This is a genomic window from Schumannella luteola, assembly GCF_013408685.1.
GTDB classification, from domain to species: Bacteria; Actinomycetota; Actinomycetes; order Actinomycetales; family Microbacteriaceae; genus Schumannella; species Schumannella luteola.
Genome location: NZ_JACBZY010000001.1, coordinates 398,560 through 453,706, shown reverse-complemented (window position 1 = coordinate 453,706; position 55,147 = coordinate 398,560). Strand labels below are relative to the sequence as shown.

55 protein-coding genes, 2 tRNA genes and 1 pseudogene (2 of these 58 running past the window's edge) are annotated in these 55,147 nt (G+C 71.6%); 38 read left to right on the top strand and 20 right to left on the bottom strand.

Annotated features, from left to right (window positions below):
* Positions 1–515, top strand: the 3' portion of a protein-coding gene (locus BJ979_RS02120) for a hypothetical protein (RefSeq protein WP_179564731.1). It extends 406 nt beyond the left edge of the window; the window shows 515 of its 921 coding nt (coding positions 407–921); its start codon lies beyond the left edge, outside the window; the stop codon is at positions 513–515.
* Positions 516–560: 45 nt separating this feature from the next.
* Here BJ979_RS02120 and BJ979_RS02115 read toward each other — a convergent pair whose 3' ends face one another.
* Positions 561–1,235, bottom strand: coding sequence for a GNAT family N-acetyltransferase (locus BJ979_RS02115; protein WP_179564729.1), 675 nt, complete (start codon positions 1,233–1,235; stop codon positions 561–563).
* Between the two features lie 65 nt (positions 1,236–1,300).
* On the bottom strand, positions 1,301–2,941 hold the full coding sequence (gene pgm, locus BJ979_RS02110) for a phosphoglucomutase (alpha-D-glucose-1,6-bisphosphate-dependent) (protein ID WP_179564727.1): 1,641 nt from the start codon (positions 2,939–2,941) through the stop codon (positions 1,301–1,303).
* 301 nt (positions 2,942–3,242) lie between these two features.
* Between pgm and BJ979_RS17295 the strand changes: the two genes are divergently transcribed.
* From BJ979_RS17295 to BJ979_RS02090, 4 genes are read left to right on the top strand one after another with little or no spacing between them, the layout of a single operon-like run.
* On the top strand, positions 3,243–3,872 hold the full coding sequence (locus BJ979_RS17295) for a DUF2510 domain-containing protein (protein WP_218853414.1): 630 nt from the start codon (positions 3,243–3,245) through the stop codon (positions 3,870–3,872).
* A gap of 60 nt (positions 3,873–3,932) precedes the next feature.
* Positions 3,933–4,949, top strand: coding sequence for a prephenate dehydratase (pheA, locus tag BJ979_RS02100; protein ID WP_179564725.1), 1,017 nt, complete (start codon positions 3,933–3,935; stop codon positions 4,947–4,949).
* Positions 4,950–4,953: 4 nt separating this feature from the next.
* Positions 4,954–5,889, top strand: a complete 936-nt coding sequence (locus tag BJ979_RS02095) for a hypothetical protein (protein WP_179564723.1) — start codon at positions 4,954–4,956, stop codon at positions 5,887–5,889.
* Positions 5,889–6,218 carry a hypothetical protein gene (locus tag BJ979_RS02090; protein WP_179564721.1) on the top strand — a complete coding sequence of 110 codons (330 nt, stop codon included), beginning with the start codon at positions 5,889–5,891 and terminating at the stop codon, positions 6,216–6,218. Before BJ979_RS02095 ends, BJ979_RS02090 begins: the two co-directional genes overlap by 1 nt.
* Here BJ979_RS02090 and BJ979_RS02085 read toward each other — a convergent pair.
* Positions 6,215–7,243, bottom strand: a complete 1,029-nt coding sequence (locus tag BJ979_RS02085; protein WP_179564719.1) for a diacylglycerol/lipid kinase family protein — start codon at positions 7,241–7,243, stop codon at positions 6,215–6,217. The two genes, BJ979_RS02090 and BJ979_RS02085, sit on opposite strands and share 4 nt — an antisense overlap.
* Before the next feature lie 84 nt (positions 7,244–7,327).
* Here BJ979_RS02085 and serS point away from each other — a divergent pair, with 84 nt between their 5' ends.
* Both serS and BJ979_RS02075 read left to right on the top strand, forming a co-directional pair.
* A complete protein-coding gene (serS, locus tag BJ979_RS02080; protein ID WP_179564717.1) occupies positions 7,328–8,593 on the top strand; it encodes a serine--tRNA ligase in 1,266 nt (421 codons plus the stop codon).
* A complete protein-coding gene (locus BJ979_RS02075) occupies positions 8,590–9,486 on the top strand; it encodes an HAD family hydrolase (RefSeq protein WP_179564715.1) in 897 nt (298 codons plus the stop codon). The genes serS and BJ979_RS02075 overlap by 4 nt, the downstream gene beginning before the upstream one ends.
* A gap of 173 nt (positions 9,487–9,659) precedes the next feature.
* Here the strand turns inward: BJ979_RS02075 and BJ979_RS02070 are convergent, their stop codons facing one another.
* Positions 9,660–10,016, bottom strand: coding sequence for a hypothetical protein (locus BJ979_RS02070; RefSeq protein WP_179564713.1), 357 nt, complete (start codon positions 10,014–10,016; stop codon positions 9,660–9,662).
* Between the two features lie 559 nt (positions 10,017–10,575).
* On the opposite strand from BJ979_RS02070, the gene BJ979_RS02065 reads away from it, so the two are divergent.
* The 4 genes from BJ979_RS02065 to BJ979_RS02050 all read left to right on the top strand — a co-directional run bounded on the left by BJ979_RS02065 (position 10,576) and on the right by BJ979_RS02050 (position 13,646).
* A complete protein-coding gene (locus BJ979_RS02065; protein WP_179564711.1) occupies positions 10,576–11,241 on the top strand; it encodes a GntR family transcriptional regulator in 666 nt (221 codons plus the stop codon).
* A 5-nt stretch (positions 11,242–11,246) separates the two neighbouring features.
* Positions 11,247–12,587 carry an MFS transporter gene (locus BJ979_RS02060; protein WP_179569923.1) on the top strand — a complete coding sequence of 447 codons (1,341 nt, stop codon included), beginning with the start codon at positions 11,247–11,249 and terminating at the stop codon, positions 12,585–12,587.
* Positions 12,588–12,693: 106 nt separating this feature from the next.
* Positions 12,694–13,458, top strand: coding sequence for a class I SAM-dependent DNA methyltransferase (locus tag BJ979_RS02055; RefSeq protein WP_179564709.1), 765 nt, complete (start codon positions 12,694–12,696; stop codon positions 13,456–13,458).
* A 100-nt stretch (positions 13,459–13,558) separates the two neighbouring features.
* Positions 13,559–13,646 (top strand) — tRNA-Ser (locus BJ979_RS02050).
* A 79-nt stretch (positions 13,647–13,725) separates the two neighbouring features.
* Here the strand turns inward: BJ979_RS02050 and BJ979_RS02045 are convergent.
* On the bottom strand, positions 13,726–13,896 hold the full coding sequence (locus BJ979_RS02045) for a hypothetical protein (RefSeq protein WP_179564707.1): 171 nt from the start codon (positions 13,894–13,896) through the stop codon (positions 13,726–13,728).
* 64 nt (positions 13,897–13,960) lie between these two features.
* Here BJ979_RS02045 and BJ979_RS02040 point away from each other — a divergent pair, with 64 nt between their 5' ends.
* Entirely contained in the window at positions 13,961–15,310 is a 1,350-nt protein-coding gene (locus BJ979_RS02040) for an MFS transporter (protein WP_425502448.1), read from the top strand.
* Between the two features lie 47 nt (positions 15,311–15,357).
* Here the strand turns inward: BJ979_RS02040 and BJ979_RS02035 are convergent, their stop codons facing one another.
* Positions 15,358–15,993: a LysE family translocator gene (locus BJ979_RS02035; RefSeq protein WP_179564703.1), complete on the bottom strand. Its 636-nt coding sequence runs from the start codon at positions 15,991–15,993 to the stop codon at positions 15,358–15,360.
* A gap of 64 nt (positions 15,994–16,057) precedes the next feature.
* On the opposite strand from BJ979_RS02035, the gene BJ979_RS02030 reads away from it, so the two are divergent.
* Positions 16,058–16,663: a dihydrofolate reductase family protein gene (locus tag BJ979_RS02030; protein WP_179564701.1), complete on the top strand. Its 606-nt coding sequence runs from the start codon at positions 16,058–16,060 to the stop codon at positions 16,661–16,663.
* Positions 16,663–17,238 carry a putative immunity protein gene (locus BJ979_RS02025; RefSeq protein ID WP_179564699.1) on the top strand — a complete coding sequence of 192 codons (576 nt, stop codon included), beginning with the start codon at positions 16,663–16,665 and terminating at the stop codon, positions 17,236–17,238. Before BJ979_RS02030 ends, BJ979_RS02025 begins: the two co-directional genes overlap by 1 nt.
* 91 nt (positions 17,239–17,329) lie before the next feature.
* Here the strand turns inward: BJ979_RS02025 and BJ979_RS02020 are convergent, their stop codons facing one another.
* Together BJ979_RS02020 and tdh are read right to left on the bottom strand one after the other, a co-directional pair.
* Positions 17,330–18,535, bottom strand: coding sequence for a glycine C-acetyltransferase (locus BJ979_RS02020; protein ID WP_179564697.1), 1,206 nt, complete (start codon positions 18,533–18,535; stop codon positions 17,330–17,332).
* Positions 18,535–19,578: an L-threonine 3-dehydrogenase gene (gene tdh, locus BJ979_RS02015; RefSeq protein WP_179564695.1), complete on the bottom strand. Its 1,044-nt coding sequence runs from the start codon at positions 19,576–19,578 to the stop codon at positions 18,535–18,537. Before tdh ends, BJ979_RS02020 begins: the two co-directional genes overlap by 1 nt.
* 82 nt (positions 19,579–19,660) lie before the next feature.
* On the opposite strand from tdh, the gene BJ979_RS02010 reads away from it, so the two are divergent.
* From BJ979_RS02010 to BJ979_RS02000, 3 genes and pseudogenes are all read left to right on the top strand, one after another.
* Positions 19,661–20,575 carry a LysR family transcriptional regulator gene (locus BJ979_RS02010; RefSeq protein ID WP_179564693.1) on the top strand — a complete coding sequence of 305 codons (915 nt, stop codon included), beginning with the start codon at positions 19,661–19,663 and terminating at the stop codon, positions 20,573–20,575.
* Positions 20,576–20,666: 91 nt separating this feature from the next.
* Positions 20,667–21,707: an NADPH:quinone reductase gene (locus BJ979_RS02005; protein ID WP_179564691.1), complete on the top strand. Its 1,041-nt coding sequence runs from the start codon at positions 20,667–20,669 to the stop codon at positions 21,705–21,707.
* A gap of 296 nt (positions 21,708–22,003) precedes the next feature.
* Positions 22,004–23,275, top strand: a pseudogene (locus tag BJ979_RS02000) (HNH endonuclease signature motif containing protein); the annotation flags it as partial.
* A gap of 449 nt (positions 23,276–23,724) precedes the next feature.
* Here BJ979_RS02000 and BJ979_RS01995 read toward each other — a convergent pair.
* From BJ979_RS01995 to BJ979_RS01975, 5 genes are all read right to left on the bottom strand, one after another.
* A complete protein-coding gene (locus tag BJ979_RS01995; protein ID WP_179564687.1) occupies positions 23,725–24,141 on the bottom strand; it encodes a hypothetical protein in 417 nt (138 codons plus the stop codon).
* 138 nt (positions 24,142–24,279) lie between these two features.
* Positions 24,280–25,110, bottom strand: coding sequence for an ABC transporter permease (locus BJ979_RS01990; RefSeq protein WP_343046562.1), 831 nt, complete (start codon positions 25,108–25,110; stop codon positions 24,280–24,282).
* 56 nt (positions 25,111–25,166) lie between these two features.
* Positions 25,167–26,141, bottom strand: coding sequence for an ABC transporter permease (locus tag BJ979_RS01985; RefSeq protein WP_246286662.1), 975 nt, complete (start codon positions 26,139–26,141; stop codon positions 25,167–25,169).
* Positions 26,141–27,376, bottom strand: a complete 1,236-nt coding sequence (locus BJ979_RS01980; protein WP_179564683.1) for a polyamine ABC transporter substrate-binding protein — start codon at positions 27,374–27,376, stop codon at positions 26,141–26,143. The genes BJ979_RS01985 and BJ979_RS01980 overlap by 1 nt, the downstream gene beginning before the upstream one ends.
* Complete coding sequence (locus BJ979_RS01975) at positions 27,376–28,491, bottom strand: ABC transporter ATP-binding protein (RefSeq protein ID WP_343046561.1); 1,116 nt, start codon at positions 28,489–28,491, stop codon at positions 27,376–27,378. Before BJ979_RS01975 ends, BJ979_RS01980 begins: the two co-directional genes overlap by 1 nt.
* Before the next feature lie 193 nt (positions 28,492–28,684).
* Between BJ979_RS01975 and BJ979_RS01970 the strand changes: the two genes are divergently transcribed.
* A complete protein-coding gene (locus tag BJ979_RS01970) occupies positions 28,685–29,101 on the top strand; it encodes a VOC family protein (protein ID WP_179564679.1) in 417 nt (138 codons plus the stop codon).
* Positions 29,102–29,149: 48 nt separating this feature from the next.
* Here BJ979_RS01970 and BJ979_RS01965 read toward each other — a convergent pair whose 3' ends face one another.
* Both BJ979_RS01965 and BJ979_RS01960 read right to left on the bottom strand, forming a co-directional pair.
* The gene (locus BJ979_RS01965; protein ID WP_343046559.1) at positions 29,150–29,800 is read right to left on the bottom strand and encodes a TetR/AcrR family transcriptional regulator; all 651 of its coding nucleotides are present in this window, start codon (positions 29,798–29,800) and stop codon (positions 29,150–29,152) included.
* A 5-nt stretch (positions 29,801–29,805) separates the two neighbouring features.
* A complete protein-coding gene (locus BJ979_RS01960; protein WP_425502446.1) occupies positions 29,806–31,845 on the bottom strand; it encodes an MDR family MFS transporter in 2,040 nt (679 codons plus the stop codon).
* Between the two features lie 189 nt (positions 31,846–32,034).
* Between BJ979_RS01960 and BJ979_RS01955 the strand changes: the two genes are divergently transcribed.
* Positions 32,035–32,766, top strand: coding sequence for a 3-keto-5-aminohexanoate cleavage protein (locus tag BJ979_RS01955; protein ID WP_343046558.1), 732 nt, complete (start codon positions 32,035–32,037; stop codon positions 32,764–32,766).
* A gap of 67 nt (positions 32,767–32,833) precedes the next feature.
* Here BJ979_RS01955 and BJ979_RS01950 read toward each other — a convergent pair whose 3' ends face one another.
* Positions 32,834–33,301, bottom strand: a complete 468-nt coding sequence (locus BJ979_RS01950; protein ID WP_179564670.1) for a MarR family winged helix-turn-helix transcriptional regulator — start codon at positions 33,299–33,301, stop codon at positions 32,834–32,836.
* Between the two features lie 72 nt (positions 33,302–33,373).
* On the opposite strand from BJ979_RS01950, the gene BJ979_RS01945 reads away from it, so the two are divergent.
* Positions 33,374–33,742: a VOC family protein gene (locus BJ979_RS01945; RefSeq protein WP_179564668.1), complete on the top strand. Its 369-nt coding sequence runs from the start codon at positions 33,374–33,376 to the stop codon at positions 33,740–33,742.
* Here BJ979_RS01945 and BJ979_RS01940 read toward each other — a convergent pair.
* A complete protein-coding gene (locus BJ979_RS01940) occupies positions 33,720–35,057 on the bottom strand; it encodes an MFS transporter (RefSeq protein ID WP_343046557.1) in 1,338 nt (445 codons plus the stop codon). The genes BJ979_RS01945 and BJ979_RS01940 overlap by 23 nt on opposite strands.
* Positions 35,058–35,128: 71 nt before the next feature.
* Between BJ979_RS01940 and BJ979_RS01935 the strand changes: the two genes are divergently transcribed.
* The 11 genes from BJ979_RS01935 to BJ979_RS01885 all read left to right on the top strand — a co-directional run bounded on the left by BJ979_RS01935 (position 35,129) and on the right by BJ979_RS01885 (position 46,855).
* Complete coding sequence (locus BJ979_RS01935) at positions 35,129–36,031, top strand: LysR family transcriptional regulator (RefSeq protein ID WP_179564666.1); 903 nt, start codon at positions 35,129–35,131, stop codon at positions 36,029–36,031.
* A 98-nt stretch (positions 36,032–36,129) separates the two neighbouring features.
* Complete coding sequence (locus BJ979_RS01930; RefSeq protein ID WP_343046556.1) at positions 36,130–36,633, top strand: gluconokinase; 504 nt, start codon at positions 36,130–36,132, stop codon at positions 36,631–36,633.
* A gap of 148 nt (positions 36,634–36,781) precedes the next feature.
* Complete coding sequence (gene iolC, locus BJ979_RS01925; RefSeq protein ID WP_179564664.1) at positions 36,782–37,747, top strand: 5-dehydro-2-deoxygluconokinase; 966 nt, start codon at positions 36,782–36,784, stop codon at positions 37,745–37,747.
* Positions 37,744–38,631, top strand: coding sequence for a Cgl0159 family (beta/alpha)8-fold protein (locus tag BJ979_RS01920; RefSeq protein ID WP_179564662.1), 888 nt, complete (start codon positions 37,744–37,746; stop codon positions 38,629–38,631). Before iolC ends, BJ979_RS01920 begins: the two co-directional genes overlap by 4 nt.
* 42 nt (positions 38,632–38,673) lie before the next feature.
* On the top strand, positions 38,674–40,173 hold the full coding sequence (locus BJ979_RS01915) for a CoA-acylating methylmalonate-semialdehyde dehydrogenase (RefSeq protein ID WP_179564660.1): 1,500 nt from the start codon (positions 38,674–38,676) through the stop codon (positions 40,171–40,173).
* Between the two features lie 85 nt (positions 40,174–40,258).
* Positions 40,259–41,254 (top strand): 5-deoxy-glucuronate isomerase, encoded by a 996-nt coding sequence (iolB, locus tag BJ979_RS01910; RefSeq protein WP_179564658.1) that lies wholly within the window; start codon positions 40,259–40,261, stop codon positions 41,252–41,254.
* On the top strand, positions 41,254–43,200 hold the full coding sequence (gene iolD / locus BJ979_RS01905) for a 3D-(3,5/4)-trihydroxycyclohexane-1,2-dione acylhydrolase (decyclizing) (RefSeq protein WP_246286661.1): 1,947 nt from the start codon (positions 41,254–41,256) through the stop codon (positions 43,198–43,200). The genes iolB and iolD overlap by 1 nt, the downstream gene beginning before the upstream one ends.
* A 126-nt stretch (positions 43,201–43,326) precedes the next feature.
* The gene (locus BJ979_RS01900) at positions 43,327–44,238 is read left to right on the top strand and encodes a sugar phosphate isomerase/epimerase family protein (protein WP_179564656.1); all 912 of its coding nucleotides are present in this window, start codon (positions 43,327–43,329) and stop codon (positions 44,236–44,238) included.
* Positions 44,239–44,266: 28 nt separating this feature from the next.
* Positions 44,267–45,277 carry a Gfo/Idh/MocA family protein gene (locus BJ979_RS01895; RefSeq protein ID WP_179564654.1) on the top strand — a complete coding sequence of 337 codons (1,011 nt, stop codon included), beginning with the start codon at positions 44,267–44,269 and terminating at the stop codon, positions 45,275–45,277.
* Between the two features lie 31 nt (positions 45,278–45,308).
* Positions 45,309–46,190, top strand: coding sequence for a sugar phosphate isomerase/epimerase family protein (locus tag BJ979_RS01890; RefSeq protein WP_179564652.1), 882 nt, complete (start codon positions 45,309–45,311; stop codon positions 46,188–46,190).
* 62 nt (positions 46,191–46,252) lie between these two features.
* Positions 46,253–46,855 (top strand): hypothetical protein, encoded by a 603-nt coding sequence (locus BJ979_RS01885; RefSeq protein ID WP_179564650.1) that lies wholly within the window; start codon positions 46,253–46,255, stop codon positions 46,853–46,855.
* Between the two features lie 13 nt (positions 46,856–46,868).
* Here BJ979_RS01885 and BJ979_RS01880 read toward each other — a convergent pair whose 3' ends face one another.
* Positions 46,869–47,627, bottom strand: coding sequence for a GntR family transcriptional regulator (locus BJ979_RS01880; protein WP_179564648.1), 759 nt, complete (start codon positions 47,625–47,627; stop codon positions 46,869–46,871).
* Between the two features lie 169 nt (positions 47,628–47,796).
* On the opposite strand from BJ979_RS01880, the gene BJ979_RS01875 reads away from it, so the two are divergent.
* From BJ979_RS01875 to BJ979_RS01865, 3 genes are all read left to right on the top strand, one after another.
* A complete protein-coding gene (locus BJ979_RS01875) occupies positions 47,797–48,900 on the top strand; it encodes a transaldolase family protein (protein WP_179564646.1) in 1,104 nt (367 codons plus the stop codon).
* Between the two features lie 35 nt (positions 48,901–48,935).
* Positions 48,936–49,388, top strand: coding sequence for an acyl-CoA thioesterase (locus BJ979_RS01870; protein WP_179569909.1), 453 nt, complete (start codon positions 48,936–48,938; stop codon positions 49,386–49,388).
* A gap of 98 nt (positions 49,389–49,486) precedes the next feature.
* A complete protein-coding gene (locus BJ979_RS01865; RefSeq protein WP_179564644.1) occupies positions 49,487–50,509 on the top strand; it encodes a Gfo/Idh/MocA family protein in 1,023 nt (340 codons plus the stop codon).
* A 21-nt stretch (positions 50,510–50,530) separates the two neighbouring features.
* Here BJ979_RS01865 and BJ979_RS01860 read toward each other — a convergent pair whose 3' ends face one another.
* Complete coding sequence (locus BJ979_RS01860) at positions 50,531–51,658, bottom strand: DNA glycosylase AlkZ-like family protein (RefSeq protein WP_179564642.1); 1,128 nt, start codon at positions 51,656–51,658, stop codon at positions 50,531–50,533.
* Between the two features lie 189 nt (positions 51,659–51,847).
* Between BJ979_RS01860 and BJ979_RS01855 the strand changes: the two genes are divergently transcribed.
* Positions 51,848–53,140, top strand: a complete 1,293-nt coding sequence (locus BJ979_RS01855; RefSeq protein ID WP_246286660.1) for an LCP family protein — start codon at positions 51,848–51,850, stop codon at positions 53,138–53,140.
* Between the two features lie 100 nt (positions 53,141–53,240).
* Positions 53,241–53,329 (top strand) — tRNA-Ser (locus BJ979_RS01850).
* Positions 53,330–53,391: 62 nt separating this feature from the next.
* On the opposite strand, the gene BJ979_RS01845 is transcribed toward BJ979_RS01850, so the two are convergent.
* The gene (locus BJ979_RS01845; RefSeq protein WP_218853412.1) at positions 53,392–53,613 is read right to left on the bottom strand and encodes a hypothetical protein; all 222 of its coding nucleotides are present in this window, start codon (positions 53,611–53,613) and stop codon (positions 53,392–53,394) included.
* A gap of 25 nt (positions 53,614–53,638) precedes the next feature.
* Here BJ979_RS01845 and BJ979_RS01840 point away from each other — a divergent pair, with 25 nt between their 5' ends.
* Together BJ979_RS01840 and BJ979_RS01835 are read left to right on the top strand one after the other, a co-directional pair.
* The gene (locus BJ979_RS01840) at positions 53,639–54,190 is read left to right on the top strand and encodes a CGNR zinc finger domain-containing protein (RefSeq protein WP_179564640.1); all 552 of its coding nucleotides are present in this window, start codon (positions 53,639–53,641) and stop codon (positions 54,188–54,190) included.
* A gap of 187 nt (positions 54,191–54,377) precedes the next feature.
* Positions 54,378–55,147, top strand: the 5' portion of a protein-coding gene (locus BJ979_RS01835; protein WP_179564638.1) for a hypothetical protein. 478 nt of this gene lie beyond the right edge of the window; 770 of the gene's 1,248 nt are visible here — the first part of the coding sequence; its start codon is at positions 54,378–54,380; its stop codon lies off the right edge, out of view.

Genomic DNA, 55,147 nt, shown 5'->3' with positions numbered 1-55,147 from the left:
TCGAAGATCTATGTCATTCGAACTGGACCGGGTCACCGCTGCAGTTCTCGCCGGATCGGCGGCGCATCGCTGTTTCGGCGCAGGCGGGCCCCGGAGAGCAGTGCGTCGTCGTGCTCGACCTCGATACCGACGAGGTCCGGCGGTACCCGGGCGTCATGCTCGCGAGCTCTGGCGCCTGGAACCCCGACACCGGGCGCCTCCTGGTGGCCGAAGTGAGTAGCGCGGACAGTTTCGCGCTCGACCTCGTCACCGGCGAGCGGGCTCCGGTCCGCTCCCGCATCCATTACGACGGTCGCGGACATTTCCCGTCGGTGATCGGCTGGCTCACCGCGCGAACGGTCCTGTTCTATCGAGCCATTCCGAGCATCCGACGCATCAAGATCGCATCCTTCGATCTCGACACCGGAGTCGAGTCGCAGCTTCTCGAACTGCCGATGACCGCAGGGGCGATGTCACTTCTCGGGGTGTTCATGGCGCCCCGGCTGTTCCTGCAGAATCCGTCGCTGCTGGACTGAGGCAGCATGCCTCGTCACTGCCGAGTCGAGTCCCGGTCGCGGAGGTCAGATCTCGCGGGCGTTGCGCTCGAGGTCGCCGGTCGGCCAGGCGGTGAGCGGGGCGCGGATCGGGCGGATGAAGAACGGGCCGTCGAAGGTCTCGCGCCGGTTCCACAGGTCGATCGCGTGCAGGCGGTTCGGCGCGACGTGCCAGCCGACGGCCTCGTAGAACGGGATCTTGCTGTCGCCGGTGGTCAGCGTGCCGAAGTCGACGCCGAGGTCGGTGAGCACCGCATCCGTCTGGCGCATCAGCCGCCGGCCGAGGCCCGCGCCCTGACGGTCGGGGGAGACGCCGACCAGGCCGACGTCGCCGACGAGAACGGATGCGCCGCTCTCGCGGGCACGGATGAAGCGGCGCGCGATCCCGATGTGGGCGAGCAGCTCGCCGGCGGTCTCGCCCTGAGGGCCGCCGCCGTCAGGGCTGCCGCCGTCGGCGAAGCCGAGCAGCCGCAGCTCGGGTCGGGACCCGGCCCACGCCGCCTGAACCCCGCCCGGATGATTCGGGAAGACCCGCTTCAGGAACTCGTGGATGCGGTCGAGCTCGGCGTCGTCGAGCTGCGTCTCCCAGCGGATCACCCAGCGCAACGGCACGGCTACGGCGCCGGCACCACCGGCACCACCGGCACCGCCGGACCCGCCGGCGTCCGGCAGCCGCTCGTGGATCACGCCGTCGTGACTCACGAACCCGCCGTCGTCAGCAGCACCGCCAACGGCGGCACCGTCGCCAGCAGCTCCGCCGCCCGAGCTCACGCCCCGAGCGCCCGATCGACGATCGTCTTCGCCTCGGCCTGCACCTCGGCGAGGTGCTCCGGCCCGCGGAACGACTCGGCGTAGATCTTGTAGACGTCTTCGGTGCCCGAGGGGCGTGCGGCGAACCAGGCGTGCTCGGTCTGCACTTTGACGCCGCCGATCGCGGCGCCGTTGCCGGGCGCCTCCGAGAGGCGGGCGGTGATCGGGTCGCCGGCGAGGGTGTCGGCGGTGATGTCGGCGCCGCTGAGCTTGCCGAGGCGCGCCTTCTGCTCCTTGGATGCCGCGGCATCTACGCGGGCGTAGGCGGGAGCGCCGAACTGATCGGTCAGCTCGGCGTACAGCTGCGAGGGCGACTTGCCCGTGACGGCCGTGATCTCGCTGGCGAGCAGGGCGAGCAGGATGCCGTCTTTGTCGGTCGTCCAGGCCGAGCCGTCGAACTCGAGGAAGCTGGCGCCGGCGCTCTCCTCGCCGCCGAAGCCGACGCTGCCGTCGACGAGGCCGGGCACGAACCACTTGAAGCCGACCGGCACCTCCCACAGGCGGCGGCCGAGCGACGCGGCGACGCGGTCGATCATCGAGCTGGAGACGAGCGTCTTGCCGATCGCGGCATCCGCACGCCAGTCGGGACGGTGCGCGTAGAGGTACTGGATCGCGACGGCGAGGTAGTGGTTCGGGTTCATCAGGCCGGCGTCGGGGGTGACGATGCCGTGGCGATCGGCGTCGGCGTCGTTGCCGGTGAGCACGGCGTAGTCGGCGCGGTGCTGCAGCACGGATGCCATGGCCGAGGGGGATGACGGATCCATGCGGATCTTGCCGTCCCAGTCGAGCGTCATGAATCGCCAGGTCGGGTCGACGACCGGGTTGACGACGGTGAGGTCGAGGCCGTGCTTCTCGGCGATGAGCGCCCAATAGTTCACGCTCGCGCCGCCGAGCGGGTCGGCGCCGATGTGCAGACCCGAGCCCCGGATCGCGGCGACGTCGATGATGTTCGCCAGGTCGGCGACGTACTCGCCGCGGAAGTCGTAGCCGTCGACGCTGCTCGGCTCGACGCGCTTCACGTCGCGCAGGCCGTTCGCGATGTGCTCGTTGGCGCGGCCCGCGATCCAGCCGGTCGCATCCGAGTCGGCCGGTCCGCCGTGCGGCGGGTTGTACTTGAAGCCGCCGTCGCGGGGCGGGTTGTGGCTCGGGGTGATGACGATGCCGTCGGCGAGGCCCGGGGTGATGGTGGTGCCGTTCGAGCCGAGAGCCCGGTTGTATCGGATGATCGCCCGGCTCAGCGCGGGGGTCGGCACCCAGTCGTCGTTCGCGTCGGCGAGGGCGTGCACGCCGTTCGCGGCGAGCACCTCGAGCGCGGTCTTCTCGGCCGGCCGCGAGAGGCCGTGGGTGTCGCTGCCGATGAAGAGCGGACCGTCGATGCCCTGCTCGGTGCGGTAGTCGACGATCGCCTGCGTGATCGCGGCGATGTGCGTCTCGTTGAAGGCGGTGTCGAGGCTCGACCCGCGATGGCCGCTCGTGCCGAAGGCGACCTTCTGGGCCGGGTCGGCGACGTCGGGCACCCCCGTGTAGTAGGCCTCGACGAGCTCGCGCACGTCGATGAGGTCGGATTCCTGGGCGGGGGAGCCGGCGCGGTCCGTCATGGGGTCAGTCTGGCATCGCGGGCGGCAGATGTCGCGGGTGATCAGGCGGCGTAGATGCGGCGCCCGCGGAGGCGGGCCGGGGGCCGCGCGGAGTGGAGCCGGCGGTTCGGCCCGAGGTTCTGACCGGGGTTCGAGCCGGGAGTCGAGCCGACGGCCGTCCGCGGCCGGATGTACCCCGCGCGGGGGCAGAAAACCGACCGAAAGTGAGGGATTCGTCCCCCGAACGCGGACGCGCGGGCGCTCAGTGCGTCCCCTTAGCCTCGAACGCAGGAGTCCGGGGGGACTCTCGAGGGAGTCTTCGATGAGCGACGAGCGTCAGCAGGCCGGCTGGTACCCGGATCCGAGCGGAGCGCGCCAGCTGCGCTGGTGGAACGGCAAGGCCTTCACCGACCTGGTCTCGGATGCCGAAGACGAGGAGCAGAACGAGGTCGCCGACGCGCTGCTCATCCCCGCGCCGATCGAGCCGGTGATCGCCGCGTCGGTGGCCGCTGAGCCAGCCGACGTCGCGCCGGTCGCGGCTCCCGCGCCGCTCACCGCCCCCGCTCCGGCCGCCACCCCGGCTCCGGTCGCCGAGCCGGCCGCGACCTTCCGCGCGCCCGAGGTGCCGCTCGAGCCCACGCCCCTGCCGCTCGGACTCGACCTGCCCGCACCGTCGGCATCCGAGCGCTTCGGCGGCGGACTCCACGACTCGCTCGACACCGCCGCGCTCGCCGACTTCGAGGCGCAGCTCGCGGCCGACTTCTCGGCCGAGGCGCCCGTCGCGCCCGCCGAGGCGCAGGCCGCACAGATCGGCGACGCCACCGCATCCGCTCTCTCCGGCGCGAACCTCGACGACGTCTTCGACGCGAGCTTCGGCTCCGCGTCGGCCGCGGGTGCGCTGACCCTCGACGAGGAGATCGCGCAGCTGCTCGACCCCGCCCGCCGTCGCTGAGGTCACGAAGCCGCGGAGCCGCTGAGCCGCTGAGCTCCTCGCGTCGCTAGGCTTCGGGGCATGCCCGCCCAGCCCGACGCGTCTGCGATCTACAGCTACCTGGGCCCCGTCGGCACCTTCACCTGGACGGCCCTGAATCAGGCGCCCGACGCCGCAGGCCACGAGTGGCGCAGCGTCAACAACGTCGGCGAGGCGCTGGATGACGTGATCAGCGGCCGCAGCGTCGGCGCGATGATCGCGATCGAGAACAGCGTCGAGGGCGGGGTGAGCGCGACGCAGGATGCGCTGGCGTCGATCCCGGGGCTGCGCATCACCGGCGAGTACCTGGTGCGGGTCGACTTCGACCTCGTCGCCCGGCCCGGAACGGCGCTCGCCGACGTGACGACGGTCGCCGCGCATCCGGTCGCCTACGCGCAGACGCACCTGTGGCTCGACAAGACCGTTCCGACGCACGCGCACCTGCCCGCGACCTCGAACGTCGCCGCGCCCACCGCGCTGCTCGGCGACTCGCCCGCCGATGCGGCCGTCGCGCCGCACGGCATCACCCAGCACCTCGCGCTCGAGACCCTCGCCGAGCACATCGGCGACAACACGAACGCCGTGACGCGCTTCGTGATGGTCAGTCGCTCGGGCCGCATCCCCGAGCGCACCGGAGCCGACAAGACGAGCATCATCGTCGAGCTGCCGAGCGACGCCGCCGGAAGCCTGCTCGACATGCTCGAGCAGTTCGCCACCCGCGGCGTGAACATGAGCCTGCTCGAGTCGCGCCCCATCGGCGACGAGCTCGGCCGCTACCGCTTCGTCATCGACCTCGACGGTCACGTGCACGACGAGCGGGTCGCGGATGCGCTGCTCGGCCTCAAGCGCTTCAGCCCGCGCGTGACCTTCCTCGGCTCCTACCCGCGCGCCGACCGCAAGCCGGTCGTGCCCGAGAACCGCTACCGCGACGAGGTGTTCATCGAAGCGCGGGACTGGCTGCGCGGCATCCTCTCGGGCGAGCCGGACGCGGGCGACGTGGACGCGGGAGTCGCCCCGGGCCAGCACGGAGCCGCCGATCAGGGGCCTCAGGCAGGCTGACCCGATGAGCGTCGACCCCCGCTACGCCGCGCGCTTCCAGCGCGGATTCGACCCGAGCGAGCACGGGGCGGGGGATGCGGCGGGTGCGCCGAGCGCGGCGCCCGCGACGCCCGCGACGTCGGGTGCGACCCACGCCATCGGGTCGCCGCCGGCGGCCTCACCCTTCGCGCGCGGGTCGGTGACGCCCGGTGCATCGCCGCAGTCGGCCTCCCCGTTCTCGCGCGACGCCGCGACGCCGCGCGCTGCGCAGCCGTCCTCCGCCTCGCCGTTCTCGCGCGATGCGGCGGGCCCGCCGCCCGCGGCGCCGGCATCCGCTTCGCCCTACTCGCGCACCGGATCAGCGGCCGGAGGCGCCGTAGCTCCGGCTCCGGCTCCGGCCTCGTCGGAGACCGCTGCTCCGGCGGCATATCCGCCTGAGTCGTGGTCGCGCCAGGCGTCGGTCGACGACCCTCAGCCGCGTGCCGCAGCGACCTTCGACGCTGCGTCGTCGTCGTCGTCGACGACGACGACGACGTCGGCCGGCCCGCGCGCATCCCAGCCCGTGCGCCTGGGGCCGAACGGCGAGCGCCTCGCGCCGTCGGTCGCGCCGGATGACGACCCGGCCGCGCGCTACGCCGAGATCGCCGACGAGCTGACCGACGACGAGCTGCGCGAGCTCGGACTGGTGCAGCGTCGTCGCCCCAACCCCTGGATCATCCTGCTCGCCGTGGTCTCGCTCGTCGCGCTCGTCGCCGCGGTCGCGCTCTCGATGAGCACCTACGAGATGCAGGCCGACGGATACGGAACCGGGTTCGACTCCGATCGCGGTGCCGCCGACCAGGCGTGGTTCTTCTTCCTGCAGCAGGCGGGGCAGATGCTCGCCGCGCCGCTCTACTTCCTCGGCATCCTCGGCACGGTCGTCACGACCGTGCTCCTGCTGATCCTGCGGCAGCGGCGCTGATGACGACGTCACGATTCCGACAGCGCGCGGCATTCGCCGTCGGCTGGGTCGCCTTCGCCGTCACCACGGTCGCGATGCTCGGCGCGCTCTGGTTCGACTGGCAGAGCCTGTACTGGTCGGCGCAGTCGGCGGTCGACCCGAACTCCTTCGCCGACGGGATGCGCTTCTGGGCTCTCTACTCGGCGGTCAGCCCGGCGCGTCAGGCGGTCGCCGCTCTCGCGCCGATCCTGCTGGTCACGTTGCTCGCCGCGCACGCGGTGCAATGGCGCCTGTTGCGCGTGCAGCCTCCGACACGTCGGCGTGCGGCCGGCGACGAGGACGTCGGCTAGGCGCGGACCGCCGACTCCGGCTGGTCGGTGCTGAGCCGGTGCCCCGCGGGCAGCCGCACCTCGAGGGCGAGCGGATCGACCGTCGTGCGGAACGCGACCACCTCGCCGAACAGGTCGCCGTCGAGCTCGAACTCGTCGGGCTTCTCGATGCGCACCGTGAACTGCTTGCCCTTGAGGTAGCGCAGCGTGCGCACCTCCTTGGTGAGCGACATGAGCTTGCGGCCGGCCTGGCTGCGGCGCAGCACGCCGTTCTCCCACACGATCTTCGTCCAGATCTGCAGCCAGCCGAAGAAGCCCTCGGGCCGCAGTGCGACGATGTCGAAGTCGCCGTCGTCGACCGCCGCCTCGGGCAGCAGCAGGATGTTGCCGGGCAGTGAACCGCAGTTGCCGACGAGCAGGGTGTGCACGCTCATCGAGCCGGCCGGTCCGTCATCCAGCTCGTAGCGGATGCGCAGCCGGTCGCGGTCGCGCAGCGAGCGCACGATCGCATCCACGTAGGCGATCCAGCCGACCTTCTTCTTCAGCTCGGCGTTCGTGTTCACGACCATCTGCGCGTCGATGCCGATGCCGGCCATGACGAGGAAGGCGTGCTCTTCGCGCGAGCCGTCCTCGCGCTCGAGGCGTGCGACTCCGAGGTCGATCTTGCGGTCCTCCCCGGTGAACGCGGTCTCGATCGAGCCCTCGACGTGCGCCAGGTTCAGGTCGAGGTTGCGGGCGAGCAGGTTGCCGGTGCCGCTGGGCAGCAGCGCGAGAGCAGTGTCGGTGCCGCGCAGCGCTTCGGCGACCGCGCGCACGGTGCCATCGCCACCCGCGGCGATCACGACCTCGACGCCCTCGGCGACGGCCTGACGGGTCGGACCCTGACCGGGATCCTCGACGCTGGTCTCGAGCCAGAGCGTCTCGCCCCAGCCGTGCTCGGCTTCGGCGGCGGCGATCGCGGTGCGCAGGCGCTGCTCGTCCACCTTGATCGGGTTGAAGACGATGGCGGCGCGGCGGGACTTCGGGGCGTCGGAGGGGGCCGTCATGGCTCAAAAGTAGGGCACCCATGCCGCGCCGGGCATGCGCACGAGGCGGAGGCTCAGCTAAGGCGGCGTGAATAGACTGAGCGCGTGATCGATCCCCAGCTGCTGCGTGATGACCCCGAGCTGGTGAAGGAGTCGCAGCGCTCTCGCGGAGCCAGCGTCGAACTCGTCGACGAGGCCGTCGCCGCGGATGCCGCCCGTCGGGCCGCGATCACCTCCTTCGAGTCGCTGCGCGCCGAGCAGAACGCCTTCGGCAAGACCGTCGCGAAGGCCCCCAAAGACGAGAAGGTCGCGCTCGTCGCGCAGGCCCAGGAGCTGGCCGCGCAGGTCAAGGCCGCGCAGGCGCAGGTGACCGAGGCCGAGGCCGACTTCACCCGCATCGTCGGCTCGCTCGGCAACATCCCCATCGCGGGCGTTCCCGCCGGCGGCGAGGACGACTACACGGTGCTGCGCGAGGTCGGCGAGATCCCGACCTTCGACTTCCCGGTGCGCGACCACCTCGAGATCGGCGAGAAGCTCGACGCGATCGACATGGACCGCGGCGTCAAGGTGTCGGGCGCCCGCTTCTACTTCCTCAAGGGCGTCGGCGCGCGCCTCGAGTACGCACTGCTCAGCTACGGCCTGCAGACCGCGCTCGACGAGGGCTTCATCCCGATGATCCCGCCGACGCTCGTGCGGCCCGAGATCATGCAGGGCACCGGCTTCCTCGGCGCCCACGCCGACGAGATCTACCGTCTCGAGGCCGACGACCTCTACCTCACCGGCACCAGCGAGGTCGCCCTCGCCGGGTACCACAAAGACGAGATCCTCGACCTGACGAACGGGCCGCTGCGCTACGCCGGCTGGTCGACCTGCTACCGCCGTGAGGCCGGATCGCACGGCAAGGACAACCGCGGCATCATCCGCGTGCACCAGTTCCAGAAGCTGGAGATGTTCGTCTACATCAGGCCCGAGGACGCCGAGGCCGAGCACGCTCGTCTCGTCGCCGCGCAGGAGCGCATGCTGCAGTCGCTGGGGCTCAGCTACCGCGTGATCGACACCGCCGCCGGCGACCTCGGCTCGAGCGCCGCTCGCAAGTACGACGTCGAGGCGTGGGTGCCCACGCAGGACAAGTTCCGCGAGCTCACCTCCACCTCGAACTGCACGACGTTCCAGGCGCGCCGCCTCGACATCCGTCAGCGCGGCGAGGACGGCAAGACGGCGCCCGTCGCGACGCTCAACGGAACCCTCGCGACGACCCGCTGGCTCGTCGCGCTGCTCGAGACGCACCAGCGCGAAGACGGCTCGGTGTGGGTGCCCGAGCCGCTGCGGCCCTGGCTCGGCGGACTCGAGATCCTCGAGCCCGTCCGATGAGCTCGGCGGCGAGCTCGGCTGACGCCGACATCGAGCTGGATGCGGCCGGTTCGCCGGGTGCGCCGGCACCCGCTGACGGCGCGGAGCGCTGGCTCGTCGCGCTCGATGTCGACGGCACGATCCTCGGCGAAGACGGCTCGCTCGCGCCCGAGGTCGTGGCCGAGATCGCCCGCGTCGTCGCCGCCGGACACGAGGTCATGCTCGCGACCGGACGCAGCGCATCCATGACCCTGCCGATCGTCGAACGGCTCGGCATCGCGCCCGAGTTCCTGGTGTGCGCGAACGGCGCGCTCGTGCTGCGCCGTGATCCCTCCGCGCCCGTCGGCTACAGCCGCATGCACGTCGAGACCTTCGCGCCGCGTCAGGTGCTGACGACGATCGGCGACAACCTCGAGAACGCGAGCTACGCGGTCGAGGACTCCGACGGGGTGTTCCACTACACGGGCGCGTTCCCCGAGGGGGTGCTGCTGCCGTCGAGCATCGAGACGCCGTTCGAGGGGCTGCTCGACCTCGAGTCGACGCGCGTCGTCGTGCTCTCGCCGGGCCACGACACCGAGGACTTCCTGCGCGTCGTCGACAGCATGGGCCTGCACCAGGTCAGCTACAACATCGGCTGGACGGCCTGGCTCGACATCGCGCCAGAGGGCGTCAACAAGGCGACCGGGCTCGAGCACGTGATCGCGGCGACGCCGTTCCCGGTGACGACGAACCTGCTCGTCGCCGGCGACGGACGCAACGACATCGACATGCTCGAGTGGGCGGGCGCCCGCGGCGCCGTCGCGATCGCGATGGGCCAGGCGCCCGACGAGGTCAAGGACGCGGCGACCGAGATCACCTACCCGGTCGAGCAGCACGGCCTCGCGCGCGCCCTCGCGGCGCACTTCCCGGGCTGAGCTCCTCGTAGCGCGGTCTCGCGACCCGCGCATCCGACGTCGCGCTGAGCGGGCGCTCGCGGCGGCCGTGTCAGCGCGGATGCCGGGGCGGCGGCGCGAGGAGCGCTCGCGCCGCCGCGGTTCCGGGCAGCTCGTGCCCGGGGTTCGGCTGGACGGTCATGGGATGCGACCGATCAGCGGGTGTAGAGCGCGTACCGCAGGCGGTCGGCCTCAGCACGCTCGAGCTGTGACTGACGCAGCTCGATGGGGTTCGCCCGCCACGGCGTGCGGTCGCGCAGCACGAGGGGCCGACGGCTCCAGGTGATCAGCGCGAGACCGAGGCGCAGGGCGAGGCGGTCGATCAGGCCGCGATGGCGGCGCAGCTCCGGCGCGGTGAGCGTCGGGCGCTGGGCCGTGTGCTGCTCGGCCGAGACGGGCGAGGCGAGCGGTTGCGGCGGGTGGGCGGTGGTCTGAGCGGCGTGCGCCTCGGCGCTGAGCTGCTCGGTGGTGGTGTCGCGGTCGGTGGTCGACGCGGACAGGGTGGTGTGCACGAGTGTGTCCTCACAGATCGGCCCGGCGGCGTGCATCCTCGTGGGCTGCGACGGTCGTCGAGTCGGATGTCGCGGCGTGATGCCGCGGGAAGCCGCGCGTCGGCGATGGCCGAGCGGCGGCGGGGGACCGTCCACGGGCGAGCGGATGCTCGATCCCGGGTCGGGAGGCGGGGCGAGGTGCGCCGTGATCGCGAGGGTCGTCGCCGGCCGGGCGTCGCGTGGGAGTGCGGACGGACGGTCGGCGTCGATCGTCAGGATCGACGGGGCGTCGGCTTCGTGGGCATCGCCACCGCGGAGAGCGGGGCGGTCTGTGCCCCTTAGTGCTGTCCGGCGGTGAGGACGCCGACGAAGCCAGCGCGCTGTGCTGCGATTGCAGTGCGGTTCGGCATGAGAACGAACATGGCTGGCTCCTTTCGTGAGTCGGTATCGGTTGCCCACCGTAGCCAGGGTCGGGAGGCGGGCACAACCCCTGCGCGGCGCGTCGCGCGACTTCCGGTGCTGACGCCGCCTCAGTGGATGGATGCGCGCAAGCTTGCATGCAAGGCGTAGAGTCGGGCGCATGGCCGAGTCGAAGACCGCATCCCCGCCCCCGTCGGAGACGGAGGGCAGCGCCGCCGACCGCGCCTACGCCGCGACGAAAGACGCGATCATCCGCGGCGAGCTCGAGTCGGGCGCCCTGCTCAGCGAGGCCGTGATCGCCGGCGAGCTCGGCATCTCGCGCACCCCGGTGCACGAGGCGTTCCTGCGGCTCGCGGCGGAGGGGCTGCTCATCCTCGCCTCCCGTCGCGGAGCGGTCGTGCGCCCGCTGTCGCCGAGCGAGGCGGATGACGTGCTCGAGATGCGCGAGGCCATCGAGGCCAGTTGCGCGGCACGGGTGATCGCGGGCGACCGCGTCGCCGAGGTGCTGCCCGAGCTGAAGGCGCTGCTCGCCGAGCAGCAGGCGGCCGTCGATGCCGACGACCTCGACCGCTTCATCGACGCCGATGACCGCCTGCACGCCGCGGTGATCGCGGCGGCGCGCAACCCCGTCGCATCCCAGTTCGCCGGTCTGCTGCGCGATCGGCAGCATCGGATGCGCAACCTGCTGATCCGGGTGAAGTCGGGTCAGATGGCGGCGGCGCTCAAGGACCACACGAAGCTCGTACGCGCGATCGAGAAGCGCGACGCGGCCGCATACGCCGCGACGCTGCGCACGCACGTCGACCGCAACCGGGGCGTGCTGTGAGCGGGATGCTGACGCCGGTCGACGGGAACGACCTGGCGGCGGGTGAGGGCGCCGACGGCGCGTCGGGCGCAGCTCATCCCGTCCCCTCGTCCCGCCCGACCCGCCGCCCCTGGCCGCTGCTCTGGGGAGCGATGTTCGCCTGCTCGTGGGGCGGCAACCAGTTCAGCCCGCTGCTGCTGCTCTACGTGCACGAGCAGCACTTCAGCGAGGTCGCCGTGACGGTGCTGCTCGGCGTCTACGTGCTCGGGCTGATCCCGGCGCTGCTGCTGGCCGGGTCGCTGAGCGACCGGCACGGGCGGCGTCCGGTGGTGATCGTCGGCGTGATCGCGGCGCTGATCGGCAGCGGACTGCTCGCACTCGGCGGGCTCGGCTTCGGCTGGCTCATGGCCGGGCGGCTGCTCAGCGGCGTCACGGTCGGCGTGGCGATGTCGGCGGGCATCAGCTGGATGAAGGAGCTGTCGCAGGCGCCCCACGATCCGGGCGCGGATGCGGCGTCCGGTGCCCGCCGCGGGTCGCTCGCCTTCACGCTCGGCTCGGCCGCGGGCGCTCTCGTCGCCGGAGTGCTGGCTCAGTGGGGTCCGATCCCGACGGTGCTGCCCTTCGTCATCCACCTCGTGGTGGCCGTGCCGTTCCTCGTGCTCGTGACGCGCCTGCCGGAAACGGCGGTCGGCGCGATCGGCGTCGGCGGCGCTCTCGGCTCCGGTAGTGCGGGCGTCGGGTCGGATGTGCGCGGTGTCGGCGGCCCGTGGTGGGCTCAGCTGCGCATCCCGGCCGCGTCGCATAAGCGCTTCGTGCGGGTCGTCGCTGTCGCGGCGCCGTGGATCTTCGCGGCCGCGGCGATGGGCTACGGCTACCTTCCGACGCGGCTCGCCGACCAGACGGCGCCGTTCGGCATCGCCTACGCGACTGCCGCGACCGTGATCGCGCTGGGGGCGTCGAGCCTCATCCAGCCGGTGGCCCGCCGCGTGCACTCGCTCGAGTCGGCACGCGGCCTCGGCGTGGGCACCCTCGGCATCGCCGTCGGACTCGTGCTCGTGACGATCGCGATCGTGATCGGCTCGCCGGTGCTCGGCCTCGTCGCGAACGCGGTGCTGGGATGCGGCTTCGGCATCTCGCTCGTCAGCGGACTGCTCGAGGTGCAGCGCATCGCCGGCGCCCGCGACCTCGCCGGACTCACCGGCGTCTTCTACGCCCTCGCCTACGCCGGCTTCCTGCTGCCGACGGCGATCTCGGCACTCGCCCTCGTCATCCCGGCGATCGACCTGCTCGTCGCCGTCGTCGCGCTGGCGGCGCTCGCGATCGTCGTCGTGCGCCTGTCGTCGCGACGGCACCTGCCGGAGGGGTAGGGGCGATCGGCGGCGGTCTTCGGTAGCGTCGAGGCGTCCGGACGACCGGCCCGCGACGACATCGATGACCGTGATGACCTGCTCGACGACGAGCGAGGAGAAGCGCATGGCACTCTCGGCCGACGACCTCGACCCGGCGATCTGGAACGATGACGCCGCCCGCGACTACCGCCGCGGCGTGGCATGGATGTACGAACCCGAGGTGCTCGATCCCGCCGTCGACGCCCTGGCGACGTTGGCCGGCGACGGTCCGGCACTCGAGTTCGCGATCGGCACCGGACGCGTCGGGCTCGCCCTGCAGCAGCGCGGAGTCGAGGTGCACGGCATCGAGTTCTCGCAGCCGATGGTCGACGAGCTGCGGCGCCAGCCAGACGGTGACCGCATCCCCGTCGTCGTCGGCGACATGGCCTCGGCGACGACGACTGCCCGCGCGCCGGGCGGATTCGCGCTGGTCTACCTGGTGTTCAACACGATCTCGAATCTGCTGACGCAGGAGCAGCAGGTCGCCTGCTTCCGCAACGCCGCCGCGCACCTCGCGCCGGGTGGGGCCTTCGCGATCGAGACCTTCGTGCCCGAGCTGCGGCGCCTCGGCGTCGGCGAGCGCTTCCTCGCCTTCGACGTCTCCGACGAGCACCTCGGCTTCGACGAGTACGACACCGTCAGCCAGCTGCTGGTCTCGCACCACGTGGACGTGCGCCCGGGACACGAGGGCGTTTTCCGCTCGCCGCACCGCTACGCCTGGCCGAGCGAGCTCGACCTCATGGCGCAGCTCGCCGGCCTGACGTCCGAGTCGCGCTGGGCCGACTGGACGGGCGCGGAGTTCACCGCCGAGAGCGCTTCGCACGTGTCGGTGTGGCGCAAGCCCGCCTGAGCGGGGTCGTGGTCGGCGTCGACGCATGCGGTTCGCGGCGTGCCGCGAGCGGTGGATGCGCGGCTCACGCCGGGCGGCATCCGGTAGCCTCATCGCACCTGGAGGGCTGTCCGAGCGGCCGAAGGATCCGGTCTTGAAAACCGGCAGACAGAAATGTCTCGGGGGTTCGAATCCCCCGCCCTCCGCCATTGATCGCGCCCCTCCGACGCCCCCATCCGATCGGAAGGATCGCGCGCTCTCGGCGCGAGACGTCCGGGGGCAGCGACGCTAGCGGGGCCGGGTTGCCCCGACGACGATCGCGACAGCGCCGACGCCGATCGCCGCCAGCCCGATCACCAGCGCCGGTTTCCATTCCAGAAGGGCCCCGCCACCGAGCATCATCAGTCCCGCGGCGACGAACAGCATTCCGCTGGTCAGAAGTCGGCGTCGCAGGCTCATGGTCTGAGTATGGCTCGCCGCGCGCTCGATCGATGGAAGCGGAAGCTGGCAGGATCGGCCTTCTATGCTCGGCATCCTTCGGCGGCGCGGCGTGCCCGCTCTCGTTGTCACCTCGCTGATCGGACGGCTGCCGACGGCGATGAGCGCTCTCGCGCTCGTGCGGCTCGTCGTCGACACGGGCGGGGACTACACCTCGGCCTCGGCGCTCACCGCGACGTTCGTGATCGCGGGCACGATCGGGCAGCCGTTCCTCGGGCGCATCATCGACCGTGCCGGGCACCGCGCGCTCGTGCTGCTGCTCTCGGTGGTCGTGACCACGGTCGGGTTCGTGATTGCGGTGCTGACCGTGCAGAGCGCGCCGGCCGCCGCGTTCGTCGCCGTGGCGGTCGCGGGGTTCTCGACGCCGCCGATCGAGTCGACGCTGCGCAGTCTGTGGCCCGCGCTGTTCCCCGACGCGACGCAGCGCGCATCCGCCTACGCGCTCGACGCCGCCGCCGTCGAGATGCTGTTCATCATCGGACCGCTGCTCACCGCGACCGGCATCGCCGTGTTCGGCGCGCAGGTCAATGTGCTCGCGATGGCCGGCGTCGGACTGGTCGGCGGGATCGCGTACGCGGCGCGGTCGGTCGTGCGGCATCCGGGCGAGGTGGATGCGCGGGCCGGCGCGGTTGCGGATTCGAACGACGGCGCGAGGGCCGACGCGGGCGCCGACCTGCACTTCGGCGTGAGTGCGGGAGTGGACGCGGGCGCCGAGCCCGGAGCAGGAGCCGCCCTCGACACCTCGGCCACCTTGGGCTCAGCCCCGGCCCACCACGGCACCCCGCTCGCGTCCCGCCCCTTCGTGCGCCTGCTCATCCTCACGCTCACGGCCGCGATCCCCGTCGGAGCACTGACGCTCACCGCGACCGCGTACGGGTCGCACGCGCGCAACGCCGACTTCGGACCGGTCGCGCTCGCCGCCAACGCGGCGGGCGCGCTCGTCGGGGCGCTGCTGATCGCGCGCTTCCCGCTGCGGCGTACGCCGGTGCGGGCCGCGGCTCCGTTCGCCGTGATCCTCGGCGCGCTCTACCTCCCGACCGCCGCCGCGGGTGCGCCGCCCGCGCTCTGGATCGCGCTGGCGTTCATCGCCGGACTCTCGCTGCCGCCCCTGCTGACGCAGATCTTCGCCCTCACGCCCGAACTCGTGCAGTCGCGTCACGCGAACGAGGCCAACGCCTGGATCGTGAGCGTCTTCGCGGTCGGTATCGCCGCCGGCACGGTGCTCGGCGGGATCACGGTGGATGCGCTGGGCGCGTCGGCCGGCATCCTCACTACCGTGCTCGTCGCCTCGGCCCTCGCGATCGCGGGCGGACTGCAGGCCGGATGGGGTGCGGTCGCGCCGCGCGCGGCGGCATCCACGTCCGCGCGCGACTGACGGGTCAGCGCCGACCTACGACGGCGACGACCCTGCCCGCCCCGATCTCAGTGCTTCGCGCCGGTGCCGAGCAGCACGCCGCCGAGGCCGATCGTCATGACGCCGCCGGTTCCGCGGATGGTCGCGAGGCGGCGCGGCGAGCGGGCGAACCAGTTACGGGCGGTGCCGGCGAGCAGCGCCCACACGAGGTCGGAGGCGAGTCCGATCGACACGAAGATCGCGCCGAAGACGAGCATCTGGATCGGCACGTCGCCGCGGCCGACATCCACGAACTGCGGCAGCGCGGCCGCGAGGAAGACGATCGTCTTGGGGTTCGTCGCGCCGACCACGATGCCGTGGCCGATGAGGCGCCGGCGCGAGACCCGCGTCGCTTCGGCGGCGCCGTCGATCGGGGCCTTGCGGTGGCGGATCGCCTGCACGCCGAGGTACATGAGGTAGCCGGCGCCGATGATCTTGATGACCGTGAACGCGATCTCGGATGCGGTGATCACCGCGCCCAGCCCGAAGGCGACGGCGAACACGAGCGGGAGCACGCCGATCCCGTTGCCGAGCACGCTGAGGGCCCCGCCCGTCCGCCCGTGCACGAGCGAGCGCCCGATCACGAACAGCACGCTCGGGCCGGGGATCACGATCAGCACGAGCGCCGCCAGGGCGAAGGCGGCGAGGTGATCGGATGCGGGCATGCGGTCACCCTAGACCCGGATTCGGGCGGCTGGCACCCTGGGATGACGACGACCGGAGGACCTCGTGCGTGATCTCGTCTACTTCATCGCCGCATCCATCGACGGCTTCATCGCCGCGCCCGACGGCGACTTCTCGCGCTTCCCGACGCAGCCCGACACCCTCGCGGCGCTGTTCGAGCGCTACCCCGAGACCTGCCCGACGCACGTGCGCGCCGCGCTCGGCGTCACGGGGGAGCCGCGCCGCTTCGACACGGTGATCATGGGCAGCGGCACCTTCGCTCCGGGGCTGGATGCGGGGCTCACCGGCGGCGCCTATCCGCACCTGCGGCAGATCGTCGTCACGCATCGCGAGTTCGATCCGGCCGACGGAGTCGAGACGATCGCGGGTGACGGCGCATCGCTCGCCGCGCAGGTCGCCGAGCTCAAGGCCGAGCCCGGCACTGACATCTGGCTCGCCGGCGGCGGCGACCTCGCCGCGCAACTGATCGACCAGATCGACGAACTGCAGGTGAAAGTGAATCCGATCGTGCTCGGCGGCGGCATCCCGCTGTTCGGGCGCCGGGCCGGGGCGGGCGGAGTCCGTGCCACAGCCGCCCAGATCACCCGCGACCTCGCGCTCGTCGGCAGCGAGACGCTGCCGGGCGGCGTCGTGCTGAACACCTACCGCTGATGCCGGCGGACGCTCCACCGAGTCGGCCGCTCTCGGCGCAGACCCTTCCCGAATCCGACCGGCGGCGCCTCGCGCTCTGGACGGCCGACTGCGTCGAGCGGGTGCTGCGGCTGTTCGAGGCGGAGGCGCCGCACGAGCCGCGACCGCGCGACGGGCTGGCTCGGGTGCGCGCCTACGGGCGGGGCGAGCTGGATACGGCGGGCGAGATCCGGCGTCGTTTCGAGGCGGGGCGGGCGGCCGGCGTCGTCAGCGCTCCGGCCGCGGTCGCCGCCGCGCGCGCCGTCGGGCAGGCGACCGGCATCGCGCATATGGGCGCGCACGCCCTCGGCGCCGCCGCCTATGCGGTGCGCGCGGTGCGCCTCGGCGCGGACTCCGCGACGGACGATCCGCAGCGCGCCGCCGACGCCGAGATCGCGTGGCAGATCGCCCACCTCACTGCCGAGGCGCGGGATGCGCTGCGTCGGCTTCCCGCGCTCGGCGCCGACCCGGCGGGGCCGCTCGGATCCGGGCTGCTCGCTCGCGGCGATCTCGGCGACACGATCCGGGCGCTGCAGGCCCGGATCGCATCCAGCTGAACGGTCCCGGCTCGACCTCGCCCCGACGCGACGTGCGCTCGCGCCGCGCCCGCGCCCTCTCGCATCACGCGCAGGACGCGGCGACCGCTCGTCAGACCTGTGCCGCGCCCTCCGCGACTCCCGCCTCCGCATCCCGCGCCGCCACGAACGCCGCCACCGCGCGGTCGATGTCGCCCTGCGAGTGCGAGGCCGAGAGCTGCACGCGGATGCGCGCGGTGCCGCGCGGCACGACCGGGAACGAGAACGCCGTCACGTAGACGCCGAGGTCGAGCATGCGGTGCGCGATGCGGGCCGTGAGGGCGGCGTCGCCGAACATGACGGGCACGATCGGATGCTCGCCCGGCTGCAGCTCGAAGCCGGCGTCGGTCATGGCCGCGCGGAAGGCCGCCGCGTTCCTGCGCAGCCGCTCGCGCGCATCCTGCGAGCCCTCGATCACGTCGAGGGCGGCGAGGGTTCCGGCGACGATGACCGGGGCGACGCTGTTCGAGAACAGGTACGGGCGCGAGCGCTGGCGCAGCAGGTCGACGATCTCGCGGTGCGCGGCGACGTACCCGCCCGAGGCGCCGCCGAGCGCCTTGCCGAAGGTGCCGGTGAGGATGTCGACGCGGTCCTGCACCCCGCACAGCTCGGGGGTTCCGCGGCCCGACTCGCCGATGAAGCCGACCGCGTGCGAGTCGTCGACGAAGACGAGCGCGTCGTAGCGATCGGCCAGGTCGCAGATCGCCTCGAGCGGGGCGATGTAGCCGTCCATCGAGAAGACGCCGTCGGTCACGATCACCCGGAAGCGCGCATCCGCGGCCGCCACCAGCTGCGCCTCGAGGTCGGCCATGTCGCGGTTGCGGTAGCGCAGCCGGCGCGCCTTCGAGAGGCGGATGCCGTCGATGATCGAGGCATGGTTCAGCTCGTCGGAGATGATCGCGTCGTCGGCGCCGAACAGCGTCTCGAAGACGCCGCCGTTCGCGTCGAAGCACGACGAGAAGAGGATCGCGTCGTCGGTTCCGAGGAACCCGGCGACCCGCCGTTCGAGCTCGCGGTGCTGGGTCTGCGTTCCGCAGATGAAGCGCACGCTCGCGAGCCCGTAGCCCCAGGTGTCGAGGGCGTCGTGCGCGGCGCTGACGAGCGTCGCGTCGTCGGCCAGGCCGAGGTAGTTGTTGGCGCAGAAGTTGAGCACATCCTGCCCGTCGGCGTGGATGCGGGCGCTCTGCGGCCCGGAGATCTCGCGCTCGTGCTTCGTCAGCCCGGCGGCCTCGATCTCGTCGAGCTGCCCGGCGAGGTGGCTGCGGAATGCGGTGTACATCAGAGCTCCGTCCAATCGAGAACGACCTTGCCGCCGGACCCGGCGGAGGCGGCCGCGAATCCGGCCTTCCAGTCGCGGGCGGGGATGACCTCGGTGATGACCGAGCCGATCGCCGCCCGCAGCGCGCTCGAGGTCTGCAGCATCGCCGACATGGCGTTCCAGGTCTCGAACATCTCGCGGCCGTAGATGCCCTTCACGACCAGCATGTGGGTGACGACCTTGGCCCAGTCGATCGCGAACGGCGCGCTGGGCAGGCCGAGCATCGCGATGCGGCCGCCGTGGTTCATGTTGTCGATCATCTCCGGCAGCGAGCTCGGGGCGCCGCTCATCTCGAGCCCGACGTCGAAGCCCTCGCGCATGCCGAGCGCGGTCTGCGCCTCGTGGATGCGCCGGGCCGACACGTCGACCACGTCATCCGCGCCGATCCCCTTCGCGAGGGCGAGCCGCGCCGGGCTGATGTCGGTGCCGACGATGAAGCGGGCGCCGACGTGCCGGGCGATCGTGATCGCCATCAGGCCGATCGGGCCGCATCCGGTGATCAGCACATCCTCGCCGACCAGCCGGTAGGCGAGGGTCGTGTGCACGGCGTTGCCGAGCGGGTCGAAGATCGCGCCGAGCTCGGGCGAGATGTCGCCCTGGTGCACCCAGACGTTGCTGGCCGGGATGGTGAGATACTCGGCGAAGGCGCCGTCGCGCTGCACGCCGAGGCCGACGGTGCGGATGCACATCTGCCTCCGCCCGGCGCGGCAGTTGCGGCAGGTGCCGCAGACGATGTGACCTTCGCCCGACACCCGGTCGCCGATGTTCACGTCGCGCACGAGCTCGCCGGTCGCGACGACCTCGCCGTAGAACTCGTGGCCGGGGATGAGCGGAGCCGCGATGGTCGAGGCGGCCCAGTCGTCCCAGTGGTCGATGTGCAGGTCGGTGCCGCAGATGCCGGTGCGCAGCACGCGGATCACGACATCCTCGGGGCCGGCGACCGGATCCGGCACCGTCACCCAGTCCAACCCCGCACCGGGCGCCGTCTTCTGCAGAGCGCGCATGCGCCCTGTCTAATCGCGTCGATAGCGCAGAACAACGGCACGGTTCTTCATCGATCGTGAAGCAGATGCTTCACTGTCCGACGTGGAGATCCATCAACTGCGACTGCTCCGCGAGCTCGCCCACCTGGGCAGCGTGAGCGCGGTGGCCGCCGCCTCCGGCGTCTCGCCCTCGGCCGTATCGCAGCAGCTCGCCGCCCTGCAGCGGGGCTTCCGCACCCCGCTCACGCGCAAGCAGGGCCGCTCGCTCGTGCTGACGGATGCCGGACTCGCGCTCGTGCGAGCCGGCGACGGCGTGCTGGATGCGGTCGCCGCGGCCCGCGCCGCCGTCGACGACTACGAGAGCGACGAGCGCGGCGTCGTGCGGCTCAGCGGCTTCCACAGTGCCGGGCAGGTGATCTTCGGCAGCCTCATCGCCGAACTGGCTGCGAGCGGCGGGCCCGAGGTGCGCTTCACCGATGAGGACGTCGCCCAAGACGACTTCCCGGCGCTCGCCGCCCGCTACGACCTCGTGCTCGCGCACCGGCTCGACCACAGTCCGCCCTGGCCCGACGACGGCGTGCGCGTGATCACGCTCGTCCACGAGCCGCTGGATGTGGCGCTGCCGGCATCCCATCGCCTCGCCCGCGCGTCGCGTCTGCGCCCCGCGGATCTCATCGGCGAGCGCTGGGTCAGCAGCCGCGCCGGGTTCTCGCCCGACGACGTGCTGCGGGCCGTCGCCGCCTCGGCGGAGCGCAGCATCGACATCGTGCACCGCGTCAACGACTGGAGCACGGTCGCGTCGATCGTCTCCACGGGCGACGCGCTCGGACTGCTGCCGCGCTACACGGGCAGCCTCGCGCACGTCGACGGGGTCGTCACCCGGCCGCTCGTCGGCGTCGGCACGACCCGCTCGATCGACGTGCTCGCGCGCCCCGAGATCCTGCGGCGGCGCGCGGTGCGCTCGGTCGTCGAGTCGCTGCGGCGGGTGATGGACGCGCTGGCGGCGGGCGGCGACTGAGGCGGAGAGAGCGGCTGACGACGGGCGGGTGACGGCGACGGCGCTCGCCGCAGCCCAGCGCCGCACCCGCTCGTCGAACTAGCGTCGGGGCATGCGCGCGATCGTCTACACGTCCACCGGCGACTCCTCCGTTCTGAACCTCGTCGAGCGCGAGGAGGCGCATGCCGGGCCCGGCCAGGTGCGGGTGCGCATCCACGTCAGCGGCGTGAACCCGACCGACTGGAAGCGCCGCGCGGCCCAGACCGCTCCGGCGACCGGCGGCGCGGACGACGCCGACGCCCCGGCGATCGTGCCGAACCAGGATGGCGCGGGCGTGATCGACGAGGTCGGCGACGGCGTCGAGGGGTTCGCGGTGGGTGATCGCGTGTGGCTGTTCCTCGCGCAGCACGAATCGGACGACGGCACCGCGCAGGATGCCGCCGTCGTCGAGGCGTGGAAGGCCGTGAAGCTGCCCGACGGCGTCAGCTTCGACGTCGGCGCGAGCCTCGGCGTGCCCGCGATGACCGCGCACCGCGCCCTGACCGTGCACGAAGACGGACCGCGGCGTCTCGCGCCGGGCTCCCTCGACGGACGCACGGTGCTCGTCACCGGCGGCGCCGGCGCGGTCGGCCACGCCGCCATCCAGCTCGCCCGCTGGGCCGGCGCGACCGTGATCACGACGATCTCGAGCGACGCCAAGGCCGCCCTCGCGACCGCCGCCGGCGCCCACTTCGCGATCGACTACACGCAGGGCGACCCGGCCGCGGCGATCCGCGAGCTCGCGCCCGACGGCGTCGACATCGTGGTCGACGTCGACTTCATCCGCAACGTCGGGCTCGTGGCGGCCGTCGTCGCGACCCGCGGCTCGGTGGCGATCTACGCGAACAGCGGCAGCGACATCCAGATCCCGATCCGCGAGTGGATGGGGCTCAACGCCCGCCTGCAGTTCGTGCTGCTCTACACGGTCGGCGACGAGGCGCTGCAGGCGGGCGTCGAGGACGTGACGGCCGCCGCCGCGGACGGCGCCCTCGAGGTCGGCGACGCGACGGGACTGCCGCTGACCCGCTTCCCCCTCGCCGAGACCGCCGCTGCGCACGACGCCGTCGAGTCGGGCACCGTCGGCAAGGTGCTGATCGACGTCACCGCGGGCTGACGGCTCGCCCGGGGACGTCGTCGGGCACCCGGGTCGGACGCGCGGATGGGCGTCGTCGGCGAGGACACCGCGCGGCTGACGCGCGGGCGAGAGTGGGCAGAGGGCCGCCCGGCGTGCGAGCACCGGCTGAGTCAGTGCGAGTCGGTCTCGAGCTGACGCCTCTCGGGCGGCGCGGGGGCGGATGATCCGGCGCCCAGGAGCGTCGTCGAAAGTCGTTCCCAGAGCCCGGTCGGTGGGCGATTCGGCCGCCGGAGCCGACCCCCACCAATGTCGGTGGTCGGGGTCACCATGAGGGTATGGAGAAGCCCCCGCTCGAATTCGCTGCCGGCGTCGTCGACGCCGCGCTGAGTGAGCTGGCGGGCGACGCCGAGGGGATCGTCGGCCTGCTCGCCGCAGCCCAGGTGGCCGAGACCCGGATGCTCGCGCGGGCCGGGCAGATCGCCGCGGCCGAGGCGGTGGGGCAGCGCGCGGGCGTGCGTGCGCATGACATGGCGCTGCGTTCCATCGCGGCCGAGCTTGCCGGCGTGTTCCGCGTGACCGATCGAACGATGCAGGGGCGCATCGGCGACGCGCAGGAGATCGTCGAGAAGTACCCGGTCGCGCTGTCCGCGTGGGAATCGGGGTTCATCACGCGGGGGCACGTGAACGTGATCGTCGACGCCGGACGGATCGTGGGCGACGAACGCCGCGCCGAGTACGAGCGCGAGGCGATCGACCGCTGCCTCCGCGACACCCCGAACCGGGTCAGGGCCGGGCTCGAGCTCTACGCCGAGAAGCTCACCGAGCGCTCGTTCACCGAACGACACGAGGAGGCGGCCCGTCGGCGGGCAGTGCGTCTCATCCCCGGACGCGACGGGATGTGCGACGTCATCGCCACAGTTCCTGCGGTGATCGGCGACGGCATCCTCGATCGACTCACGCGGATGGCGCACGTCGTGATCGACGCCGGCGACCGTCGCGGCATCGACGAGGTGCGAGCCGACGTCTTCGCCGACCTGCTGCTCGCCGGCGCCCCGCAGCTCGACCCGACCGCACACGGTGACGCCGACGGTGTCGGCGCCCTCGGTGCGATCCGCGCCCACGTGCAGGTCGTGGTGCCGGCGTCCGCGCTCGTCGGACTCGGCGACGATCCCGCCGATCTCGTCGGACGCTCGCCGGTCGACGCCGACACCGCACGCCGGCTCGCCGGAAGCGCACCGTCGTTGTCGCGCATCCTCACCGATCCGGTCACCGGCGGCGTGCTCGTCACCGATCGCTACCGGCCGACCACCGATCAGCGTCGCCACCTGCGCGTGCGCGACCAGCACTGCCGCTTCCCCGGATGCCGCCTGGCCGCGATCCGCTGCGAGATCGACCACACGATCGACCACGTCCTCGGCGGACCGACCACGGTCGGCAACCTCGCCCATCTCTGCCAGCGGCACCACTCGATGAAGCAGTTCACCCGATGGAGAGTGCGGCAACGCGGCGGCGGGGTGCTCGAATGGACCTCGCCCACCGGACGGATCTACCGCGAGGATGCGCCGACGGCGCCGGTCGCATTCGCTGGCTCCGATGAGCCCGCGCCGCGCGCATCCAGCACGATCGAGATCCCCCGGTCGGGCCTGCCGGATGCGCCCGATCCGCCCGACGCTCTCGATCCGCCCAGCGCTCTCGATCCACCCGGTGAAACCCGACACTTCGATAAGGTCGACGTGTTCGGGGTGCCCGACGAGCATCCCGAGATCCCGGTCGAGATGCTTGCCGAGCTATTCGACTTCGGCGACGTGCCGTCTGATCAGCTGCTGGCCGAACTGCTCGAGATCGAGCGAGCCCTGCTCGACCCGGCCCCGTTCTGACCTGCGCCGTGCGCTCCGCGCGAATCGTCGGTGAGTGATCTCGCGTCGTGCCGCATCGTCAGCGCGCCCCGCCCCGTGCGCGCCACAGCGGCACGAGATCGCGCTGGAGACGCCGCGTCGGTTGGCACTCGCCTTCGCGAGCCCTCGGTGAGCTCTTCCGTCGAGCCCCAGTCCCGACCTCAGCCGAGCATGATCGCGGCGAGCAGGATCGCGCCGCTGGAGATGAACAGCGCCGTGCCGAACTGCATCGTGCGCGACTTGTTGTTGCTCGCCACCTTCACGCTGACCTCGAGGATCGGGCATCCCGACCAGCCGATGAGGCCGACGGCGAGAGTCATGATGACGACCCCGATCCACCAGATGCCCTGCAGCACGCCGGGGAGCTGATCCGGACGCCAGCCGCTCGCGAGCAGCGGACCCATCGTCGCGCCGATCGACAGCACGACCGCGGCGAACCAGATCGTGCCGGTCCACATGATGCGCTGGACGTTCGGCTCCGGCTCCATCAGCGTGTTCGGAATCGGACGCTCCGCACCAGGGGACGCGCCGATCCGAGTTCCGTCGGCCTGCTGCGTCATCCCCGGTTCGTCATTCACGAATCAGGTCTAGCACCGTGGCCGTACTCACGCTGGCTGCACAAGGGATGCCGATGCGGCACACAGCTTCACGGGCCGAGACGGCTTCCGCGCTCGGGTCGCGGGAGCCGCCCGACCGCGGGCCCCAGAGGGACGGCGCTACGCGCTCGCGAGCGTCTTCGCCATCTCCTCCGCCGACTGGCCGCCACGGCGCAGCACGAGCCCGACCACGACGAGCGCGAGCAGGGTCAGCACGAACATGACCGCCGACACCGCCGCGATCTCGGGCCGCAGCCCGACCCGCAGCGCGCTGAAGATGTAGACCGGCCACGGGGTCGCCCCAGGCACCTGCACGAAGCTCGACACGATCGTGTTGTCGAGGCTCAGCGTGAATGACATGAGCGCGCCGGCCCAGATCGCCGGGCTCGCGACCGGCAGCGTGATCTGGAAGAAGCGACGCAGCGGCGGCGCGTACAGGTCGGCCGCGGCCTCCTCGAGCGACTCGTCCATGCCGTGCATCCGCGCCCGCACGATGAACGTGACCACCGCGACCGACAGCACGCTGTGCGCGACCACGAGCCGCACCATGCCGTTGCTGAACGGGGCGATGCCGAAGTCGGTGCCGAGGCTGACGAACCAGGGGAGCATCGACACCGCATCCACGATCTCGGGCGTGAACAGCGTGATCGTCAGCAGGCCGGTCGCCCAGAGCACCCACTTCGCCTTCACCTTCGAGCGGGCCAGCGCGAGGCCGCCGAGGGTGCCGAGGATAGTCGACAGCACGGCCGCGCCGAGCGCCGCCTGCAGCGAGGTGATGACCGAGGCGCGCAGCACCGGGTTCTCCCACGCGGCGCCGTAAGCGTCGAAGCCGAAGCCCTGCCAGGTCGCCAGCAGGCGGCCCGTGTTGAAGGAGTAGGCGATGATCACGATGATCGGGATGAACAGGAACGCGAAGACCAGAACGCCCCACACCGTCAGCCCGACGCTCACGCCGTCGCGGCGACGCCGGTTCGCGACCCTCGGTACGGGCCGATCATCCACCGCGCTCATGCCGCACCTCCCGTCAGCACGACGCGTCGCGCTCGGCGTATCGCGAACCTGACCACCAGCGCGATGACGGCGACCAGAGCCACCGTGATCGCCGTGAACAGCATCAGCAGCACCGCCATCGCCGAGCCGAGCGCCCAGTTCTGAGCGGTGTTGAACTGGCTCGCGACGAGCTGGCCGATCATGTTGCCCTGCGCGCCGCCGAGCACGGATGCCGTCACGTAGTCGCCCATGAGCGGGATGAACACGAGCAGCGCCCCGCTCGCGATGCCCGGCGCCGCGAGCGGCAGCGTCACCTGGAACAGGGTGCGGATGCGGTTCGCCCCCAGATCGGCGCTGGCCTCCCGCAGCGAGGTGCCCGCCCGATCCATCGCCACGTACAGCGGCAGGATCATCAGCGGCAGGTAGTTGTAGACGACGCCGATCTGCACGGCCGTCGGCGTGTAGAGCACGTCGAGCTTGTCGAGGCCGAGGCCCTGCAGCGCCGACGACACGAAGCCCTGCGGCGACAGCACGATCTGCCAGCCGAGCGTGCGCACGAGGAAGTTCGTCCAGAACGGCACGAGCACGAGGGCCAGCGCGAGCGCGCGGTACTGCGGCTTCAGCTTGACCGCGAGCCAGTAGGCGAAGGGGATGGCGATGATCAGGCAGATGACCGTGCCGACGACGCCGATGCGCAGCGTGTTGAGGAACGTGCCGAGGAAGGTCGGATCGAGCGCCTCGGCGTAGCGGTCGAACGACAGCTTGTCGTTGGCGTGCGCCGAGAACAGGTCGGGCTTGTAGCCGAAGCTGTACCAGAGCACGAGCGCGATCGGCACGATGAAGAAGAACAGCACGAACGCCCAGGTCGGGAAGCCGGCGACGGTCGTGCCGCTGAGGCGCTGACGGATGCGGGCGCCGCCGCGCCCGGCGCCCCGCCCGCCCGCGCTCGCGCCCGGCTCCTGCGCCAGCGTCATGATCTCGGTGGTGGTCATCAGCTGCCCGCCTTCGCCATCATCCGGTTCATGATCGAGGTCAGCCGCTCGGTCGCGTCCGTCACGAGCGAGGGCGTGAGCCGCTTCTCGACCTCCTCGGTCAGGAACACCAGGTCGGGGAAGTCGTAGTCGCGCTTCCGCGCCAGTTCCTCCTGTCCCCTCAGTCCGGTCGAGTAGCCGATGTAGTCGAGCTCGCGGTAGGCGACCTCCGGCTCGAGCATCGAGTCGATGAAGGCATACGCCGAGTCGGGATGCTGCGCGCCGGTCGTGATCGCCCAGCAGTCCATCCAGAGGTTCGCGGTCGGGGTCGGGAAGACGAACTTCCAGTTCTTCGGCGGCTTCTCGGTCGCGAGGAAGGCCTGCCGCACATCGCCGTTGAAGGCCTGGATGAGCGAGAAGGTCTCCTGCGGGATGCCGCTCTGCGCGGCACTCGAGTTGAAGGCCTTCACGTGCGGCGCGAGCGTGTTGACCATGTACTTCTCGCAGGCGTCGAGGTCGGACTCCTTCGTCGTGTTCGGGTCGATCCCGTTCGCGGCGAACCAGATGCAGCTCACCTCCCACGGGTCTTCGAGGAGTGCCGTGTTGTGGCTCGCGGTGGTCTCGGCGACGTCGAGGAAGTCCTGCCACGAGGTCATCTCGCGGTCGATCACCTCGGTGTTGTAGGCGTACCCGGTGGTGCCGAAGTCCTTGCAGACCGTGTAGACGTTGCCCGGATCCCACGACTGGTCGCGGTAGGCGGGCAGCAGGTTGTCGAAGTTCTTCAGCTTCGACAGGTCGAGCTTCTGCACGAGCTTGTTCTTCGCCAGCAGCGGCACGTAGACGCCGGTCGGCACGATGATGTCGTAGCCGCTCGTGCCGCGCGTCGCGCCGAGCTTGGAGATCATCTCCTCGTTCGAGCCGTAGCTGTCGATCTGCACGGTCACGCCGTTCTTGCGCTGGAACGCCGAGATGTTGCGCGGGTCGTCGTAGTCACCCCAGCTGTAGACGTTGAGCTGGCTCTCGAGCTCGCCGTCGAGGGGCGCGGATGCCGCCAGGCCGGTCTCGCGGGCGCACGCGGCGAGCGTGAGTGCGGTGGCGCTCACGGCGAAGCCGCTGAGCAGGGCGCGTCGGGTGATCTGCGCGGAGGCGGCGCGGGGGATGAGCGCGCGCACCTCGGCACCCGCTTCCCTCGCCCGACCGCCGCGCAGGAACCCGCCGAAGTCGGGCCGTCCCGATCCGCCGAACGGGCCGGGCATCAGGCCGCCGCCTGCTCGGCCGGGAAGGCGCGCAGGGCCGCCGCATCCCAGTGGAACCAGACCTGGTCGCCGGTGCTGAGGCTCTCGGCACGCGCCGGGTCGACGCGCGAGATCAGTTCGAGGCCGCTCGGCGTCGTCACGACGTACTGGATGGCGTCGCCGAGGAACGAGATGCCCGCGACGGTCGCGGGCAGCGCGGCGCTCGCCGGACGCGTCGCCGTGACCGTGACGGCCTCGGCGCGGATCGTCGCCGTCACGCGGGTGCCGGATGCGGGGGCGGGCGCCGCCGAGCCGACGTCGCCGAGCCGGCCGAGCGGGCCGTCGGCGGCGAGCAGCGTGCCATCCGCCTGCACGGTCGCCTCGATGAAGTTCTGCTTGCCGATGAACCCCGCGACGAAGGCGTTCGCCGGCTCGAGGTAGACCTGCTCGGTCGAGCCGATCTGCTGGATCGCGCCGCCCTGCATGACCACGATGCGGTCGCTCATCGACAGCGCCTCCTGCTGGTCGTGGGTCACGAAGACGAAGGTCGTGCCGAGCTGCTGCTGCAGCAGCTTCAGCTCGATCTGCATCTCCTCGCGCAGCTTGCGGTCGAGGGCCGACATCGGCTCGTCGAGCAGCAGCACGCGGGGGCGGTTGACGAGCGCACGGGCGAGGGCGACCCGCTGCTGCTGGCCACCCGACAGCTTGAGCGGACTGCGGTCGGCGAAGTCGCGCATCCGCACCATGTCCAGCGCCTCGGCCACCCGGGCGCCGATCTCGCTGCGCGGGGTGCCCTTCTGCCGCAGCCCGTAGGCGACGTTCTCGGCGACCGTCATGTGCGGGAACAGCGCGTAGCTCTGGAAGACCGTGTTGACCGGGCGCTTGTAAGGCGCCGTGTTCAGCACGCTCGTGCCGCCGACGAGGATGTCGCCGGAGTCGGGATGCTCGAAGCCGGCGATCATGCGCAGCAGCGTCGTCTTGCCGCAGCCGGAGGGGCCGAGCAGGGAGAGGAACTCGCCGCTGTGCACATCGAGGTCGACACCCCCGATCGCGACGTTGCCGCCGAAGGTCTTCACGATGCCGCGCAGCTCGACGCTGCCGTTCACGGCGGATGCATCGGGGGACTGAGCTGTCACACGAACTCCCTTGCTCGCCGTCTGGTGGGGCGACGATATACCGCTCGCGCGACGGAATCGAGAGTTGCGACGGGATTCCGACAGAGGTATACGAAAGGATGCGCGCGGTTGAGCAACGGAATCCGTCGACATTCGCGAGTCTCACCGAGCGATCCCCGCGCCGGCGTCACTGGGTGCCGCTACCGTGCAGGCCATGCAGATCCAGTTCATCGCGGGCTACGGCCCGATCGGACCCGACCCGGCGGCGACACGGCGATTCTGGGGCGACGTGATCGGCCTCGAACTCGACGAGATCGCGCCCGACTACTTCCACGCCCGCGACCTCGACGGGGCGAAGGTGTTCGGGCTGTGGCCGCTGAGCCAGGCGGCCGAGGCCACGTTCGGCACCGCCGAGTGGCCCGCTGATCTCCCCGTTCCGCAGTCGTGGATCGAATTCGAGCTCGAGTCGCCCGAGGCCGTCGCGGCGGGCGCCGCCGAGCTCGCGGAGAAGGGGCAGCGCATCCTCGTCGGACCGAAGGTCGAGCCGTGGGGTCAGTCGACGGCGCGGCTGCTGAGTCCCGAGGGCATCCTCGTCGGGCTCTCGTATCTGCCGTCGTTCCACGAGAGCTGAGTCGCCGAGCAGGCGTCAGGGGCTGCGCACCTCGGCGCCCGGTGGCCGCTACGCGCCGGCGATCTCGACCATCATCGCGACCCGCTCGCGCAGGCGCGCGGCCAGGTCGTCGGCCGAGGAGACCGCCGGCTCGTGGATGGTCTCGAACAGCCCCGCGAACACCAGCGCGACGGCGAGACGCCCGCGCCGCTCGCCGAGGCGATCGACAGCCGCGTCGCTGATCGCGGTGCGCAGCTGCGACATCCATTTGTGGATCGCCGGCGACACCTCGGGCCGCTCGCGCCCCAGCTCCTTCACCCGCGCCGTGTCCGGCGGCAGGTCGATCGTCGCCGCGAGCAGATCGCAGAGGTCGTTCACCGCGCCATGCTCCGCCCCGCGGGCCGCGAAGCGCGCGAAGGCCTCATCGTGGATGCGCGGCTCGCGCAGCCCGAGCGCCGCATCCGCCTTCGACGCGAAGTAGTTGAAGAAGGTGCGCGGCGAGACCTCGGCGACCTCGCAGATCTCCTCGATCGTGACGCCGTCGAGGCCGCGCTCGAGCACGAGCGACCGCGCGGCCTCGTGCAGCGCCATCCAGGTGCGCGCTTTCTTCCGCTCGCGCAGCGAGACCTCTTCGGTGTCGCCGGCGAGGATCAGCGCCGCCGTGTCGAGCGGCACCGCCTCGCGCACCGCCGACGTGGTCGGGGAGGTCTCGCCGCGCACGCCGATCACCGCTGCACGACGGGGATCGAGCCGGTCATCGGCGCGACGAAGGAACCCGACTCGTTGGCGGCCAGCACGGCCTCCTGCTCGAGCTCCTCGGTCGCCTCGCGGTGCTTGTCGGCGCGCTCCTGCAGGGCCGAGCGCTGACGCAGCGGCGGCACCTTGAAGAACCAGGTGAGGATGAACGCGAGCACGATCACGCCGAAGCCGACCCAGAACACGATCACGGCCGAGTCGTTGAATCCGCCGAGGAACGGGCGCGTCAGACGCGGGTCGGCGCCCTTGAGGAACGAGGTGTCGCTCGAGCTCGAGTCGGAGCTCGACGAGGCGGTGTCGGCCTTCGCGAGCTGGTCGTGGATCTTCGGCTCGAGCTGCGCGACGTAGAAGTCGCGCTGCGCCTTGTCCGACCAGTCGACCGCGACCTTGCCGTCGATCACCGAGGCGTGCGCCTTGTCGGCGACCCCGGCGAGAACGAGCGCCTCGGGTGCGCCGGGTGCTGCGGCGAGCGCCTGCTGCGTGCCCGCATCCAGCTGTGCCTGAATGCCCTGCTTCGCCGGATCGACGACCTTGTTCCAGATCTGCTTCATGACGGCCGCGTTCTCGCTCGCGTCGGCGACCTTCGGGTCGAGCGCGGCGCTGAGACCGGCGGTCAGGGTCTTCTCGTTCGACAGCGAGCTCGCGATGTTGCCCGGCAGCGCCGAGAACAGCACCGACAGCAGCACGGCGACGCCGAGCGTTCCGCCGATCTGACGGAAGAACGTCGCCGAGCTCGTCGCCACGCCCATGTCGCGCGGCTCGACCGAGCCCTGCGCGGCGAAGGTGAGCGTCTGCATGAGCTGGCCGAGGCCCAGGCCGATCACGAACATCGCGATGAGCAGGAACCAGAGCGGGCGGTCGATGTTCATGAAGGTCAGCAGGATGTAGCCGACCGCGGTGAAGGCGGTTCCGGTGATCGGGAAGGCGCGGTACTTGCCGATGCGCGAGATCAGCTGACCCGACACGATCGAGGCGACCATGAGGCCGAGCACGAGCGGCAGGGTGGCGAAGCCGGCGGCCGTCGGGTCGAGCCCGACGACGATCTGCAGGTAGAGCGGCAGCGTCAGCATGGCGCCGAACATCGCGAAGCCGACGAGGAAGCCGAGCAGCGCCGCCATCGAGAAGGTGCCCGAGCGGAAGAGCTTCATCGGCAGGATGGCGTCATCCTTCATCCGCGTCTCGATGACGACGAAGGCGACGAGTCCGACGGCGCCGATCACGTAGCAGGCGATCGATCCGATCGAACCCCAGCCCCAGGTGCGGCCCTGCTCGGCGACGAGCAGCAGCGGCACGAGCGCGACGATGATCGCCGTCGCGCCCCACCAGTCGATGCGCGGCGCGGTGGCGCGGTCGTGCACCTTGGGCAGGTGCAGGAAGCGGATCACCATGATCAGCGCGATGACGCCGATCGGCACGTTGATCAGCAGCACCCAGCGCCATCCGGTGATGAAGAGGATCTGGTCGGCGCCCGCGAGGAGTCCGCCGAGCAGCGGCCCGATGACGGAGGCGATGCCGAACACCGCGAGGAAGTAGCCCTGATACTTGGCGCGTTCGCGCGGGGCGAGGATGTCGCCGAGGATCGCGAGCGGCAGCGACATGAGCGCGCCGGCGCCGATGCCCTGGATCGCGCGGAAGCCGGCGAGCATGAGCATCGAGGTCGACATCGACGACAGCACGGCGCCGGCGATGAAGACGCTGATGCCGAAGATGAACAGCGGACGACGGCCGAAGATGTCGCTGAGCTTGCCGTAGATCGGCGTCGCGATCGTCGACGTGATCAGGTACGCCGTCGTGACCCAGGCCTGCTGGTCGAGGCCCTTGAGATCGTCGCCGATCGTGCGGATCGCCGTGCCGAACACGGTCTGGCCGAGCGAGGAGAGGAACATGCCGGCGAGTAGGCCGTAGATCACGAACAGGATCTCGCGGTGGCTCATGAGGGTGCCGCCCGCGCCTCCTCCTCCGCTCGGGGTGGTCGAGCGGGGTGGTGAGCTGACGGCAGCCGAGGACATGCGCTTCCTAACGTGGTGCAGCGGGTGGGGCGTCGCGCGCCGGAACCCGGGTGGTGGGGAGGGGTGACGCCGACGCTGGCGACGAGCTTGCATGTACTGCAAACTTTTAGACCGTGCAAGATTATTCCCGCGACGGGTGTCGCGCAAGCCGAAGGGGGCAGCGCTGCTGCCATCTGTTGAGATGAGGGTGTGGGTTCTTCTCCGACGCGCACGCTGCAGGTCGCTCTCAACGGACCGCGGCCGCACCCGCGCATGCCGAGGACGCCTGACGAGATCGCCGACGATGCCGCGGCCGCGGTGCTCGCCGGCGCGACGTCGATCCACCTGCACGCCTTCGACGACGACGGGCGCGAGACCTTCGAGGCGCGCCACGTCGCCGCGACGTTGCGAGCGGTGAGGCGGGTCGCGCCGACGGTGCCGCTGAACATGACGACCTTCGCCGAGATCGAGCCGGATCCGCGGGCCCGACTGCGGGCGATCTCGGAGTGGACCGAGCTGCCCGACCTGATCCCGGTCAACCTCGGCGAGTCGGGGGTCGATGACATCGCCGCCCTGCTCGCCCGTCGGGGCGTCGGGCTCGAGGCGTGCCTGCTCTCGGTGGACGCCGCGCGCGAGTTCGCGGCGCGGCCGTCGGCTCATCCCTGGCGCCGGGTGTTCGTCGAGCCCGTCGCCGAGCGGGTCGAGGATGCGCTCGGCGAGTCGCTCGAGATCGAGCGACTGCTCGCCGAGGTCGGCGTCGGCCTCGAGCAGGTGCATCACGGCGCCGGGCCGACCGCCTGGGCGGTGCTCGAGTCGGCCGTGCACCGCGGGCACGGCATCCGGATCGGCCTGGAGGATGTGTATCGCCTGCCGAGCGGCGAGGTCGCGCCGGGCAACGCGGAGCTGGTGCGAGCGGAGGCGGACGTGCTCGGCGGGCGCTGAGGGCCGGCGCGCGCTGAGGGCCGGCGAGGGGCACGGGACGCGGGCGCTCCCTGCCCGCGCGTGGGCGCTACGCGGTGGGCGCCCCGCTCGGGGTGTCGCGCAGCGACCGCACCATGCTCTGCAGCGCCCGGAATGCCGTCGCCTGCTCGGCCTCGCTCATGCCGGCGAGCATCCGCGACTCGACCCCGCGCACTGCGGCGCTCGCGGCGGCCAGCTTGCGCCGGCCGAGCGCGGTCAGCTCCGTCGGCAGCGCCTTCCCGACGGTCGCCTCGGTCGCGCGCGTGACCTGGCCCTCGCGTTCGAGCGACTGCAGCAGCACGTTCATCGACTGCCGGGTGACGAAGGCGCCGCGGGCGAGCTCGGAGTTCGAGAGCCCGGGGCGCTGGGCGAGCAGCTCGAGGCAGGAGTAGTGCGTCACGGTCATGCCGAGCGGGCGCAGCACGTCCTCCATCGCTGCGCGCAGCGCGCTCGAGGCCTCCTTGAGCAGGTAGCCGAGCGAGCTCTCGAGCTGGATGCGGTCATCGCCTTGCGCCATGTCAGTAGTCTGACATACAGTTCTCGCGTGTCAGCTATCTGACACGCGAATCGATCAGCTCAAGGAGCCACCATGCCCGCCACCGGACCCGACTTCCTCTCCCTGCAGGTGCGCGACCTCACCGCGTCGCAGGCGTTCTACGAGAAGTACCTCGGCCTCGAACGCGCGCCCGCCGGCCCGCCGCACGCCGTCGTCTTCACGACGCAGCCGATCGCCTTCGCCCTGCGCGACATCGTCGAGGGCACCGACCTGGCCGCCGCGCCGCATCCCGGCATCGGCGCCGCCATCTGGCTGCACGCCACCGAGGTGCAGGCGATCCACGACGCGCTCGCCGCCGACGGCCACGAGATCGTCGCTGCCCCGATCGACGGCCCCTTCGGCCGCACCTTCACCTTCGCCGACCCCGACGGCTACCGCATCACGCTGCACGACCGGGCGTGAGCGCCGCGCCGGTGTCGCGGCGGCGGATGCCCGTCGCCGTGAACACCGCGAGTGCGACGAGCACGCCGCCGATCGTCAGCGTCATCGCCGTCCAGCCGAGCTGCTGGAAGACCAGGCCGAGCGCCCATCCGCCGACGCCCGATCCCAGGTAGAAGGCGATGTTGTAGAGCGCGCTCGCCTGGCTGCGGTGGTCGTGATCGGCGCGGCGCCCGGTCGCGGCGACCGCCGAGGCGTGGGCGAGGAACTGCCCGCCGGTGAACAGCACCAGCCCGACGACGATGATCGCGACGCTGTCGAAGCCCATGAGCGCGAGGCCCGCCATGAGCGCCGCGAGCCCGACGAGGATGATGCGCTCGGCCCCGACGCGCGGCAGCCACTTGCCGGCGAGCCGCGAGGTGACCGTGCCGGCGCCGTAGGCGAGGAACAGCAGCGACACCCAGCCCGGGTCGAGGTGGAACGGCGCCGCCTCGAGCCGGAACGCGAGGAAGTTGTAGACGGCGACGAAGCATCCGGTCAGCAGGAGCGCCTGCACGTCGAGCCGCAGCAGGGTGAACCGCAGAGCACGGCGGATGCGCTGCCGCTGCGTCAGGTGCGCGAACGAGGTGGATGCGGCGCCGCCCTGCGTCGCCTCGGCGGCGACCGGCTGCGCCACGAGCGGGCGGGTGACGGGCGGCGTGGCGGGGGAGGTGGGCGCGAGCAGGATGAACACCAGCGCGGCGACGAGGCTGACGGCGCCGACGACGAGCAGGGCGCCGCGCCATCCCAGCGGCTCGCCGAGCGGACCCGCGATGAGACGGCCGGCGGCGCCGCCGATCGTCGTGCCCGAGATGTAGACGGCGGCCGCGGCAGCCGCGCGGCGGGCCGTGAGGTTCTCGTGCACGTACGACACGGCGAGCACGGGCACGGCGCCGAGCACGGCTCCGCTGAGCAGGCGCAGGCCGACGAGGGTGCCGAGGTCGGGCACGGCGCAGGCGGCGAGCCCGAGCACGACGGCGCCGAGCACCGCGATGCGCATCGACAGCAGCCGGCCGATGCGGTCGGCGATGCCGGCCCAGCCGAGCACGCCGAGCGCGAGCCCGGTGGTCGCGGCCGAGACGGTGAGCGCCGCATCCGCCGGTGTGACCTTCAGGTCGCGGGCCAGCTCGGGCAGCACGCCCTGCACGGCGTAGAGCTCGGCGAAGGTGGCGATGCCGGCCGCGAGCAGCGCGAGCATCATGCGGCGGTAGCGGCGGCGGGCGGCGCGCTCCTCGGGGCTGGCGCCATCGCCCATCGTGCGCTGGATGGGCACGGAGTCGGTCGCGGGGGCGGAGGGCACGTTCTGCGACGGTAGTCACGCGCTGGGTGCATGACTAATGCGAATCAGGTCACGAGTCATATCCTCAGTGCATGGATGCTCGTGACATGCGAACCCTGCTCGGCGACGTGCAGGTGCTCGTCGAGCTGGCCCACACCGGAACCGTCACCGGCGCCGCCGACGAGCTCGGCATCCCGCAGCCCTCGGCCAGCCGCGCGCTCACCCGTCTCGCCGAGAGGGTCGGCGCCCCGCTCACCGCCCGTCGCGGGCGCGGCGTCGAGCTGACCGAAGCCGGCCGCGCCCTCGCCGACGCCGGAGCCGACGCTCTCGAGCTGTTGCACGACGGCGTCGCCGCGGCCCGCAGCGCGGCCGAGCCGGCCGAGGCGCTCGTGCGCGTCGCCTATCAGACGGCCCTCGGCGAGACCTTCCTGCCGCGGGCGCTCGCCCGGCACCGGCAGCGGCGTCCCGGGGTGCGGTTCCGACTCATCCACGGGGCGCGCGAGAGCCTGCTCGAGGCGGTGCGCCGCGGCGAGGCCGACCTCGCCGTCGTCGCCGACCCGCCGCACGAACCCGGGCTGCGCACCGAGCCGCTCTACTCCGAGCCGCTGTTCCTGGTCGTGCCGCGCGGGCATCCGCTCGCCTCCCTCGACCGCCCGGCTCGTCCGGCCGACTTCGCGGGCGAGGAGATGATCGCGCTCGGACGCGGCTTCGGCCTGCACGAGTCGATCCGTCGCATCACGGGCGAGCACGCCGCGGCCGGCGCCTACGAGGTCGACGACTACCGGGTGGCGCGCGGACTCGCGGCCGCCGGGGCGGGCGTCACGATCCTGCCGGCCGGCTCCGGCGACGACGGCGCCGTCGAGGTTCCGATCGACCACCCGGATGCGCGCCGGGTGATCGGCGCGGTCACCGCCGCCGACTCCGACCCGGCGGTCGACGACCTCGTGCAGTCGCTGCATGCGATCGCGCGCTACCGCTGGCGGCCGGGCCGCTGACTTCACCTGAGAAGGCTGATGTCTCCTGAGAAGGCTGATGTCTCCTGAGAAGGCTGAACTCCCGTGAGAACGCCGACGTCTCCTGAGAAGATCATCTCGTGAGCGCGCCGATCGTCGTCATGGGCGTGAGCGGCTCGGGCAAGAGCACGGTCGGCGCCGAGCTGGCTGCGGCGCTCGGGGTCGCCTTCGTCGATGGGGATGCGCTGCATCCGCCCGTCAACATCGCCAAGATGGCGGCCGGCATCCCGCTCGATGATGCGGATCGGGCGCCCTGGCTGACGGCCGTCGGCACGACGCTCGCGCACGGTGAGCCGGCCGGTGTCGTCGTCGCCTGCTCGGCGCTGCGCCGGGTCTACCGGGATCGGCTGCGCGAACTCGCGCCGGCGCTGCGCGTGGTCTACCTGTTCGGCGATCCGGCGCTGCTGCACGCGCGGATCGCCGCGCGTCGCGGGCACTTCATGCCGCCCGCGCTGCTCGACTCCCAGCTCGCGGCGCTCGAGCCGCCGACGCCGGACGAGCGGGCGATCGCCCTGGATGTGGCCTATCCGATCCCGGGTCTGATCGCCGAGGCGCTGCGCTGGCTGGGCCCGTCGCGGGCCTGATCCGCCGCGGTCGTCAGCCCTCGGGATGCCCGGGCTGACCGGCTCTTTCAGCCGCCGAGGAGATTCAGGAAAAAACTTTGTGCTTACATACTGTCATGGGTAGTATGAACCGCACCGAGTCTCCGAGCAGAGAGTTGTACGACGTCGTATGACCGCCAACCGATCCTCCACCACCTTCGACCTGATCTCCATCGGTCGCGTGGGTGTCGACATCTACCCGCTGCAGACGGGCGTCGGCCTCGAGCACGTCTCGACCTTCGGCAAGTACCTCGGGGGCAGCGCGACCAACGTCGCCATCGCCGCCGCGCGTCACGGCCGCAGCACCTCGGTCATCACCCGCACCGGTGACGACCCCTTCGGCCGCTTCGTCAACACCGAGCTGCAGCGCCTCGGCGTCGACCCGGTGTTCGTCTCGCCGGTCGCCGGGCTCAACACCCCGGTCACCTTCTGCGAGATCTTCCCGCCCGACGACTTCCCGCTCTACTTCTACCGCGACCCGATCGCGCCCGACCTGGTCATCAAGGGCGGCGAGCTCGACCTCGACGCCATCCACCGGGCCCGTGTCTTCTGGGCGACGGTCACCGGCCTGTCGCGCGAGCCCAGCCGCAGCGCGCACTTCGCCGCGTGGGAGGCCCGCCAGCGCAAGCCGCTGACGATCCTCGACCTCGACTACCGGCCGATGTTCTGGCCCACCGGCGAAGACGCGACCAAGCAGGTCGAGCGCGCCCTCGAACACGTCACGGTCGCCGTCGGCAACCGCGAGGAGTGCGAGATCGCCGTCGGCGAGACCGACCCGCACCGGGCGGCGGATGCGCTGCTCGAGCGCGGCGTCGAGCTCGCGATCGTGAAGCAGGGCCCCAAGGGCGTGCTCGCGAAGACCCGTGACGAGACCGTCGAGGTCGCCCCCTACTTCGTGGATGTCGTCAACGGCCTCGGCGCCGGCGACAGCTTCGGCGGCGCGCTCGTGCACGGCCTGCTCGAGGGCTGGGACCTGGAGCGCATCCTGCGCTTCGCGAACGTCGCCGGCGCCATCGTCGCCGGTCGCCTCGAGTGCTCCACCGCGATGCCGACGACCGCCGAGGTCGACGCGATCCTCGCCGGGGTGACCCGATGACCGACCTCGACTTCGACCGCCTGCGCGATCTGCGGGCCACCGACCCCGAGGCCGTCTCGCGCGCCTTCGCGACGCGTCGCCGCCGCGAGCTGCTCGAGGGCGACGGCAAGCTCTTCATCGTCGCCGCCGACCACCCCGCCCGCGGCGCCCTCGGCGTCGGCAGCGACCCGCTCGCGATGGCCGACCGCTACGAGCTGCTCACCAACATGGCGATCGCGCTCGAGAACCCGGCCGTCGACGGCGTGCTCGGCACGCCCGACGTGCTCGACGACCTCGCGCTGCTCGGCCTGCTCGACGGCAAGATCGCCGTCGGCTCGATGAACCGCGGCGGCCTGCGCGGCGCCAGCTTCGAGATGGACGACCGCTTCACCGGCCACGACGTGCCGGCGATGGTCGCCGCCGGCCTCGATTTCGCGAAGCTGCTGGTGCGCGTCAACCTGACCGACCCCGGCACGGTCGCGACCCTCGAGGCCACGGCCCGCGCGGTCGACGCCGCCGCGGCCGCGAAGCTGCCGATCATGCTCGAGCCCTTCCTCAGCCGCTGGGTCGACGGCCGCATCGTCAACCAGCTGGATGCGGAGGCCGTCATCAACTCGGTCGCCATCGCGTCCGGCCTCGGCAACACGAGCGCCTACTCCTGGCTGAAGATCCCGGTCGTGCCCGACATGGAGCGCGTCATGGCGGCGACCACGCTGCCGACGCTGCTGCTCGGCGGCGACCCCGAGGGCGACCGCGACGAGACCTACGCCAGCTGGGAGCGCGCGCTCGCGCTGCCGGGTGTGCGCGGCCTGGTGCTCGGCCGCACGATGCTCTACCCCGGCGACGGCGACGTCGCGACCGCCGTGGCTCACGCCGCGTCGCTCGTGCACGGCGTGCGCGTCTGATCTGCCACCACTCTTCTGTTCCACCCCGTATCTGAGGAAGTCATGTCCGAGAACCTGCCCATCGTCCAGCACTGGATCAACGGTGCGATCAGCGAGTCGAAGTCGGGTCGCACCGCCCCCGTCTTCGACCCCGCCCTCGGCAAGCAGACCAAGTCGGTCGCGCTCGCCGACCAGGCCGAGATCGACGCCACGATCGCGGCCGCCCAGGCCGCGTTCCCGGCCTGGCGCGACCTGTCGCTGGCCAAGCGTCAGACGATCGTCTTCAAGTTCCGCGAGCTGCTCGCCGGCCGTTCGCGTGAGCTCGCCGAGATCATCACCTCCGAGCACGGCAAGGTCGTCTCCGACGCCGCCGGCGAGGTCGCGCGTGGCCTCGAGGTCGTCGACCTCGCGACGGGGTTCCCGCACCTGATCAAGGGCGGCTACTCCTCGAACGTCTCGACGGGTGTGGATGTGTACTCGATCAAGCAGCCCCTCGGTGTCGTCGGGATCATCTCGCCCTTCAACTTCCCGGCGATGGTGCCGCTGTGGTTCTTCCCGATCGCGATCGCGGCGGGCAACACGGTGATCCTGAAGCCCAGCGAGAAGGACCCGTCGGCGGCGCTGTGGCTGGCGGAGCTGTGGAAGGAAGCCGGCCTGCCGGACGGCGTCTTCAACGTGCTCCAGGGTGACAAGCTCGCCGTCGACGGCCTGCTGAACGCCCCCGAGGTGCGCTCGATCTCGTTCGTCGGCTCGACCCCGATCGCGCAGTACATCTACGAGACCGCGGCGAAGAACGGCAAGCGCGTGCAGGCCCTCGGCGGTGCGAAGAACCACATGCTGGTCCTCCCGGATGCCGACCTCGACCTCGTCGCCGACTCCGCGATCAACGCCGGCTTCGGCTCCGCGGGTGAGCGGTGCATGGCGGTCTCGGTCCTCCTGGCCGTGGAGCCCGTCGCGGATGACCTGATCGAGAAGATCACCGAGCGCATCTCGAAGCTGCGCATCGGCGACGGCCGCCGCGAGCCCGACATGGGCCCGCTGGTCACCGAGGCGCACCGCGACAAGGTCGCCGGCTACATTGAGATCGCCGAGCAGGATGGCGCGAAGGTCGTCGTCGACGGCCGCGGCATCGAGGTCGACGGCGAGGCCGACGGCTTCTGGCTCGGACCGACCCTGCTCGACAACGTGCCCACCACGAGCCGCGCCTACACCGAGGAGATCTTCGGGCCGGTGCTCAGCGTCGTGCGCGTGCAGTCGTACGAGGAGGGCGTCGAGCTCATCAACTCGGGCCAGTTCGGCAACGGCACCGCGATCTTCACCAACGACGGCGGCGCCGCCCGCCGCTTCCAGACCGAGATCCAGGTCGGCATGATCGGCATCAACGTGCCGATCCCCGTGCCGGTGGCGTACTACTCCTTCGGCGGCTGGAAGGACTCGCTGTTCGGTGCGAACAAGGCCTACGGCCCCGCCGGCTTCGACTTCTTCACCCAGGAGAAGGCCATCACGAGCCGCTGGCTCGACCCGTCGCACGGCGGCATCAACCTCGGCTTCCCCCAGAACTGAGAGAAGACCGAACAGGACGGCGCGGGGTCCGCATCGGGCCCCGCGCATCCACCACCAGCACGACCAAGCACTTCAGGAGCACCACATGACCGGCAGCACCCGCTGGCTCCACCGACGCGGCGACCTCGCGCGCGACGGCTGGGAGTCGGTCGTCGACGACACCCTTCCCGGCTGGCAGCACACCGGCCTGCGGATCGGCGTGCTCGACGGCTCCACAGCGCTGGAGCTGCCCGCTGGTGCCCTCGAGCGGATGGTGGTTCCGCTCGAGGGCACCCTCACCGTCACGCATGACGGCGGCGAGGATGCGGAGGGCCCGACCGGTGCGCAGAACACCATCGAGCTCGCCCACCGCATCGGCGTCTTCCACGGCCCCGGCGACGTCGTCTACCTCGGCGTCGGCGTGACCGCGTCGATCAGCGGCACCGGCCGCGTCGCCGTCGCCGAGGCGCCCGCGACCGAGCAGATCCCGGTGCAGGTCATCCGCGCCGCCGACGTGCCCGTCGAGCAGCGCGGCGCCGGAGCATCCAGCCGCCAGGTGCACAACTTCGGCGTTCCCGGGGGCCTGCGCGCGCAGAAGCTCATCGTGTGCGAGGTGATCACGCCCAGCGAGAACTGGTCGTCGTTCCCCGCGCACAAGCACGACCAGGCGATCCCCGGGGTGGAGTCGCGACTCGAGGAGATCTACTACTTCGAGTCCGACGTCGCCCGCGGCCTCGCCCGTCCCGAGCAGTCCGATCCCTTCGGTCTGTTCGCGGCCTACAGCTCACCCGCTGGTGAGATCGACATCGCCGGACTCGTGCGCACCGGCGATGTCGCCCTCGTCCCCTACGGCTACCACGGCCCCGCCGCCGCAGCCCCGGGCTACGACCTCTACTACTTCAACGTCATGGCCGGCCCCGACCCGGAGCGCGTCTGGAACATCACCGACGACCCGGCCCACGGATGGATCCGCGGCACCTGGGACGGCCAGGAGCGCGACAACCGCCTGCCCTACACGAGCGCCTCCGTCGGCGACGAGCCCGGCGCGGCCGGCGCCGCCGACAGCACGACCACCACCAGCACCACGGAGAACGGACTCTGATGAGCACGACCCCCGCCCGCGGCGAGACCCGCCGCATGACCGTCAGCCAGGCGCTCCTCGAGTTCCTGGCCAACCAGTGGACCGTCGACGTCGACGCCGACGGCGACGAGATCCGCGAGCGCACGATCCCCGCCGTCTTCGGCATCTTCGGCCACGGCAACGTCGCTGGCATCGGCCAGGCGCTCAAGCAGCTCAACGTCGAGCAGCCCGACCTGCTGCCCTACCTGCAGGCGCGCAACGAGCAGGCGATGGTGCACCAGAGCGTCGGCTACGCCCGCATCCATCGCCGTCGCGGCACCTACGCGAGCGCCGCGAGCGTCGGCCCGGGCGCCGCGAACCTGCTGACCGGCGCGGCCCTCGCCACGACCAACCGGATGCCCGCGCTGCTGCTGCCCAGCGACACCTTCGCGACCCGCGTCGCCGACCCGGTGTTGCAGCAGATCGAGGCGCCGCACGACACGAGCATCACCGTCAACGACGCCTTCCGCCCGCTGTCGCGCTTCTTCGACCGCGTCGACCGCCCCGAGAAGCTGTTCTCGATCGCGCTGCAGGCCATCCGCGTGCTCACCGACCCGGTCGAGACCGGCGCCGTCACGATCGCGCTGCCGGAGGACGTGCAGGCCGAAGAGCTCGACGTGCCCGTCGAGTTCCTGCAGCCGCGCGAGTGGCACATCCGCCGTCCGCTGCCCGAGGCCGGCCCGCTGGCCCGCGCGGTCGCCGCGATCAAGGCCGCGAAGAACCCGATCGTCGTCGCCGGCGGCGGCGTCATCTACTCCGGGGCCGAGCAGGCGCTGCAGGCGCTCGTCGAGGCCACCGGCATCCCCGTCGGCACCTCGCAGGCCGGCGGCGGCGTGCTGAACTGGGATCACCCGCAGTACCTCGGCGGCATCGGCGCGACCGGCACGGCCGCCGCGAACCGCATCGCGGCGACCGCCGACGTCGTCATCGGCATCGGCACCCGCTACAGCGACTTCACGACCGCCAGTCGCACGGTGTTCCAGAACCCCGATGTCGTTTTCGTCAACGTCAACGTCGCGAGCTTCGACGCCTACAAGCACGGCTCGCAGCTGCCGATCATCGCCGACGCGCGCGAGGCGCTCCGCGCGCTCGCCCGCGAGCTCGAGGGGTACACCGTGCCCGCCGAGCTCGCCGAGCGCATCCGGACCGAGAACGCGCAGTGGGATGCGGCCGTCGACGCCGCCTTCCAGCCCAGCGGTCTCGACCTGCCCGGCCAGCCCGAGATCATCGGCGCCGTGCAGAAGGCCTCCGACCCGCAGGACGTCATCGTGCAGGCGGCCGGCTCGCTGCCCGGCGACCTGCACAAGCTGTGGCGCGTGCGCGACCCGCTCGGCTACCACGTCGAGTACGCCTTCTCGTGCATGGGCTACGAGATCGCGGGCGGCCTCGGCGTCAAGCGCGGCGCCCTCGCCGCCGGCGAGGACCGCGATGTCATCGTCATGGTCGGCGACGGCTCGTACCTCATGCTGCACACCGAGCTCGTGACCGCGGTCGCCGAGGGCATCAAGATCATCGTCGTGCTCATCCAGAATCACGGCTACGCCTCGATCGGCCACCTCTCGGAGACGGTCGGATCGGAGCGCTTCGGCACCTGGTACCGCGAGTACGACCCGGCGACCCGCAACTTCCAGGGCGAGCAGATCCTGCCGATCGACCTCGCCATGAACGCGCGCAGCTACGGCGTCGACACGATCGAGATCGAGCCCGGCGCGGATGCGATCGACAAGCTCGGCGAGGCCCTCGCGACCGCGAAGGCGAGCGAGCGCTCGACCTTCATCCACATCAACTCGAACCCGCTCATCTACGCGCCCGACGGCGAGGGCTGGTGGGATGTGCCGGTCGCCGAGGTCTCGACGATCGAGAGCACGCAGGCCGCCCGCGCCGAGTACGTCGAGCAGCAGAAGCTGCAGCGCCCGCTGCTCGGCTGAGCAGCGCCACCGCACCGAGTTCCACAGCACGACCGCCGCCGCCGGGACCACCATCCCGGCGGCGGTTCCACCAGCACCACCCACCACAGCACCACCCACTCGCAGAAGAGAAAGACGCTGACGTCAATGTCCGACACCAAGGCCATCCGCATCGGAACCGCCCCCGACAGCTGGGGCGTCTGGTACCCCGAGCACCCGCGCCAGATCCCGTGGCAGCGCTTCCTCGACGAGGTGCAGAAGGCCGGCTACACCTGGATCGAGCTGGGCCCCTACGGCTACCTGCCGACCGACCCGGCGCAGCTGCGTGACGAGCTGGATGCGCGCGGCCTGAAGGTCTCGGCCGGCACCGTCTTCACCGGCTTCCACAAGGGCGACGAGCAGTGGCAGCGCGCCTGGGATCAGGCCGTGCAGGTCGCCGGCCTGACCGCGGCCGTCGGCGGCGAGCACATCGTCGTCATCCCCGACATGTGGCGCAGCGACCTCGACGGCACCGCCGTCGAGCCGCGCACCCTCACCCCCGAGCAGTGGGACAAGCTCGCCGCCGGCCAGGAGCGCCTCGGCAAGGCCCTGCTCGAGGAGTACGGCGTGAAGCAGCAGTTCCACTCGCACGCCGACAGTCACGTCGGCACCTACACCGAGGTCGTGCGCCTGCTCGATCTGACCGACCCGCAGTACCTCAACCTCTGCCTCGACACGGGCCACTTCGCCTACTACGGCGGCGACAACCTCCGTCTCATCGGCGAGCGCCCCGGCCGCATCGGCTACCTGCACCTGAAGCAGATCGACCCCGACTACCGCTTCGAGGTGCTGAAGAACGACATCCCCTTCGCCGACTCGGCCAGCCGCGTCATGGTCGAGCCTCCGGCGGGCGAGCCGCAGTTCGCGCCGATCATCGAGGCCGTCGCCGCGCTCGACCCCGAGATCTTCGCGATCGTCGAGCAGGACATGCCCGGCGTCGACATCGACCTGCCCCTGGGCATCGCCACCCGCACTCACCAGCACATCTTCAGCTGCACCCGCGCAGCCCGCGCCAACTGACGTCGCGACAGAGAACAGGACAGAAGCCATGACCAGCAAGGATCTCCGCGTCGCCGTCGTCGGCGCCGGCATGATGGGCGCCGACCACATCAAGCGCATCTCGCACCGCATCTCGGGTGCCGAGGTCGTCACCGTCGTCGAGCCCGACGAGGCCCGCGCGAAGGCGGCCGTCGCCGACCTGCCCGAGGCGACCACGCGCACCCGCATCGAAGACGCCCTCGAGAAGGACGACCTGGATGCGGTGCTCATCGCCACGCCCGGCCCGTTCCACGAGCCGGTGCTCTACCCGGCGCTCGAGGCGGGTGTCAGCATCCTCTGCGAGAAGCCGCTGACCCCCGACACCGAGACGAGCCTCAAGGTGCTCGAGGCCGAGCAGAAGCTCGACCGCCCGCACATCCAGGTCGGCTTCATGCGCCGCTTCGACGAGGAGTACCAGGCGCTGCGCCAGCTCATCGCCTCGAAGGAGCTCGGCGAGCTGCTGCTCGTCAAGGCCGCGCACCGCAACCCCTCCACCCCGCCGCAGTACACCGAGTCGATGCTCATCACCGACTCGGTCGTGCACGAGTTCGACGTGCTGCCGTGGGTCACGGGCGAGACGCTGAAGGCCGTCGAGGTGCGCAAGCTCAAGGTGAACCGCAACGCGACCATCCAGGAGCCGCAGCTCGTCTACCTGGAGTTCGAGTCGGGCACCGTCGCCGAGGTCGAGATCAACGTCAACATGAAGTTCGGCTACCAGGTCACGACCGAGGCCGTCTTCGAGAACGGCGTCGCCGAGATCGGCAAGACCGCTGGGCTGAAGCAGTGGCACGAGGGCCGCTGGGGCGGCAAGGAGCACGAGAGCTTCGTGACCCGCTTCGTTCACGCCTACGACGAGCAGGTGCAGCGCTGGGTGGATGCCGCCCGCCGCGGCACGATCGACGGCCCCTCGGCGTGGGAGGGCTACCTCGTGGCCGCCGCCTGCGAGGCCGGCGTGACGGCGCAGCAGACCGGCGAGCGCGTCGCCGTCGAGACGATCGCCAAGCCGGCGTTCTACAACTGATCGACCGCATCCGGAGCCCTTGGAGAACCCCATGGTGAAGATCGCCTACGACCCCACCCCGCTGCACTCCGAGTTCGAGTTCCTCGAGTTCCCCCGCGTGACCGCGGAGCTGGGCTTCGAGTGGATCCAGCTCACGCCGCACCCCGATTTCCTCCCCTTCTTCCACCACCCGCGCGTCGACCGCGAGCTGATCGCCGCGGTGAAGAAGTCGGTGACGGATGCCGGCATCGGCATCTCGTCGCTGCTGCCGGTGCACCGCATCTCGTGGCCCGACGAGCAGCAGCGCCTCGCCGCGGTGCGCAACTTCACGCGCATCATCGAGATCGCCGCCGAGCTCGACGTGCGCGTCATCAACACCGAGTTCTCGGGGCGCCCCGAGCGCGAGGAGGACAGCGAGGCGGGCTTCTACGCGACGATGGAGGTGCTGCTGCCGCTGCTCGAGCGCGAGGGCATCACGCTCAACATCGACCCGCACCCCGACGACTTCGTCGAGAACGGCGTCGAGGCGCTGCGCATCATCCGCGGGCTCGACAGCGATCGGGTCGGGTTCGTCTACGTGGGCTCGCACACCTTCCACTACGGCGACGAGATCACCCGCATCGTCGACACGGCCGGTGCCAAGCTCAACGTCGCCTACGCGGCCGACAGCTTCGACCACCACCGCTCGCACGGTCTGCGCTACATCTCGAACCCGCCCGGCAACGCCGTGCGCATCCACCAGCACCTCAACATCGGCGACGGGGATGTGAACTGGGGCGAGTACTTCGGCGAACTGAACCGGGTCGGCTTCCTCGACCGCGACGACACGATCCTCGTGTCGAACGTGTTCGCCGAGGACGAGGACTGGCGCGGCTCGGCGAAGCACCAGCTCGAGACGATCCACGCGGGGATCGCGGCCGCGAAGCAGGGCTGACTCCCGCGGCGACTGAGCACCCGCGACACGATCGACGCGGCGACTGCGGGAGAATGGATGCGATGCGCCTCTTCCGTCGTCGCCGCGTCGATGTCGGCCGCTACGAGCCGCTCGAGCCCACCGCACCCGCTCCCGTCGAGCGGGTCGTCGACGAGGGCGTGCTCATCGCCGAGACGGCGGTGCGGATGTCGGTGAAGAACGCGGTCATCCTCAGCGCCCTGCGCGACCGGCTCGACCTCGATCGCGACTCGCTCGCCCGGCACGCCGCCGACGAGCTGCGCGCCGCCGCGAGCCGCGAGCTCGAATCGCTCGAGCGCGTACAGCGTCTCGCCGAAGAGCGGAAGGACCAGCCGAAGCCGAAGTACGTCGGCGACGACGCGAACCTGCCCCGCGAGCCGATCGATGCGATCGCCGAGCGCGTGCGACCCGTTCTGGCCGCGCGGCTGCGTGCCCTCGCCGACGACCCGGAGCACCTCGGCGACCTGGTCGAGCGCGCCCGCACCGAGGCGTGGGCCGAGATCGCCCAGTCGTTCGAGCGCCGTGCCGCCGCGCTCGCCCGCGCCGACCAGCAGCAGGGCGACGACTACGAGCTGCGCCGCGCCGACCGGCTCGCCGCGTTCCTCGAGCTCGACCTCGGCCCGGGGCTGGACGCCGCGGGGGAGTGATCCTGGCGTCGACCTACCGGTCGACCAGTGTCACCTCGAACGAGTAGAGGTCGGGCCGGTAGGAGTGGTGACCGAACTCGACGACGCGAGCGTTGTCGTCGTAGGCGGTGCGATCCATCGTCAGCACCGCGGAGTGCTTCTCGAGCTCGAGCAGCTTCGCCTCCTCGCCCGTCGCCGAGCGGGCGCCGATGCGCTGGCGGGCGACGCGGATCGAGACCCCGCGACCGCGCAGCAGCTGGTACAGGCCGTGCTCGGTCAGCTGGTCGGCGGTGATGTCGGTGAAGTCCTCCGGCAGGTAGTTCTCCATCAGCGCGAGCGGCACATCGTCGGCGAGGCGCACCCGACGCAGGTGCAGCACGTTCGCGCCCTCGGCGACGGCCAGACGCTCGGCGATGGCCGCATCCGCCGCGACGACCTCGTGCAGCAGCAGGTCGGTGCGCGGAGTGCGCGACGACGCCGCCAGGTCCTCGAAGAGGCTCGACAGCTCGACCTTGCGGGTCACGCCGCCGTGCACGACCTGCGTGCCGATGCCGCGCCGGCGCACGAGCAGGCCCTTGTCGACGAGCTCCTGGATGGCGCGGCGGATGGTCGGGCGCGACAGTCCGAGGCGCTCGGCGAGCGCGATCTCGTTGTCGATGCGGGATCCGGCCGACACGGTTCCATCGGAGATCGCCCGCTCGATGCGGCTGGCGACCTGGTAGTAGAGCGGGACGGGTCCCGAACGATCCATGTCGAGGAACAGCGACGCCGGGAGAGTCGGCTCTGCATCCATGCAGCGGCCCTCGCCTTCGGGTCGTGGGTTTGTGGGGACATTATCACTTGAGCGCGCTACTTCGGCCCGGCGCGCGGGGCTCCCGACCCGCGGATCCCCGCCGCGGACTTCCCCTTCAGGTCAGTTTGTTAGAACATAAGAACAAGACCTGTTCGAATCGGAGCACCCCATGACTCTCACCGCGTCGCCGACGACGTCCACCGACCACCTGCTTCCCCTCGCGCGCGCCGCGGCGACGACGCCGACCGCGCTGTGGAACGACTCCGCCGACCCGGACGAGCTGCGCCGCTCGATCGAGTTCGGCGCCGTCGGCGCCACGTGCAACCCCGTCATCGCCTACACCGCGATCAACGCGCACCCGGATGTCTGGGGTCCGCGCCTGCAGCAGCTCGCCGACGAGAACCCCACCGCCGGCGAGAGCGAGCTCGGCTGGCTCGCGGTCGAGTGGCTGTCGAAGGACGCCGCGCAGCAGCTGCTCCCCGCCTTCGAGGCGAGCGGCGGCCGCAACGGACGCCTCTCGGTGCAGACCGACCCGCGCTTCCACCGCGACGCGAAGGCCCTCGCCGACCAGGCCGTGCACTTCTCGCAGCTCGCGCCGAACATCATCGTCAAGATCCCGGCGACCGAGATCGGCATCCAGGCCATCGAAGATGCCGCCTACCGCGGCGTCAGCATCAACGCCACCGTCTCGTTCACCGTGCCGCAGGCCGTCGCCGTCGGCGAGGCGCTCGAGCGCGCTCTCGATCGTCGCGCCGCCGAGGGCCTGGAGGAGAAGGAGTTCGGCCACGTCGTCACGATCATGGGCGGCCGCCTCGACGACTGGCTCAAGTACACGGTGCAGCGCGACCGCATCCTCATCGACCCCGGCCACCTCGAGTGGGCCGGCGTCGCGGCGCTGAAGAACGCCTACCGCATCTTCCGCGAGCGCGGCTTCCGCTCGCGCATCCTCTCGGCCGCGTTCCGCAACCACCTGCAGTGGTCGGAGCTCGTCGGCGGCGACCTCGTCGTCTCGCCGCCGTTCGACTGGCAGGCTCGCATCAACGAGAACCCGCTGAGCGCCGAGTCGCGCATCGACGTGCCCGTCGACCCCGCGATCATCGCCGAGCTGCTCGAGCGCGTGCCCGACTTCCGCCGCGCCTACGAGCCCGACGGGATGACGGCGAGCGAGTTCGCGGCGTTCGGCGCCTCGGCCCGCACGCTGCGCCAGTTCCTCGACGCCGACGCGCAGCTCGATGCGCTCGTGCGCGACGTGCTCGTGCCGGCGCCGCGGTGAGCCAGCCCGCTCCGGCATCCGTCGGAATCGACGCCGTGCCCGAGCCCGCCGGCTCGGGCACGGCGCCCGGCGATGAGGAGATCACCTTCCGCACCCGCAAGTGGGTGCGGCCCGAAGACCTCAACGCCAACGGCACCCTCTTCGGCGGCAGCCTGCTGCGCTGGATCGACGAGGAGGCGACGATCTACGCGATCCTGCAGCTGGGCAACCACCAGGTCGTCACGAAGTACATGTCCGAGATCGAGTTCGTCGCCTCGGCCCGCCAGGGCGACATCATCGAGATGGGACTGCGGGCGACCGCCTTCGGCCGCACCTCCCTGACGATGCGCGCCGAGGTGCGCAACATGATCACGCGGTGCAGCATCCTCACCGTCGACCGGATCGTGTTCGTCGGCCTCGGGGCCGACGGCCGCCCGACCCCGCACGGCTACACGACGATCACCTTCGACCGCGACCGCATCCCGGCCGGGGCCGCACAGCCGGACTGACCTCGTGCAGCTCGACTGAGCCGAGCCTTCGGCGGCGCCGGAGTAGTCTCGCTCCGGCGCCGCCGCTCCCCGGTGCCCCGCACGCCGAGGAGGCCCGCATGATCCGTCTCGCCACGATCGGCACCAGCCAGATCACCCGCACTCTCGCCCGCGACGTCGCCGGCGTCGCCGGCATCCGCGTCACGCACGTCGTCTCGCGCGACGTCGCCCGCGCGCAGGACTTCGCCGCCGAGCTGGCCGAGCTCGCCCCCGCCGAGGCGGCGCCGCAGTCGACGGGCGACCTGGATGCGCTGCTGCGCTCGGGCGACATCGACGCGGTCTACATCGCGAGCCCCAACAGCGTGCACGCCGGCCAGGTGCGGGCGGCGATCCGCGCCGGCATCCACGTGCTGGTCGAGAAGCCTGCCGTCACCACGGCCGCCGAGTGGCGTGAGCTCAGCGCCGCGGCCCGCACCGCCGGCGTCGTGCTGATCGAGGGCATCCGCACCGCCTACGACCCCGGCCTGCAGGCCGTGCGCGACCTGCTGCCCCAGCTCGGCGCCGTGCGCCGCGTCTCGTTCGGCTACGAGTCGGTGTCGAGCCGCTACGGCAAGGTGCTGGCCGGCGAGCGGATCAACATGTTCGACCCCGAGCTCGCCGGCGGCGTGCTCTACGACCTCGGCGTCTACGCGGCGCATCCGCTGATCGCCCTGTTCGGTCTGCCGCTCGAGGTGCGCGGCTCGAAGGTGCAGGTCGCCGTGCGCGACGACAGCCCCGGCGTCGACGGCGCCGGCGTCGCGATCGCGAGCTACGACGGCTTCGACGCCGACCTCAGCTACTCGAAGATCAGCACCTCGACGCGTCCCAGCGAGATCCGCGGCGAGCTGGGCACGCTGCAGATCGACCACATCGCCAGTCCGCGCGTGCTGACGCTGCAGCCCGCCGGCGGCGACGAGATCGTGCACGAGCTGCCCATCGACGGGCCGCAGCACGCCCTCACCGGCGAGATCGAGCGCTTCGTCGAGCTCGTGCAGGGCGGCGATGCGTCCGCGGCCGAGCCGGATCAGCTCGCCACCGAGCAGACCCTGCGTCTCATGGATGCGATCCGCGCCTCCTGGGGCGCCGGAGCCGTCGCGCTCTGAGTTCGTCGCCGGACAGCTCGATCAGTCGCGCTGCACCGTCAGGCCCAGCCACCGCGCGAAGCGGTCGAGCTCCGACTCGACCGCGGCGCGCACGGCGGTCGCGAAGGGCTCGTCTTCGTGGATCGCGTGCACCCGCAGCAGACCGGCGTCGCGATCGGCGTGCGCATCCACTTTGCCGACCAGCCGGTCGCCGCGCAGGATCGGCAGAGCGAACGCGCCCCAGCGGCGGGTGCGCTTCGGCTTGTACATCTCGAGCGTGTAGTCGAACTCGAACAGGCGCGCGACGCGCTCGCGGTCGCTGAGCAGCCGGTCGAACGGCGACAGCAGCACGGTGCGCTCGGCAGGGTCGTCACCGGCCGCGCCGAGCCTGTCGTCGCGCAGCCGCTCCAGCAGCTCGGCATCCACGCGCCAGCGCCCCGGCGCGCCCTCGATCGCGGCGAGCTCGCCGACCTCGCGGTGGAAGCCGTGCAGCTCGCTCGGCACGATCGCCACGCTGTCGCGGGCGACGCCGAAGGCGCGCAGCAGCTGGGCGCTGCGGATGCGGCGGGCCTCATCGACGGGCACCTCCGGCGTCGGCGGGAACACGTTCTGCGCGAGATCCCACACGCGCAGCCGCCCGATCCGGCCCACCACCGCGAGCTCGCCGGCGCCGTGCAGGCACTCGAGCATCTTGGTGACGTTGCGGTCGTTGGTCCACCCCGACGACGGCCACGGCACGAGCGACTCGTCCGGCACGTCGCGGGAGGTCAGCGGACCCTGATCGCCGATGCGGTCGAGGATGCTCTGCCGGAACCCGTCGTTCGCCTCCACCCAGCCGCGAGCGCCCGTGCGGTCGAGCCAGTCGCGCATGCCCGCCAGGAACAGCCCGAGGTCGCGCATGGGCCGCAGAACCCAGGTGCGCTCGAAGAGCCGGCCGTTCGCGAGCGCCCGGGCGAGGCCGTCGGCGTGCGCGCCCGGGCCCAGACGCGTGAACGCGACGTGCTCGGCGGCCGGGGCGACGATGCTCGTCAGCTCGACCCGCAGCCCCGCGACCGCGGCGGCGACGTCGGGCAGGTCGGCGACGGCGGCGTCGTCGCCTGGCGTCGCATCGAGCCGAGCCGCGTGGACCGCCAGGCGCCGAGCCTCCTGGCGAGTGAGCTGCAGGACCATGACGCGACGCTACGCCGGGCCGCCGACACCCGCACTCTCAGGGCTTTCGAGGGTGCGCGGGTATCATCGAGCACTTGCCCTGCGCCGCGCGTCGCACTCTGCACGCCGGTTCGCGGATGCCCGATCACCGCATCCGCCGCACGCGCCACCAGCGCACCGCCCAGCCGACCGACTGAGAGGACCATCGCCATGAGCGAGCCCCGCCGCGACCGGAGCACCGGCTCCGCCGCCGACGCGCCCGCGACGGCCATGAACCACGGCCGACTCCGCCGCTCCCGCCTCGGCAGGAGCATCGCCGCCTTCACCGCCATCTCGCTCGCGGTCGTCATGGTCGCCGGCGTCTCGCTCGCCGCGATCGCGTTCTGGCGCATCCAGAGCAACGTCGCCGCCAACGCCGTCGACATCGGCGACAAGGGGGCGAAGCTGCCGCAGATCGGCGACTTCAAGGGCGGCTTCAACATCATGCTCGTCGGCGTCGACAACGATCCCTCGCAGGGCAGCGCCTACGGCAAGCGCGACAGCACGCTCAACGACGTCAACATCCTGCTGCACGTCTCCGCCGACCACACCTCGGCGACGGCCGTGAGCCTGCCGCGCGACCTGATCGTGCCGATCCCGTCGTGCACCTCCGAAGACGGCAAGACGAAGAGCTCGGCCATGTCGGCGCGCCCGATCAACGAGGCCTACTACTACGGCGGACTCAAGTGCGTCACCGACACCGTCTCCGACCTGACGGGCCTCGACATCCCCTTCGCCGCGGTCATCACCTTCCAGGGCGTGATCGACATGTCCGACATCGTCGGCGGCGTCGAGGTCTGCGTCGACGGCCCCGTGCACGACAAGTACACGGGCCTCACCTTCCCGGCGGCGGGCAAGTACACGATCCAGGGCGTGCAGGCGCAGCAGTTCGTGCGCACCCGTCACGGCGTCGGCGACGGCAGCGACCTGGGCCGCATCAGCTCGCAGCAGGTGTTCATGTCGGGTCTGGCCCGCAAGCTCACCAGCGAGGGCACCCTGAGCGATCTCGGCAAGCTGTACCAGATCGCCGAGGGCGCCTCCGAGCACATGAAGCTGTCGACCTCGCTCGCGCAGCTCGACACGATGGTGTCGATCGCGAAGGCGATGCGCAACATCCCGCTCGACCGCATCAACTTCATCCAGTACCCGGGCGACACCGGCGGCACCGGTCTCTACGCGGGCAAGGTGCAGCCGAACAAGTACCAGGCCAAGCTGCTCTTCGATGCGCTGAAGGCCGACCGCCCGGTTCAGCTCGACGCCGACTCGCTCGACACCGGCTTCGACGGCTCGGTCGCCGACCCCGACACCCCGACCACGCCGGGCACCACCCCGCCGGCGTCGACCGATCCCTCGGCTCCCGCCTCGGGCGCTCCGAGCGGCGACGCCTCCGACGGCCCGGCGATCCTCACCGGCATCAAGGGCCAGTCGGCGGCGCAGCAGACCTGCAGTCACGCCAACAACTGACCCTCGTGGCGGCCCGATGAGCGGGCCGGCGATGGCGCCCGGATGCGGGCGTTCATCTCCGGCCGCATCGTGCGGTTATGATGGCCGAGGCGATTCGCCAGGAGACGTCGCATAGTCCGGTCGAGTGCACCACCCTGCTAAGGTGGAGTCCCCGCAAGGGGACCGCGGGTTCAAATCCCGCCGTCTCCGCACAGACCATCGAAACCCCCTGCCGAGCAGGGGGTTTCGTCGTCTCATCAGCAGACCGCGTCTCACGCGACGGGCAGCGACAGCGGCGCTGGCGCGACGACGCCCCGGGGTGCCAGATCGACCCGTCGTGCGCCGCAGCTCGCGCAGCGCACGTAGCTGACGATCCCGTCGCTGGTCGAGTGCGCCGACTCCGTCGACCAGCCGTGCTCGTGCGGACGAACGGGGGCAGGGGATGCTGCGGGCTGCGCGGCGAGGGGGATGGCTGCGGTGTCGGTGGTGCTCATGGCTCCACCGTGCTGTCATGGTCTTGTGCATCTCAACCCTTACGGCGAGTACGCGGTGCTGCTCGCCGCATCCCTCGCCGACGACTGGCCCGACGACGTCGCCGGCATCGAGCGCCGCACGCGCGACTTCGGCATGACCATGGAGTTCGGCGTGGCCGCGGCCGAGCACCCGCGCACTCGACGCGTGATCGACGACTGGCTGCGGGTGGTGGATGCGCCGAGCGAGTCCGAGCGCGCCGCCGAGCTGAACGCGCAGATGGCGGCGCTCGCTGCGTATCCCCGTCTCACCGATCACGATGGCGAGGGCTGGCACCTGCACTACCGCGACCTCGACCAGTCGCTCTCGCACGTGCTCGGCGCCGTCATCGCGGTCGGCACGGCGCTGCACCTCACGACGCGCGGCATGCAGCGCCTCGGGCGCTGCGCCGCCGGCGACGACCCGGGCGACGACTGCCGCAACGTGGTCGTCGACGTCACCCGCAACGGCCGCCAGCGCTACTGCTCGGTGCGCTGCGCGAACCGCGCGGCGGTGCGACGGCACCGGGCTCGCGCGGGTCGCGCCGGCGCCCTCGGGTGATGCCCGCTCCTGTTCGAATCGGGGCGTTTCGACGCCCGACCCTGAGCGTTCGCGCCCGCTCGTGCCCGCTTGGACACTGCTTGCCGAGTGATCCTCCGCAGATCCTGAAGAAGTTTCCGCGACCCCTGGACAGGGGGTGAGGCCAGGCGTACATTCCGACCAAACGGTTTGATCGCCAGGGGGGTGGATGACCGTGGATCAGGGATGCGCCTCACCAGCGCTGCACAGCACGGGGGCCCCGCACGGGGTGCTCCGCACGGTGCTTCTCGCCCTCCTGGCCATCGCCGGAGCGGTGCTCGGCGTTCTGCTGAGCTCGACCGCTGCCCAGGCGGATGAGGCCGTTCCGGCCCCACCGCCTGCCGCGCCGGCCGCTCCCGCGACCTCCTCGTCGCCGGGGCTGCTCGGCGCCGTCGGGGGGCTTCTCACCGCGGTCGTCGAGCCCGTCGGGCAGACGCTGCACAACGTCGTCGGCGCCCTCACCCCGACCTCACCCGCACCGGCTCCCGCGGCTCCCGCGCCGGTCACCCCGGCGGCTCCGGTCGCACCCGCGGCACCCGCCGCGCCGGTCGTTCCCGCGGCCCCGGCGACTCCCGCCGCACCGGCCGCGACGCCCGTCGTTCCGGCTCAGAACGGCCCCGCGACCACCGCGCTCGACGCCGCATCGACCCTCGCCGGGCAGGGCACCGCGGCCGCCGATCAGGCGCTCGCCGCCGCCGCCTCCGGCATACCGGCGCTCGCGCCGATCACGACTCCCGTCGCCGACCTCGTCGACGGCGTTCCCACGCTCCTCTCGAGCCAGCTCACGGGCCGTCTCGTCGGCCCGCTGGCCGGGGCGCTCGACTCGACCCTGACCGGTCTGCCGCTGCTCGGCGGAACCGTGCAGGGCCTGCTCGGATGCGCGCCGATCAGCTCGATCACGACGCCCGTCACGGGCCTCCTCGACGGCGTCACGGCCGA

What these genes read in the sequence shown, in the direction of transcription:
- pgm (WP_179564727.1), bottom strand. Translation starts at nt 2,941, where the DNA reads ATGACGGACCGCGCCGGCTCCCCCGCCCAGGAATCCGACCTCATCGAC.
- BJ979_RS17295 (WP_218853414.1), top strand. Translation starts at nt 3,243, where the DNA reads ATGAGCGACGAGCGTCAGCAGGCCGGCTGGTACCCGGATCCGAGCGGA.
- pheA (WP_179564725.1), top strand. Translation starts at nt 3,933, where the DNA reads ATGCCCGCCCAGCCCGACGCGTCTGCGATCTACAGCTACCTGGGCCCC.
- BJ979_RS02095 (WP_179564723.1), top strand. Translation starts at nt 4,954, where the DNA reads ATGAGCGTCGACCCCCGCTACGCCGCGCGCTTCCAGCGCGGATTCGAC.
- BJ979_RS02090 (WP_179564721.1), top strand. Translation starts at nt 5,889, where the DNA reads ATGACGACGTCACGATTCCGACAGCGCGCGGCATTCGCCGTCGGCTGG.
- BJ979_RS02085 (WP_179564719.1), bottom strand. Translation starts at nt 7,243, where the DNA reads ATGACGGCCCCCTCCGACGCCCCGAAGTCCCGCCGCGCCGCCATCGTC.
- BJ979_RS02075 (WP_179564715.1), top strand. Translation starts at nt 8,590, where the DNA reads ATGAGCTCGGCGGCGAGCTCGGCTGACGCCGACATCGAGCTGGATGCG.
- BJ979_RS02065 (WP_179564711.1), top strand. Translation starts at nt 10,576, where the DNA reads ATGGCCGAGTCGAAGACCGCATCCCCGCCCCCGTCGGAGACGGAGGGC.
- BJ979_RS02060 (WP_179569923.1), top strand. Translation starts at nt 11,247, where the DNA reads ATGCTGACGCCGGTCGACGGGAACGACCTGGCGGCGGGTGAGGGCGCC.
- BJ979_RS02055 (WP_179564709.1), top strand. Translation starts at nt 12,694, where the DNA reads ATGGCACTCTCGGCCGACGACCTCGACCCGGCGATCTGGAACGATGAC.
- BJ979_RS02045 (WP_179564707.1), bottom strand. Translation starts at nt 13,896, where the DNA reads ATGAGCCTGCGACGCCGACTTCTGACCAGCGGAATGCTGTTCGTCGCC.
- BJ979_RS02040 (WP_425502448.1), top strand. Translation starts at nt 13,961, where the DNA reads ATGCTCGGCATCCTTCGGCGGCGCGGCGTGCCCGCTCTCGTTGTCACC.
- BJ979_RS02035 (WP_179564703.1), bottom strand. Translation starts at nt 15,993, where the DNA reads ATGCCCGCATCCGATCACCTCGCCGCCTTCGCCCTGGCGGCGCTCGTG.
- BJ979_RS02025 (WP_179564699.1), top strand. Translation starts at nt 16,663, where the DNA reads ATGCCGGCGGACGCTCCACCGAGTCGGCCGCTCTCGGCGCAGACCCTT.
- BJ979_RS02020 (WP_179564697.1), bottom strand. Translation starts at nt 18,535, where the DNA reads ATGTACACCGCATTCCGCAGCCACCTCGCCGGGCAGCTCGACGAGATC.
- tdh (WP_179564695.1), bottom strand. Translation starts at nt 19,578, where the DNA reads ATGCGCGCTCTGCAGAAGACGGCGCCCGGTGCGGGGTTGGACTGGGTG.
- BJ979_RS02005 (WP_179564691.1), top strand. Translation starts at nt 20,667, where the DNA reads ATGCGCGCGATCGTCTACACGTCCACCGGCGACTCCTCCGTTCTGAAC.
- BJ979_RS01985 (WP_246286662.1), bottom strand. Translation starts at nt 26,141, where the DNA reads ATGACCACCACCGAGATCATGACGCTGGCGCAGGAGCCGGGCGCGAGC.
- BJ979_RS01980 (WP_179564683.1), bottom strand. Translation starts at nt 27,376, where the DNA reads ATGCCCGGCCCGTTCGGCGGATCGGGACGGCCCGACTTCGGCGGGTTC.
- BJ979_RS01970 (WP_179564679.1), top strand. Translation starts at nt 28,685, where the DNA reads ATGCAGATCCAGTTCATCGCGGGCTACGGCCCGATCGGACCCGACCCG.
- BJ979_RS01960 (WP_425502446.1), bottom strand. Translation starts at nt 31,845, where the DNA reads ATGTCCTCGGCTGCCGTCAGCTCACCACCCCGCTCGACCACCCCGAGC.
- BJ979_RS01950 (WP_179564670.1), bottom strand. Translation starts at nt 33,301, where the DNA reads ATGGCGCAAGGCGATGACCGCATCCAGCTCGAGAGCTCGCTCGGCTAC.
- BJ979_RS01945 (WP_179564668.1), top strand. Translation starts at nt 33,374, where the DNA reads ATGCCCGCCACCGGACCCGACTTCCTCTCCCTGCAGGTGCGCGACCTC.
- BJ979_RS01935 (WP_179564666.1), top strand. Translation starts at nt 35,129, where the DNA reads ATGGATGCTCGTGACATGCGAACCCTGCTCGGCGACGTGCAGGTGCTC.
- iolC (WP_179564664.1), top strand. Translation starts at nt 36,782, where the DNA reads ATGACCGCCAACCGATCCTCCACCACCTTCGACCTGATCTCCATCGGT.
- BJ979_RS01920 (WP_179564662.1), top strand. Translation starts at nt 37,744, where the DNA reads ATGACCGACCTCGACTTCGACCGCCTGCGCGATCTGCGGGCCACCGAC.
- BJ979_RS01915 (WP_179564660.1), top strand. Translation starts at nt 38,674, where the DNA reads ATGTCCGAGAACCTGCCCATCGTCCAGCACTGGATCAACGGTGCGATC.
- iolB (WP_179564658.1), top strand. Translation starts at nt 40,259, where the DNA reads ATGACCGGCAGCACCCGCTGGCTCCACCGACGCGGCGACCTCGCGCGC.
- iolD (WP_246286661.1), top strand. Translation starts at nt 41,254, where the DNA reads ATGAGCACGACCCCCGCCCGCGGCGAGACCCGCCGCATGACCGTCAGC.
- BJ979_RS01900 (WP_179564656.1), top strand. Translation starts at nt 43,327, where the DNA reads ATGTCCGACACCAAGGCCATCCGCATCGGAACCGCCCCCGACAGCTGG.
- BJ979_RS01895 (WP_179564654.1), top strand. Translation starts at nt 44,267, where the DNA reads ATGACCAGCAAGGATCTCCGCGTCGCCGTCGTCGGCGCCGGCATGATG.
- BJ979_RS01890 (WP_179564652.1), top strand. Translation starts at nt 45,309, where the DNA reads ATGGTGAAGATCGCCTACGACCCCACCCCGCTGCACTCCGAGTTCGAG.
- BJ979_RS01885 (WP_179564650.1), top strand. Translation starts at nt 46,253, where the DNA reads ATGCGCCTCTTCCGTCGTCGCCGCGTCGATGTCGGCCGCTACGAGCCG.
- BJ979_RS01880 (WP_179564648.1), bottom strand. Translation starts at nt 47,627, where the DNA reads ATGGATGCAGAGCCGACTCTCCCGGCGTCGCTGTTCCTCGACATGGAT.
- BJ979_RS01875 (WP_179564646.1), top strand. Translation starts at nt 47,797, where the DNA reads ATGACTCTCACCGCGTCGCCGACGACGTCCACCGACCACCTGCTTCCC.
- BJ979_RS01865 (WP_179564644.1), top strand. Translation starts at nt 49,487, where the DNA reads ATGATCCGTCTCGCCACGATCGGCACCAGCCAGATCACCCGCACTCTC.
- BJ979_RS01860 (WP_179564642.1), bottom strand. Translation starts at nt 51,658, where the DNA reads ATGGTCCTGCAGCTCACTCGCCAGGAGGCTCGGCGCCTGGCGGTCCAC.
- BJ979_RS01855 (WP_246286660.1), top strand. Translation starts at nt 51,848, where the DNA reads ATGAGCGAGCCCCGCCGCGACCGGAGCACCGGCTCCGCCGCCGACGCG.
- BJ979_RS01845 (WP_218853412.1), bottom strand. Translation starts at nt 53,613, where the DNA reads ATGAGCACCACCGACACCGCAGCCATCCCCCTCGCCGCGCAGCCCGCA.